General features: G+C 47.6%; 62 protein-coding genes and 7 tRNA genes (1 of these 69 cut by a window edge). 19 read left to right on the top strand and 50 right to left on the bottom strand.

Annotated elements, in window-relative coordinates; all coding sequences use genetic code 11:
* The 4 genes from H6780_03020 to H6780_03005 form a co-directional block, all read right to left on the bottom strand.
* Positions 1-22, bottom strand: partial view of a hypothetical protein gene (locus H6780_03020; protein USN88441.1) — the 5' end (the start) only. Its footprint begins 575 nt before the window's first position; only the first 22 of its 597 coding nucleotides appear in the window; it begins with the start codon at positions 20-22; its stop codon lies beyond the left edge, outside the window.
* Between the two features lie 16 nt (positions 23-38).
* Positions 39-560, bottom strand: coding sequence for a leucine-rich repeat domain-containing protein (locus H6780_03015; GenBank protein ID USN88440.1), 522 nt, complete (start codon positions 558-560; stop codon positions 39-41).
* A 79-nt stretch (positions 561-639) separates the two neighbouring features.
* Positions 640-1,866, bottom strand: coding sequence for a hypothetical protein (locus tag H6780_03010; GenBank protein ID USN88439.1), 1,227 nt, complete (start codon positions 1,864-1,866; stop codon positions 640-642).
* Positions 1,863-2,360 (bottom strand): sigma-70 family RNA polymerase sigma factor, encoded by a 498-nt coding sequence (locus H6780_03005; GenBank protein USN88438.1) that lies wholly within the window; start codon positions 2,358-2,360, stop codon positions 1,863-1,865. Before H6780_03005 ends, H6780_03010 begins: the two co-directional genes overlap by 4 nt.
* Positions 2,361-2,490: 130 nt before the next feature.
* Here H6780_03005 and H6780_03000 point away from each other — a divergent pair, with 130 nt between their 5' ends.
* Complete coding sequence (locus H6780_03000) at positions 2,491-2,793, top strand: hypothetical protein (GenBank protein ID USN88437.1); 303 nt, start codon at positions 2,491-2,493, stop codon at positions 2,791-2,793.
* A 316-nt stretch (positions 2,794-3,109) separates the two neighbouring features.
* Here H6780_03000 and H6780_02995 read toward each other — a convergent pair whose 3' ends face one another.
* The 5 genes from H6780_02995 to H6780_02975 all read right to left on the bottom strand — a co-directional run bounded on the left by H6780_02995 (position 3,110) and on the right by H6780_02975 (position 7,744).
* A complete protein-coding gene (locus H6780_02995) occupies positions 3,110-3,415 on the bottom strand; it encodes a nucleotide pyrophosphohydrolase (GenBank protein USN88436.1) in 306 nt (101 codons plus the stop codon).
* Positions 3,416-3,421: 6 nt separating this feature from the next.
* A complete protein-coding gene (locus H6780_02990) occupies positions 3,422-5,092 on the bottom strand; it encodes a CTP synthase (protein USN88435.1) in 1,671 nt (556 codons plus the stop codon).
* Positions 5,093-5,107: 15 nt separating this feature from the next.
* Entirely contained in the window at positions 5,108-6,028 is a 921-nt protein-coding gene (locus tag H6780_02985; GenBank protein ID USN88434.1) for an ABC transporter permease, read from the bottom strand.
* Positions 6,029-6,034: 6 nt separating this feature from the next.
* A complete protein-coding gene (gene ftsE, locus H6780_02980; GenBank protein ID USN88433.1) occupies positions 6,035-6,718 on the bottom strand; it encodes a cell division ATP-binding protein FtsE in 684 nt (227 codons plus the stop codon).
* 141 nt (positions 6,719-6,859) lie between these two features.
* Positions 6,860-7,744 carry a PCRF domain-containing protein gene (locus tag H6780_02975; GenBank protein USN88432.1) on the bottom strand — a complete coding sequence of 295 codons (885 nt, stop codon included), beginning with the start codon at positions 7,742-7,744 and terminating at the stop codon, positions 6,860-6,862.
* 124 nt (positions 7,745-7,868) lie between these two features.
* Between H6780_02975 and H6780_02970 the strand changes: the two genes are divergently transcribed.
* Positions 7,869-8,090: a hypothetical protein gene (locus H6780_02970; protein USN88431.1), complete on the top strand. Its 222-nt coding sequence runs from the start codon at positions 7,869-7,871 to the stop codon at positions 8,088-8,090.
* Positions 8,091-8,115: 25 nt separating this feature from the next.
* On the opposite strand, the gene H6780_02965 is transcribed toward H6780_02970, so the two are convergent.
* Together H6780_02965 and H6780_02960 are read right to left on the bottom strand one after the other, a co-directional pair.
* Positions 8,116-8,191: transfer RNA gene (locus tag H6780_02965), tRNA-Thr, on the bottom strand.
* 58 nt (positions 8,192-8,249) lie between these two features.
* Positions 8,250-8,376: transfer RNA gene (locus tag H6780_02960), tRNA-Thr, on the bottom strand.
* Between the two features lie 111 nt (positions 8,377-8,487).
* On the opposite strand from H6780_02960, the gene H6780_02955 reads away from it, so the two are divergent.
* Positions 8,488-8,561: transfer RNA gene (locus tag H6780_02955), tRNA-Asp, on the top strand.
* 33 nt (positions 8,562-8,594) lie between these two features.
* Here H6780_02955 and H6780_02950 read toward each other — a convergent pair.
* From H6780_02950 to H6780_02935, 4 genes are all read right to left on the bottom strand, one after another.
* On the bottom strand, positions 8,595-8,822 hold the full coding sequence (locus H6780_02950; protein USN88430.1) for a hypothetical protein: 228 nt from the start codon (positions 8,820-8,822) through the stop codon (positions 8,595-8,597).
* A gap of 25 nt (positions 8,823-8,847) precedes the next feature.
* A complete protein-coding gene (locus tag H6780_02945; protein USN88429.1) occupies positions 8,848-9,042 on the bottom strand; it encodes a hypothetical protein in 195 nt (64 codons plus the stop codon).
* Between the two features lie 229 nt (positions 9,043-9,271).
* Positions 9,272-9,345: transfer RNA gene (locus H6780_02940), tRNA-Met, on the bottom strand.
* A 52-nt stretch (positions 9,346-9,397) separates the two neighbouring features.
* Complete coding sequence (locus tag H6780_02935) at positions 9,398-10,102, bottom strand: NTP transferase domain-containing protein (GenBank protein USN88428.1); 705 nt, start codon at positions 10,100-10,102, stop codon at positions 9,398-9,400.
* Positions 10,103-10,180: 78 nt separating this feature from the next.
* Here H6780_02935 and H6780_02930 point away from each other — a divergent pair, with 78 nt between their 5' ends.
* On the top strand, positions 10,181-10,762 hold the full coding sequence (locus H6780_02930; protein ID USN88427.1) for an MFS transporter: 582 nt from the start codon (positions 10,181-10,183) through the stop codon (positions 10,760-10,762).
* A gap of 50 nt (positions 10,763-10,812) precedes the next feature.
* On the opposite strand, the gene H6780_02925 is transcribed toward H6780_02930, so the two are convergent.
* From H6780_02925 to pilM, 20 genes are all read right to left on the bottom strand, one after another.
* A tRNA-Met gene (locus tag H6780_02925) sits at positions 10,813-10,883 on the bottom strand.
* Between the two features lie 45 nt (positions 10,884-10,928).
* On the bottom strand, positions 10,929-11,546 hold the full coding sequence (locus H6780_02920; protein ID USN88426.1) for a hypothetical protein: 618 nt from the start codon (positions 11,544-11,546) through the stop codon (positions 10,929-10,931).
* Positions 11,547-11,552: 6 nt separating this feature from the next.
* Complete coding sequence (gene gatA, locus H6780_02915) at positions 11,553-12,968, bottom strand: Asp-tRNA(Asn)/Glu-tRNA(Gln) amidotransferase subunit GatA (protein ID USN88425.1); 1,416 nt, start codon at positions 12,966-12,968, stop codon at positions 11,553-11,555.
* A gap of 1 nt (position 12,969) precedes the next feature.
* Positions 12,970-13,266, bottom strand: coding sequence for an Asp-tRNA(Asn)/Glu-tRNA(Gln) amidotransferase subunit GatC (gene gatC, locus H6780_02910; GenBank protein USN88424.1), 297 nt, complete (start codon positions 13,264-13,266; stop codon positions 12,970-12,972).
* A gap of 87 nt (positions 13,267-13,353) precedes the next feature.
* Positions 13,354-15,369 carry an NAD-dependent DNA ligase LigA gene (gene ligA / locus H6780_02905; GenBank protein ID USN88423.1) on the bottom strand — a complete coding sequence of 672 codons (2,016 nt, stop codon included), beginning with the start codon at positions 15,367-15,369 and terminating at the stop codon, positions 13,354-13,356.
* Between the two features lie 3 nt (positions 15,370-15,372).
* Entirely contained in the window at positions 15,373-15,999 is a 627-nt protein-coding gene (locus H6780_02900; GenBank protein ID USN88422.1) for a hypothetical protein, read from the bottom strand.
* Positions 15,986-16,606, bottom strand: a complete 621-nt coding sequence (locus H6780_02895; GenBank protein ID USN88421.1) for a prepilin-type N-terminal cleavage/methylation domain-containing protein — start codon at positions 16,604-16,606, stop codon at positions 15,986-15,988. The genes H6780_02900 and H6780_02895 overlap by 14 nt, the downstream gene beginning before the upstream one ends.
* Positions 16,603-17,274: a type II secretion system protein gene (locus H6780_02890; GenBank protein USN88420.1), complete on the bottom strand. Its 672-nt coding sequence runs from the start codon at positions 17,272-17,274 to the stop codon at positions 16,603-16,605. The genes H6780_02895 and H6780_02890 overlap by 4 nt, the downstream gene beginning before the upstream one ends.
* A gap of 4 nt (positions 17,275-17,278) precedes the next feature.
* Positions 17,279-17,908 carry a prepilin-type N-terminal cleavage/methylation domain-containing protein gene (locus tag H6780_02885; protein ID USN88419.1) on the bottom strand — a complete coding sequence of 210 codons (630 nt, stop codon included), beginning with the start codon at positions 17,906-17,908 and terminating at the stop codon, positions 17,279-17,281.
* Entirely contained in the window at positions 17,880-18,713 is an 834-nt protein-coding gene (locus tag H6780_02880; protein USN88418.1) for a prepilin peptidase, read from the bottom strand. Before H6780_02880 ends, H6780_02885 begins: the two co-directional genes overlap by 29 nt.
* A gap of 180 nt (positions 18,714-18,893) precedes the next feature.
* On the bottom strand, positions 18,894-19,271 hold the full coding sequence (locus tag H6780_02875; protein USN89258.1) for a type II secretion system protein: 378 nt from the start codon (positions 19,269-19,271) through the stop codon (positions 18,894-18,896).
* Positions 19,272-19,373: 102 nt separating this feature from the next.
* Positions 19,374-19,853, bottom strand: a complete 480-nt coding sequence (locus H6780_02870) for a type II secretion system protein (protein ID USN88417.1) — start codon at positions 19,851-19,853, stop codon at positions 19,374-19,376.
* A gap of 176 nt (positions 19,854-20,029) precedes the next feature.
* Positions 20,030-21,247: a type II secretion system F family protein gene (locus tag H6780_02865; GenBank protein ID USN88416.1), complete on the bottom strand. Its 1,218-nt coding sequence runs from the start codon at positions 21,245-21,247 to the stop codon at positions 20,030-20,032.
* A 13-nt stretch (positions 21,248-21,260) separates the two neighbouring features.
* Positions 21,261-22,328, bottom strand: coding sequence for a type IV pilus twitching motility protein PilT (locus H6780_02860; GenBank protein USN88415.1), 1,068 nt, complete (start codon positions 22,326-22,328; stop codon positions 21,261-21,263).
* Between the two features lie 6 nt (positions 22,329-22,334).
* A complete protein-coding gene (locus H6780_02855) occupies positions 22,335-22,700 on the bottom strand; it encodes a response regulator (protein USN88414.1) in 366 nt (121 codons plus the stop codon).
* On the bottom strand, positions 22,678-24,534 hold the full coding sequence (locus H6780_02850) for a type II/IV secretion system protein (protein ID USN88413.1): 1,857 nt from the start codon (positions 24,532-24,534) through the stop codon (positions 22,678-22,680). Before H6780_02850 ends, H6780_02855 begins: the two co-directional genes overlap by 23 nt.
* Before the next feature lie 4 nt (positions 24,535-24,538).
* The gene (locus H6780_02845; GenBank protein USN88412.1) at positions 24,539-24,868 is read right to left on the bottom strand and encodes a hypothetical protein; all 330 of its coding nucleotides are present in this window, start codon (positions 24,866-24,868) and stop codon (positions 24,539-24,541) included.
* Position 24,869: 1 nt separating this feature from the next.
* The gene (locus H6780_02840; GenBank protein ID USN88411.1) at positions 24,870-25,442 is read right to left on the bottom strand and encodes a hypothetical protein; all 573 of its coding nucleotides are present in this window, start codon (positions 25,440-25,442) and stop codon (positions 24,870-24,872) included.
* Positions 25,439-26,197, bottom strand: coding sequence for a hypothetical protein (locus tag H6780_02835; GenBank protein USN88410.1), 759 nt, complete (start codon positions 26,195-26,197; stop codon positions 25,439-25,441). Before H6780_02835 ends, H6780_02840 begins: the two co-directional genes overlap by 4 nt.
* Positions 26,198-26,250: 53 nt before the next feature.
* Positions 26,251-27,342 (bottom strand): type IV pilus assembly protein PilM, encoded by a 1,092-nt coding sequence (gene pilM, locus H6780_02830; GenBank protein ID USN88409.1) that lies wholly within the window; start codon positions 27,340-27,342, stop codon positions 26,251-26,253.
* Positions 27,343-27,392: 50 nt separating this feature from the next.
* Here pilM and H6780_02825 point away from each other — a divergent pair, with 50 nt between their 5' ends.
* Positions 27,393-28,001, top strand: coding sequence for a ComF family protein (locus H6780_02825; protein ID USN88408.1), 609 nt, complete (start codon positions 27,393-27,395; stop codon positions 27,999-28,001).
* Positions 28,002-28,070: 69 nt separating this feature from the next.
* Here H6780_02825 and H6780_02820 read toward each other — a convergent pair whose 3' ends face one another.
* The 6 genes from H6780_02820 to H6780_02795 form a co-directional block, all read right to left on the bottom strand.
* A complete protein-coding gene (locus H6780_02820; GenBank protein USN88407.1) occupies positions 28,071-28,739 on the bottom strand; it encodes a GGDEF domain-containing protein in 669 nt (222 codons plus the stop codon).
* A gap of 133 nt (positions 28,740-28,872) precedes the next feature.
* Positions 28,873-29,106, bottom strand: a complete 234-nt coding sequence (locus H6780_02815) for a hypothetical protein (protein USN88406.1) — start codon at positions 29,104-29,106, stop codon at positions 28,873-28,875.
* A gap of 86 nt (positions 29,107-29,192) precedes the next feature.
* A complete protein-coding gene (locus tag H6780_02810) occupies positions 29,193-30,149 on the bottom strand; it encodes a hypothetical protein (protein ID USN88405.1) in 957 nt (318 codons plus the stop codon).
* Positions 30,150-30,152: 3 nt separating this feature from the next.
* A complete protein-coding gene (locus H6780_02805; GenBank protein ID USN88404.1) occupies positions 30,153-30,707 on the bottom strand; it encodes an RNA polymerase sigma factor in 555 nt (184 codons plus the stop codon).
* Positions 30,708-30,895: 188 nt separating this feature from the next.
* Positions 30,896-31,414, bottom strand: a complete 519-nt coding sequence (locus tag H6780_02800) for a hypothetical protein (protein USN88403.1) — start codon at positions 31,412-31,414, stop codon at positions 30,896-30,898.
* Between the two features lie 104 nt (positions 31,415-31,518).
* Positions 31,519-31,830 carry a helix-turn-helix transcriptional regulator gene (locus tag H6780_02795; protein USN88402.1) on the bottom strand — a complete coding sequence of 104 codons (312 nt, stop codon included), beginning with the start codon at positions 31,828-31,830 and terminating at the stop codon, positions 31,519-31,521.
* Between the two features lie 99 nt (positions 31,831-31,929).
* Here H6780_02795 and H6780_02790 point away from each other — a divergent pair, with 99 nt between their 5' ends.
* Both H6780_02790 and H6780_02785 read left to right on the top strand, forming a co-directional pair.
* A complete protein-coding gene (locus H6780_02790) occupies positions 31,930-32,559 on the top strand; it encodes an NAD(P)H-dependent oxidoreductase (protein USN88401.1) in 630 nt (209 codons plus the stop codon).
* Between the two features lie 196 nt (positions 32,560-32,755).
* Entirely contained in the window at positions 32,756-34,660 is a 1,905-nt protein-coding gene (locus H6780_02785) for a GNAT family N-acetyltransferase (protein ID USN88400.1), read from the top strand.
* A 134-nt stretch (positions 34,661-34,794) separates the two neighbouring features.
* Here H6780_02785 and H6780_02780 read toward each other — a convergent pair whose 3' ends face one another.
* The 3 genes from H6780_02780 to H6780_02770 all read right to left on the bottom strand — a co-directional run bounded on the left by H6780_02780 (position 34,795) and on the right by H6780_02770 (position 37,658).
* Entirely contained in the window at positions 34,795-35,712 is a 918-nt protein-coding gene (locus H6780_02780) for an aminoglycoside phosphotransferase family protein (GenBank protein ID USN88399.1), read from the bottom strand.
* Between the two features lie 58 nt (positions 35,713-35,770).
* Complete coding sequence (locus H6780_02775; GenBank protein ID USN88398.1) at positions 35,771-36,895, bottom strand: META domain-containing protein; 1,125 nt, start codon at positions 36,893-36,895, stop codon at positions 35,771-35,773.
* A 94-nt stretch (positions 36,896-36,989) separates the two neighbouring features.
* Positions 36,990-37,658, bottom strand: a complete 669-nt coding sequence (locus H6780_02770) for a hypothetical protein (protein ID USN88397.1) — start codon at positions 37,656-37,658, stop codon at positions 36,990-36,992.
* 198 nt (positions 37,659-37,856) lie between these two features.
* Here H6780_02770 and H6780_02765 point away from each other — a divergent pair, with 198 nt between their 5' ends.
* From H6780_02765 to H6780_02735, 7 genes are all read left to right on the top strand, one after another.
* Positions 37,857-39,011 carry a hypothetical protein gene (locus H6780_02765; protein ID USN88396.1) on the top strand — a complete coding sequence of 385 codons (1,155 nt, stop codon included), beginning with the start codon at positions 37,857-37,859 and terminating at the stop codon, positions 39,009-39,011.
* 162 nt (positions 39,012-39,173) lie between these two features.
* Positions 39,174-40,457, top strand: coding sequence for a DNA modification methylase (locus tag H6780_02760; GenBank protein USN88395.1), 1,284 nt, complete (start codon positions 39,174-39,176; stop codon positions 40,455-40,457).
* Positions 40,454-41,230, top strand: a complete 777-nt coding sequence (locus tag H6780_02755) for a site-specific DNA-methyltransferase (GenBank protein ID USN88394.1) — start codon at positions 40,454-40,456, stop codon at positions 41,228-41,230. Before H6780_02760 ends, H6780_02755 begins: the two co-directional genes overlap by 4 nt.
* A complete protein-coding gene (locus tag H6780_02750; protein USN88393.1) occupies positions 41,211-41,603 on the top strand; it encodes a hypothetical protein in 393 nt (130 codons plus the stop codon). Before H6780_02755 ends, H6780_02750 begins: the two co-directional genes overlap by 20 nt.
* Before the next feature lie 3 nt (positions 41,604-41,606).
* Positions 41,607-41,813, top strand: coding sequence for a hypothetical protein (locus H6780_02745; GenBank protein ID USN88392.1), 207 nt, complete (start codon positions 41,607-41,609; stop codon positions 41,811-41,813).
* 2 nt (positions 41,814-41,815) lie between these two features.
* Positions 41,816-43,309 (top strand): hypothetical protein, encoded by a 1,494-nt coding sequence (locus H6780_02740; GenBank protein USN88391.1) that lies wholly within the window; start codon positions 41,816-41,818, stop codon positions 43,307-43,309.
* Between the two features lie 169 nt (positions 43,310-43,478).
* The gene (locus H6780_02735) at positions 43,479-44,300 is read left to right on the top strand and encodes a hypothetical protein (protein USN88390.1); all 822 of its coding nucleotides are present in this window, start codon (positions 43,479-43,481) and stop codon (positions 44,298-44,300) included.
* Positions 44,301-44,923: 623 nt separating this feature from the next.
* Here the strand turns inward: H6780_02735 and H6780_02730 are convergent.
* From H6780_02730 to H6780_02715, 4 genes are all read right to left on the bottom strand, one after another.
* A tRNA-Ser gene (locus H6780_02730) sits at positions 44,924-45,010 on the bottom strand.
* Positions 45,011-45,309: 299 nt separating this feature from the next.
* Entirely contained in the window at positions 45,310-46,173 is an 864-nt protein-coding gene (locus H6780_02725) for an acyl-CoA desaturase (GenBank protein ID USN88389.1), read from the bottom strand.
* A gap of 107 nt (positions 46,174-46,280) precedes the next feature.
* Positions 46,281-47,438: an NADP-dependent malic enzyme gene (locus tag H6780_02720; GenBank protein USN88388.1), complete on the bottom strand. Its 1,158-nt coding sequence runs from the start codon at positions 47,436-47,438 to the stop codon at positions 46,281-46,283.
* A gap of 142 nt (positions 47,439-47,580) precedes the next feature.
* Positions 47,581-48,117 carry a PEP-CTERM sorting domain-containing protein gene (locus tag H6780_02715; GenBank protein ID USN89257.1) on the bottom strand — a complete coding sequence of 179 codons (537 nt, stop codon included), beginning with the start codon at positions 48,115-48,117 and terminating at the stop codon, positions 47,581-47,583.
* A gap of 195 nt (positions 48,118-48,312) precedes the next feature.
* Here H6780_02715 and recG point away from each other — a divergent pair, with 195 nt between their 5' ends.
* On the top strand, positions 48,313-50,490 hold the full coding sequence (gene recG / locus H6780_02710; protein USN88387.1) for an ATP-dependent DNA helicase RecG: 2,178 nt from the start codon (positions 48,313-48,315) through the stop codon (positions 50,488-50,490).
* A gap of 145 nt (positions 50,491-50,635) precedes the next feature.
* On the opposite strand, the gene H6780_02705 is transcribed toward recG, so the two are convergent.
* Positions 50,636-50,947 carry a hypothetical protein gene (locus H6780_02705; GenBank protein ID USN88386.1) on the bottom strand — a complete coding sequence of 104 codons (312 nt, stop codon included), beginning with the start codon at positions 50,945-50,947 and terminating at the stop codon, positions 50,636-50,638.
* 386 nt (positions 50,948-51,333) lie between these two features.
* Between H6780_02705 and H6780_02700 the strand changes: the two genes are divergently transcribed.
* The 4 genes from H6780_02700 to H6780_02685 all read left to right on the top strand — a co-directional run bounded on the left by H6780_02700 (position 51,334) and on the right by H6780_02685 (position 54,982).
* Positions 51,334-51,406, top strand: a tRNA-Ile gene (locus tag H6780_02700).
* A 128-nt stretch (positions 51,407-51,534) separates the two neighbouring features.
* Entirely contained in the window at positions 51,535-53,040 is a 1,506-nt protein-coding gene (locus tag H6780_02695) for an HlyD family efflux transporter periplasmic adaptor subunit (GenBank protein ID USN88385.1), read from the top strand.
* A gap of 3 nt (positions 53,041-53,043) precedes the next feature.
* Positions 53,044-54,291, top strand: coding sequence for an ABC transporter permease (locus H6780_02690; GenBank protein ID USN88384.1), 1,248 nt, complete (start codon positions 53,044-53,046; stop codon positions 54,289-54,291).
* 1 nt (position 54,292) lies between these two features.
* On the top strand, positions 54,293-54,982 hold the full coding sequence (locus H6780_02685; GenBank protein USN88383.1) for an ABC transporter ATP-binding protein: 690 nt from the start codon (positions 54,293-54,295) through the stop codon (positions 54,980-54,982).
* A 47-nt stretch (positions 54,983-55,029) separates the two neighbouring features.
* Here the strand turns inward: H6780_02685 and hflB are convergent, their stop codons facing one another.
* Complete coding sequence (gene hflB / locus H6780_02680; GenBank protein ID USN89256.1) at positions 55,030-56,934, bottom strand: ATP-dependent zinc metalloprotease FtsH; 1,905 nt, start codon at positions 56,932-56,934, stop codon at positions 55,030-55,032.
* Positions 56,935-56,958 lie beyond the last annotated feature (24 nt).

Below are 56,958 nucleotides of genomic sequence, written 5' to 3'. Positions count from 1 at the left end.
CAACCACGAGCGTCTTTTTCATAGCTATACGTAACAGATTACTTATATATTATAACTCCAGCTGGCAGTGACTGCGTAATAATCTCTAAGTCATGTGTTGAATAATTCGTAGCACGGAGGTTAAGCTCTTTGAGGTTTTTCAAATTGCCGAGCTCGTACGGTAAACCAGTAATAGGATTCCCAGAGATGTTGAGATATTCAAGCTGGGAAAGCTGGCCAAGCTCCGCCGGCAAGCCAGTAAAGTTGTTGTTGCTTAAGTCCAACCGGCGGAGCTTAGTCAACCGATGTACTTCAGCCGGCAGCGCACCACTCAACTCGTTATTTGATAGGTCCAGCACCTCGGTATCGACTTGCTCAAATAACGATTGTGGCACCTGCTGCAACTCCTGACCATGCCAATCAATCACCACCATTCCTCCGGACACTGTCGGAGTTGTGGTAATTACCTCAGACTCCGGTTCTTCTGTTGTAGTGTCATCATGAGTGGTCTCAACATAAAAGAAGTACGCCGCCGCAAGCGCAACCAAGCCAATAGTGAGCTGTGTAATTCGCCAGTTCATATGAGTAAGTATACGCTTCTTGGTAAAAATGAATAGTAACAAAAAGCGCGCCGGCTTCGCCGGCGCGCTTTTTTATAACCTACAAACTCAAAGTAGATCGTAAGGATGCATCAGTCTTGGCTTCAACTTCGATAACATCTGTATCAACATCAGCCTTAACACCCGCATCAATCTCTACCTCAGTCACAGAAGAATCCTGCGAGTCATCTGCACCAGCTTCGGATGCAGCAGAAGCCTCTGTTTCATACCCAGCAGCATCAGACGACGCTGAAGCATCAAGTATAGTATCGATATTCACATCGGCATCGATGCGTACGCTTGCCTCTAGGCGCAACACACTCTCGAGGGCACTCACCACTTCTTGAGCGATACGAATAGCTGCCTGCGCTTCAATGTACGCCGTTTGATACGACTCAGACTCCAGCGCAACATGAGCACGTGCTTCCGCTGCTACTGCCATCGCTAGCTTTGCTTCAGCCTCAGCATACGCTGCGGTCGATACCTTCCCTGCTAGCGCTGCAAGTTTAGCCTGAGCCATCGCAACACGATCGCTCGCGGCAATCACTGTAGCAGCCACATCAGCGCGGACATCCGCCGACACATCTACCGTTGCCGTTGCCTGCGCTGTTGCAGCAGCATCGGCATACGAGCGAATATTTGTAATAAGCAGCGATCCGTCATTGCCAGCGACTTGCGCATTTAGACTCGTGAGCACGTCCGCCGCAGCACGCAACGACCCTTCAAGCGAAGCGCGCACGGTTGCTGATGACTCATACTCACCATCTGCTTCAGTCTCATTACTCTGCGCCGCAGCTTCCTCATAATGCTCCTCTAAACGCGCACTGAGGTCGGCCGACACTTCAGCAGTAAGCTCACCACGAGCAGCTAACGTTTCTGCTTCCTCCAGGCGCTCTTTAGCCAAGTTCACCTGTAGTTCAGCCTCAGCCTCGCTTGAAAATGCGAGAGCACTTTTAATCGTTTCATTCACTTCAGTTTTCACTGGATACAAGAGATCACCCGGCACTGCCCCTTCAGCAGCAAACGACGTTCCTCCGCCAGCGATCAACATAATTGCAAGAAATGCAGCAGTCATAGGTTTTGGGGTTTTAAATAGGGTAAATAATCTGGCACGAGCACCTACTGGCGACGATACCTGCTCTATAGAACGACTCTCCTCGCCAACTCTTACACCATGAAAGCGCGCGTACTCCAAAAGCTCAGCTTGCATGCGCGCCCGCGACGTCTCTGACAGCTTCATGCCCTTGAGCGTTTCGACGTATTCAGTTGTTTTAGTGTCTTTATTCATAGGTGTAATGTTTGTTGCAAGCGCTTCGTCGCTCGATTGAGCCGAACCGAAATCGTATTGGCCGTCTCGCCAAGCGCGACAGCAATATCTTTCGGATCAAGACCTTCGACATACCTCAAGAGCAACACTTCTTGATCGCGCTCTTCAAGCACGCCAATCGCATCCAGCACCTCTTGGTACGACGCCAGCAGCTCTGGACTGGCCTCAGTCGCCACTGGCATCGCACCAGATTCCATGTGTGCGTCCAGCGATTCACTCTTTTTCTTTTTGTACCAATCCTTGGCTAGATTATTCGCGATAGTGTATAAGAGCGAACGCGCATTCGTTATTTCCTTACCGTCACGCAAGTACTGCCAGTAGCGCGCAAAGACTTCTTGTGTCATGTCCTCCGCCAATTCAACCTGCGATACCTTCACCATACAAAAGCGAAAGATCGCATCGCCATACTCGGCAAACGATTCCACAAACTTTATCTCTAGTTGCTCCTGACTCATATAACGATTTGTATCACTTACTCTTACATGTATCAAATAACGACGCAAGGAAGAATCTTCACTGCCAAAGACATCACCTGTATCCTCACACCCAAACACACGATTGATTATTATTTAGTATGATACCCAGATGGAAAAAGCCGTTTTATATAAGGTGAAGCCCGGACAATGGAATACTTGGAAAGAGTGGTGCACAGAGATAAACACCACGTTACGTGAAGAGGCCATTCTCACACTCGAAGAAGAACAGGTGCTTCATGAGCTAGCTCTTGGTTTTAGTCTTGGAGATGATCAGTACGTAATTGGTTTTATGCAAGGCGAATGCCTTCCAGCCAACACAGCCCATGAGATAAACCAAAAGCATCGGAACATGCGAGAACAATGTCTTGAGAAGATTGACTACGCCGAGACGTTGTACAATATTCAGCGATAACAACCTCGAAAGGATGAGGGGTAAATGCTACCGGACTAGGACTCGAACCTAGATAGCCAGGACCAAAACCTGGAGTCCTACCATTAGACGATCCGGTATTATTTTTCTGTACGTCACTTCGACCGATACTGTCAGCTTTGGCGCTTTTCATCTGATTTTCTTTTGGAGAAAGAAAATCAGATGTACTCAGAAGTTATTGTCGCTTCGCTCTGTAACTTCTGGCAACCATTAGACGATCCGGTATTATTTTGCGACTACATTGATGTGTCGGCGCGAAACCTTCGGTTTCGCGCCGACACAGAGTAGCATAATTTCCCTATTGGTTAAAGCGGTCTTTGTCGCGCACAGCCACCTTATCAAGGCTGCGCTTTAGCGCTGCATCCAAATCAATATCGTGTGTATTCGCAAAGCACGCAAGTGTATACAAAATATCGCCCACCTCCTCTTCAAACTCCTGTTGCCGTTCGTCACTCTTCTTTTGCTTCGGGCCATATTCGTGATTGATAAGCCGTGCCAGCTCACCCACCTCCTCCGCCAGACGAGCCAGGATCTCGTGAGGCTTCCAATATTCCCAGCCTTGCTCTTTAAACCACACATCAATAGCTTGTTGTTGTTTATTCATAGACAATTACATATCACTTTCGTATGCCGCTTTGATAAAAGCGGTAAAGAGCGGATGTGGCGCCAACGGCCGAGCGGTAAGTTCGGGATGAAACTGCACTCCCACAAAGAAGGGATGCTCTGCGACTCCAAGCTCGGCAATTTCCATCAAGCGACCGTCTGGCGAGGTGCCCGAGAAGCGCAGGCCCTTTTCTTGCAGAGTTGCCACGTAGGCTGGATTTACTTCATACCGATGGCGATGCCGCTCTACAGTTTCCTTTGCTTTGTACGCCTTGGCAGCAAGCGAACCGGCCACCAAGCTAGCTGGATACTGCCCCAAGCGCATAGTACCACCCATTTCTTTGTTGGCGATTTTCTCTCGCTGCTCATTCATGACACCAATTACTAAGTCTTTTGCCCTCGGGTTAATTTCCTCCGTACTCGCATCCTTGAGCTTAAGCACATTCTTCGCGTACTCTAAGACCATCAGCTGCATGCCGTAGCAAATACCAAAGTACGGAATCCGATTCTTCCGGACATACTCGATTACATTAAGCTTGCCTTCAATACCAGTCGTTCCGAAACCACCAGGCACCAACACACCGTCGTATTTTTTAAGTTCTTTCAACTTCTTTTTGTCAGTGAAGTCCTGCGCCGAAAGATATGAAATCTCCGGCTTGAGATTGAGTTTGTATGAAGAATACTTAATCGCTTCAAGCACTGAGAGATACACATCAGATAATACAAAATCACCGGAGTTAAAGTACTTCCCAACCACCGCAATTTTGACTGGCTCAGTCACGCTGTGTGAGCGCTTCACGAACTGCTTCCACGCTTTGAGGTCGGCTGGCTTTTTGGCTTTAAGTCCGAGCGTAGCAAGGAGGCGTTCGGAGAGTTTATCCTCTTCATAATTGAGCGGAATGTCATAAATACTTGGCACATCAGGTGCAGAGATGACATTCTCCACTTTCACATTACAAAACCGTGCAATTTTCTCTTTACGTTTCTGGTCCACTCCCATCGGACTTCGACACACGATCACATCGGCAAACACGCCTGCACTATTGAGTGCACGTACCGCCGTCTGGGTCGGTTTGGTCTTCATTTCGCCAATACTCCCTGGCACCGGCAGATAGCTCACCATCACCACTGCGACATTCTCTGGCTCTTCCATTTTCATCATACGAATAGCTTCTAGGAAGAGAACGTTTTGGTACTCGCCAACCGTACCACCCACTTCAATCTGCACCACGTCGGCGGCCGCTTCTGTAGCAGCTGCTTTAATGCGACGAATGACTTCCAATGGAATGTCCGGTACCACTTCTACATTGCGGCCACCGTATTCGAGATTTCGCTCCTTTTCGATCACTGACTTATACACGCTGCCAGTGGTCATGTAATTGATGCTCGGCAAATCAGTATTTAGAAATCGTTCGTAGTTACCCATGTCTTGATCGGTCTCCAAGCCATCCTTGAGCACAAACACTTCACCGTGCTCGGTTGGATTCATAGTGCCAGCATCGACATTGATATACGGATCAATTTTCATTGCTGTCACCTTGAGCCCGCGCGCTTGAAGGACCGTTGCAATCGAAGACGAAGCCACTCCCTTGCCTACACCACTCATCACACCGCCCACCACGAAGATGTATTTCACAGCCGGCTGTTTGACAGTCGTTCGTTGTTTTTTAGTAGACATAAATAAAAGTAGGAATTAGGTTCGCAAGTAGCGAGCCACTGCTAAGATACTTGAAATAAGTCCAAGCACGATACCAATGCCGACCAATACCCCAAAGATTTCACCGAAGTTTAAAATGTAGTACTGATAGAGATCGACTCCAAAAAATTCTGCCGTCGCTGGACCAAGCCAGATGAGCATTGGATAGAAGAATGCTAACGCCAATACACCAGAAATGAATCCATACATAATGCCCTGCAACATAAATGGTCCACGGATGTACATGTTGCCAGCGCCCACCAAACGCATAATGGCTATTTCTTCGCGAGATGTGTAAATCGCCAAGCGGATAGTATTAAACGTAATGAGGATAGCGGCAATCAACAGAATACCCATCACTACCAGACTAGCCCGCTCAGTCGCCCCAATGATGGTTGTTAGACGATCAATTGAATCGCGATTGCGGTTGTAGTTCACCTCATCAATCACCGGCGTTTGAGGCTGTTCGAGCTCGCGCTGCTCGTCCAGAAAACGCGCAATACTCTCATACTGTGAAGTCTGCTTGGCCTGGACCGCAATGTTGGCACCGAGCGGGTTCTCATTGAGTTCTTCAAGTGCCTGCATCGCCACGGTGTCGTCTTTATTTTCGAGACGATACTTAGCCAATGCATCTTCGCGTGAAGTGTAGGTTACGCCTGATACATCCGGCAAGGCTTCCACTGCTTGCATAATGCGGTCAATCTCTTCCTGCGGAGCATCGGGAACAAAATAAACATTGATATCAACCTTTGATTGCAAGGTCATCAGTGATGTCTGCAACAGCTGATTGAGGAACATAGTTGCTCCAATCACAAACAACCCAATAGTAAGCACGAAGATAGACGCAAGCGATACATACGCATTGCGCCAAAACCCAACAAATCCTGCTTTTACTACTCTACGAAACGCGGTGACCATAAAAAACTATAAAACATACTTACCACTAGTATCATCTCGAACGATGCGACCACCATCCATCGTAATCACGCGTCGCTCGATCTCATCAATTACGCCTTTGTTGTGCGTAGTCATGATGACCGTGGTACCCAAATCATTAATCTTGCGCAAAATCTGCACTACTTCATAGGTTGCAATTGGATCAAGATTTCCGGTTGGCTCATCGGCAATGATAATGTCTGGCTGATTTACAATCGCACGAGCGATTGCGACGCGCTGCTTTTCTCCTCCGGAAAGTTCATTTGGGAAATTCCACGCCTTATCATCGAGATCGACCAGCGCAAGTGCATGAGGGACATTTTCAGCAATCTCGGCATCGGTGCGGCCATTGGCTTCCATAGCAAACGCCACGTTTTCAAACGCGGTCTTATGCGGCAAAAGCTTAAAGTCTTGGAAAATAGTGCCAATCTTACGACGATAGTTTGGCAGCTTGGTCTTTGGAATACGATGCACATCAAGCGACTCAAAAAAGACCTGGCCATGTGATGGGCGATCTTCGGCAATGATCATCTTGAGGAGGGTGGTCTTTCCAGCGCCTGAATGTCCTACGATTGAGACAAACTCTTTTGGTGCGACCTGGAAGGTGACTTCCTGAAGAGCGGCGCTGCGGCCATCGTTATACACCTTTGAAACATTATCAAAGTAGATCATAAATACATGTACTTACTGCTACCTTCGCTCGTTCGGCCATATACATACTTCAGAATTTCTGAAGTATGTATATGACGCTCACTCACTCGGTAGTAAATCATACGAGACAGTATACCATGTCACACAGGACCTCAAAACGTTCTAATTAGACTGGGCCGAAGCCTCAATAAACGGCTCTATATCACCCCCTAAGACCGCGTCAACATTGCGTACTTCGGTGTTGGTGCGATGATCTTTTACAAGCTGATATGGATGCAGCACATACGAACGAATCTGACTGCCCCACTCAATCTTAAGCGTCTTTTCGACCGCAAGACCTTGTAGCTCCCGACGACGCTGCTCCTCTTCAAACGCAAAAATTTTTCCAGCCAACAGCGCCATTCCTTTTTCACGATTTTGCTGCTGTGACCGTTCCGAAGAAATGTGTACTGAAATGTTCGTTGGCTTATGCACAATACGCACCGCTGTCTCACGCTTATTTACATTTTGCCCACCAGCCCCACCAGAGCGCGCAAACGAAATATCCAAGTCCTCATCTTTGAGCTGAACTGCCGACGTATCTTCCAGGCGCGGTGACACTTCCACCAACACAAATGACGTCTGTCGCTTGCCGTTAGCATTAAACGGCGAGATACGTACCAAGCGATGGACACCCGATTCGTGCTGCAGTGCCCCATACGCCCCCTTCCCTTGTACCTCAAGTGTAATATTGCGATAGCCGTTGTGATCATTGGCATTACTGTCTATCACCACCATTCCCCAACCTTTTCCTTCCGCATAGCGCTGGTACATCTCGACCAGCATGCGCGCAAAATCTTCCGCATCGTCACCACCGGCGCCGGCCACAATCGTAAAGACAGCATCACTACGATCATACTTTCCTTTTCCTTCCGCAGTATCCTTGAGTTCTTGCAGCTCCTTAATCATTACTTGCGCTTTCTGTGGGTCACTCCAAAAATCAGGCAGTAGCATGGCTGTTTCAATTTCGGCAATCCGTTTTTGTGCGTCTATCTTTCCGTCTGACATGTTGGTGAGTATAGCAAGAAATAGGGAAACCGGCGCGGACCGAAGGGCCGCGCCGGTGTTGAAACATTGACATAACTAGGTACCTGCTGTATTTTCAGCCGAGCAAACACTGGAGGTACTGACAATGAAACTGACCTTTGCCCCTCGTTCTCGTAACCGCTACGCCTGCAATCAAACCGGGCACGTGATGAGCAAAAACGCTCTTCCTGGCTACCGCAATGCGTTTCTTGGTGGCGGTGATCTGGCTGCAGCTGGCTATCTCTCCAATCGACACAAACGACCCTCTATTAGGAGCAGCAAACCAAAAGCACGACACGGCAGCAAGTACCGAAACAAGCACATGTAAAAAGGCCCGCAAGGGCCTTTTCCTTTGGAGCCAATGCCCAGGATTGAACTGGGGACCTCATCCTTACCATGGATGCGCTCTACCAACTGAGCTACATTGGCGTAATCATCATTAATGACCGACAGCATAACAAATCAATGATCATTACGCCAGCTTTTGAGCCATCTCGGAGGATCGCACCACGAGAGTATTTCCGTTTTTATATTCCCTCCGGTCAATAAAAACTAGGTCAACTCCGGACCTTAGCGTTACGGATGCTACGCTCTACCAACTGAGCTAAGATGGCACGAAAAATATTCTAGAGGAATTCATCGCATCACACAACTGGGAATACTAATCAAAGAAAGCGTTGCAAAATTTCTCCAAAACCGCTATACTCTTGCCACCTCAAATATTTGCGCTGGTAGCTCAACTGGTTAGAGCACCCGCCTGTCACGCGGGAGGTTGCGGGTTCGAGTCCCGTCTGGCGCGCAAAATAAAAACATCTGCAAAATGCAGATGTTTTTATTTCTTTGCAATGACCAGATCTCGTACTGCCACCACAAACCACACCACATTCAAAACAAAGAATGGCACACTCGCAAGCAGATAGGCATATACAATGAGAAGCAATGCCCCGACAGCATTCACACTATCATATCGCCTGCTCTCAATAGACCATTTCCCCAGCTGACTCATGGTAAACGCTAGCAAAATTAACGCTGCGCCGGAAATACCAACAATTTCTATCATACATGCAGTATACCAGCCGGACAGACTACTTCTCTAGAAACCGATACACGACGAGCGGCACCCAAATGAGAAAACTGGCAAAGCCAATGATAAAGAAGGTTGGTATCAAAAAACTAATCTGTGACTCACCGGCTCCAAAGAACCAGATATTGGTAAGTGCGGTTGTTGCGCACAGCAGCATTGCAGCCCAAAAAATACGTAAGGAAATTTTTTCTATCATACTCCTTGTAACTATATGTTTAGAGGAAAAGGTACAGCGGCCGGAAACTTCGTTTCCGGCCGCTGTACCTTTTGTGTCGACGGGAGGATTTGAATCTTACAGATTCGGTACAGGTTGTCGCTATTTTGTTCGCTCGCTCCAAAATAGCTGGCAACCTTTTCAAATCCTCACAAGCTGTCTCCCAGACAGCTTTCCGTCAACACAAAACCGCCCCCAGGGCGGTTATTTGTGTCGACGGGAGGATTTGAACCTCCGACCCCAGCTTTATGAGTGCTGTGCTCTAACCAACTGAGCTACGCCGACATGTGCCACTAGATTACTAGTGGCGCTAGAGTACACTATTTTTTCGTTAGGTTCAACAGGCTTTTGCCCGACGGTCTTGAATGAGCGAACCAAGAATACGTTCAGCTTTGTCAATATCTTCGGGGTACCCAATCGGTATCCAAAGGTTTTGTTCCACCACTGCTATTGGGTAGTCCTTCGCATACTCTTCAATCACGTCTGTGAGATAGAATTCTCCCTTTCGCTCTACCTTGAGCTCATACCCAAAAATGTGTTCGTCGAGCACCATCACTCCGGTCGAGGCCAAGTTTGACGGTGGATGATCTGGTTTTTCAATCATCTGTGCCAATGTGCCATCAGGATGACGAACCACGATCCCAAAGCGCTCTGGCGTGTCAGTCGTAAGGGTGAGCATGGAGCGCGTAAAAGAAGTCGCTCGAGCAATATCCTGCGCACCATGAAGATCGTCAGCAAACATAAAAAGGAAACGACCCTTGATTAAATCCTTGCAAAGCCACAGTGCGTGGCCGGTGCCTTTTTGTTCAGCTTGGTGCACATACGTTACTTTGCGACCATGGAATTCTTCGCCACAGTGCTCTTTAATCTGTTCTTCTAGGTAACCCGTCACCAAGATAAGCTCATCAACCGCGCTCGGTAGTGCTTCAACAATATGATCCAGCAGCGTCTTTCCTGCCACTTTTACTAGAGGCTTAGGTGTATTTTCAGTAAGTGGTCGAAGTCGCGTGCCTTTTCCGGCCGCCAAGATTACACATTGCATACGGCGGTAGTATAACAGATACCCCACTTTTTTTGGAAATAAGCATAGTATGCACAACTCAATTGCTATACTGTTGATATGAAATTCATATTCACTCCTCATACGTACCTCAATCGCAGCCTTCGCATACTGTTGGCCACCAATGCTCTCATTCTCATGTCCGCCGCCATGCTGGGACCAATTCAAGCGCTCTTTGTTACGGAAATTGGCGGCGATCTCCTGGATGCTAGCTTTGCTGCTGCCACCTTTGCAGTAGTGGCTGGCATCACCACTCTACTCATCGGACGATGGACTGACCGCGTAAAAGAAAATGAGCTAATTATCGTAGCCGGCTATACACTCATCGGCATCGCTTTTTTTCTTTTCCTAACCGTAGAAACGGTAGCCGACCTATTATTTGTGCAAATACTTCTAGGTCTTGGAGAGGCGATTTACTCTCCAGCCTTTGACGCTGTCTATACTCGCCACCTTACCGATGGCAAAACCGGCAGTGGTTGGGGCGCCTGGGAAGCTATGAACTATTTCATGATTACCGCTGGAGCTACCGTGGGAGGTTTTATCGCGTCACGATATGGCTTTGACCCGCTCTTTATCATTATGGGTACCCTTTCAATTAGTGCTGCGGCTTATATCTACTTTTTACCAAGACGGGTGCTCTAAAGAGGAATCACAAAGGCCGCGAGCTTCGCTCGCGGCCTTTGTGATTCTTGTTGCGGGGCCCGGAATCGAACCGGGGTCTGGAGGTTATGAGCCTCCCGAGGTACCTCTCCTCTACCCCGCTATGTAGGTGGGATACACCATACCCCATTTAGCTAAACTTGGCAACCTAGCTTACCCCAAGCTCATTGAAAACTCGTTGATAGCGACCAATCGTTTCCTGTGCGATTTTCTTAGTGAGCACAAAATCTGCCCCGTCATGCGCGATCCGATTACGAATCTTGTGTGCCTCCCAGGCATCTTGCAGTGTATTCATGTTGGAAGCTGCGCTCTTTAAACGTTCTCCCAGCGTAGCGCCAGGGTAACCCTTTTGCTTAAGCGTGTCATCCATGACAATGTCTGCCTCAATAATAGCTAGTTTCCAATCGTTTGGATTGTCGCTTTCAATGTGCGTAAAGATGTCTTGCAGTCGACTACTCTTTGCCACACCGCGATACTGCTCATCCCAGAGCCGCTCTGCATCGCGAAGTGCCTGCGTTTGCAAATCAACATACAGATTTTTCTTCACTGACGCGTACACGTACAAAACCAATAAGATAATCGAGACTATGTACGCCAAAATCGTATACACTGACCAAAGCGTATCAAGAAACGCCAAAACACCACCCAACGAAAATAAGCCTGCTAATTCTGGTACATTCAAGCCGCCAAACGCGTTATCAATTCCAACACTAGGAATAGTCGGGCCGCTAGTGGCTGTTGGTCCTGGGATAATGTTTGGTTCCATGTCGAGCTATTTTTGCTCGTCGTAGATCATTTTTCCTATCGTAAAAAGACGAGCGTCACCACCGTGTGGTCCTATATATTGTATACCAACCGGCAACTGCTTTCCGCCGTCTTCCACGGTTCCCATTGGGAACGTCAGTGTCGGCACACCAGTAAGATTTACCGGCACCGTGAAAATATCCTGACGATACATCGCCAACGGGTCTTCCTTCTCGCCAATCTTAAATGCTGGAGTTGGTGCAGTTGGGGTAAGAATCACATCTACTCGTTTGAAAGTTTCAGCGAGTTCAGCGCGCATCTTCTTGCGCACAAGCTCAGCCTTTCCGTAGTACGCGTCATAGTAGCCAGAAGACAACACGTGGGTACCAAGTAAGATACGTCGCTTCACTTCCTTGCCAAATCCTTCCGCGCGAGTCTTTTCGTACACATCAAGAAGATTGTCACCATCAACCGACATACCGTAGCGAATACCATCAAAGCGTGCGAGATTAGAAGACACTTCAGCTGGCATTACAATATAGTATGCAGCCAAACCTTGCTCAAAGAGTGGCAACTCGATGTCTATCACTTCATGTCCAGCCGCTTTAAGTGCAGCTACATGAGCATCAAAGGCCGCGAGCACACCCTCATCAACACCATCCGCCAAGAAATGACGTGGCACACCAAACGTATACTTTTCTTTTGACTTAAGTACTGGGTAAGTATCTGGCGCAATTGTGGTCGCGTCCATCGGGTCGAGCCCAGCCATCACATTGTGAATTTGCTCGGCGTCAGCCACGGAAGTAGCAAGGGGACCCGCTTGATCGAGCGAGGAACCCATCGCAATGAGACCATAACGCGACACCGCGCCGTACGTCGGCTTAAAGCCGACCAAACCACAGTAGCTCGCTGGCTGACGAATTGAACCGCCGGTATCAGTACCAATCGCTACCGGCACAGCTCCCATTGCCACCGCCGCAGCTGAGCCGCCAGAAGAACCACCTGGCACACGGGTCGTGTCTACCGGATTCTTGGTTAGACCAAAGGCAGAGTTTTCGGTTGAGCCGCCCATTGCAAATTCATCCATATTGGTAGCCCCTACCACAATCGCTCCAGCAGCTAAGAGACGTTCTACAATTGTTGCGTCATACACTGCAGTGTAATTTTCGAGCATCTTAGAAGCTGCGGTCGCCTTCTTACCCTTCATCAAAATATTGTTCTTCAGCGCAATTGGTACACCAAGAAGCTCCGGTGTATCAGCCCCCTTTTCTTTGTATGTAGCTGCTGCTGCTTCGGCTGCCTTAAGCGCGTCTTCTTCATACACCTCAAGAAACGCATGGATTTCGCCATCCTTTTCTTTAATCACCGCCAAAGTATCCTTGACCACAGCAACCGGAGAAAGTTCGCCAGAAATATATTTGGCTCGTAGTTCAGAAATTGTCATATTAGTTTTCAGTATCAAGAATTTTCTTAACCGACATAAAGCGACCTTCTGAGTGCGGCATTTCAGCAATAATATCTGCCGTGTATTGATCAGGCTCGTTGGTCACCTCGTCTTTGCGGAAAATATTATGACGTACGCCCACCACAGGCGCTGCGTCAGCGTCGTCGGCAGCGATTGAACTCACTGCGCCAACATACGCCATAATAGAGTTTAATTCCCCTTCAAAATTAGTAATTTCTGCATCAGAAAGCCTAATGCGGGCAAGGTTTGCCAGGTGGACAATATCATCACGTTTCATGAGGCTAGCATAGCATTTGTGCGATAAATGTAAAAACAAATCCTTCCTTAGTAGCACTTAGCTTCTGTTGACCTACATCTGGTCGATCTATGACAACAACTTTTGAAACTCAGCCTCGGTCAACATTGGCACTCCAAGCTTCTTGGCTTCTATCGCCTTACTTCCCGCTTCGCTCCCCACCACCACATAGTTGGTCTTCTTGGAGACACTAGAAGAAATTTTGCCGCCCTGCTTACGAATAAGCTCCTTGGCTTCGTCACGAGTAAACTGTTCGAGCGTACCAGTAAGTACAAAAGTCTGCCCGGCAAATTTTTGTCCACTACTCGCCAGCTCTGGGTTGATGATTTCTAGATGCGGAATAAGCTCAGTGAGTGTTTGCTGATTAAGTGGATTTTGAAACCACGACACCAACGACTCCGCCACGGTGTCGCCCACACCGTAAATCGCCGCTACTTCTTCCATTGTTGCTGCCTGAATAGCCGCTAGTGACCCAAAGGCTTCGGCAATATCTCGCGCCGTCTCTTCACCAACGTTATCAATCGACAACCCAACGAGCAACCGATACAACGGGACTCGCTTAGCGTTCGCCACTGCCTGTATCACATTTTGGGCTGCTTTATCCTTAAAGCCCGGTAAATCGCGTAAGTCTCCCTCAGTCAAAGTAAACAAGTCTGCGTAGGTCGACATGAGTCCGTATTCTAAAAAGAGATCAATGAGCTTGGGGCCAACTCCATCAACATTCAATGCTCCCTTAGACACAAAATAATACAGTCGATGACGGTGCAGAGCGCCTGAGTCGGTCGAGACGCAACGGTAGGCTGCTTCACCAGGAATTCGTTCAATTGAGCCATCACCGCCGCACTCGGGTACGCGCTTCGGAAACCGATACGGCTTCGTTCTGTCAGGCCGAAGCGACACAATGACCGAAAGTATCTCTGGGATGATATCGCCCGCCTTCCGCAGCACCACGGTATCGCCCACCCGCACGTCGAGCCGGGCGATGTTATCTTCATTATGTAACGTCGCGCGCGAGACCGTTGAACCATCGATTAGTACTGGTCGCAAGTGCGCGACTGGCGTCACCACTCCTGTTCGCCCTACCTGGAGCGCAATGTCTTCAACAACCGTTGTCGCTTCGACGGCCGGAAACTTATATGCCATCCCAAAACGCGGCGCTTTCGCGGTGTAGCCCAAAAGTCGCTGCAAGAGTACGCTATTCACCTTAAGCACCACGCCGTCGACGCCGTAGGGCAGTGCGTCACGCTTAGGCAACCATTGTTCATAGTACGCTTGTGCCGCCGCAATATCTTTGCACAACGCTACCCTATCACTCGTTGGCAGACCAAGTTGCTTGAGAAGTGCAAGCTCATCCCATTGGGTGTCTGGTAATGTAAGTGCTGTTTCTTTTGGATCAAATAAATCCACATCGTATACAGTGAGTGAGAGATTGCGCGTAGCCGAAACAGAGGCATCAAGCTGGCGCAATGAACCAGCAGCAGCGTTTCGTGGGTTTGCAAACAACGGCTCAGCAGCCGCGGCGCGCGCTGTATTTATGCGCTCAAACTCTCGTTCCGAAAGCCAAACCTCTCCGACACAAATGAGATCAACGGGCGCTCTGAGTGTGTGCGGCAAAGTCTTGATGGTACGCGCAGTGTGCGTTACGTTTTCTCCGATTACACCATCACCGCGCGTTGACGCGCGCACCAACTCACCTTTTTCGTACTCAATCACCAACTTCAGCCCATCAATTTTATGTTCCGCCACATAGGAGAGCGACTCCGGCGCTTGATCAGCTTCGCTGATCAAGCGCCGGAGTCTAGTATCCCATTCACGCAACTCCTCTTCGGTAAACACATTGTCAAATGACCACTGCCGAACTCGGTGCGTCACTTTTGCAAATGCTTCGCTCGCTGCGCCGCCAACGAAATCGGCAGCGCTTACGCTCCCTTCTACTCTAAGCTCCAAGGCCTTAAGTTCTACCAAAAGCGCATCATACGCTTCATCACTGATTTCTGGGGCATCCTCTTCATGATATCGCTTTCGATGATACGCCACAGTCTCCCGCAGCTGCTGCAGTCGTTTTCGGTCAGTCTGTTTTGCCATACGCTAGAATTGTAGCAGCACTTCGCGTTCTACGATACCGTACGTACTTCCTGCATTTACCGCCGCACAGTTTTTGTTGTAGCCTTTTACCGAAATCACTGTACAACGCGCACCAGGCTCACATTCTTTAGTCGCAAGAGGATACCCAGGCATATCTTCAGACACATCTTCAATTACTAAATTTCCCACACTCGTTATGCTTGTTGAAGCCACGAGCGTGGTCACTTTAGTACAACGATCAGCTGGCGTACCCCAGGAGATGTCGTATTCATAGATAAAAGCCTCTCCCGTTCCACTGTCGATATACATACCCGGATTAGGATCAATACTTGGCACCGAGCCGTCTGTATTATTTGACACTGTACCACTGAAGCAAGCCGGGGTAATCCCGCTTCCTACCTCCATATCACCTGCGTTTACTTGTCGCACATACCGAGCACATTCCATACCTGCGTTGGCTGCATGGAATGACACTTCCGAATCTTTTGCATTACTTGAAAGACGCACTTGTTTAATTGACAAATCTAGAATAGACAACCCGACAGACAACACTACACCAACCACTACCAGAGTGATGAGTAGTGCAAACCCTTGCTCGGATATTTTTCTGTGTACGTTATGGTGTTTCATATACATTAAACAAGTGAGTCTCTACTTTAACTGACTGAAGTTGCCGGAACGATCCAGATCGCCATGTCACCTCAGACACCACACGAACATCATCGTCGGCCGAAGCACCAACTGGTACTTTAGTAAATCTGATAGTTCGTGTGTAATCGGTCTGTTCATTACCTGACACAGCATATGTATATCGAGCACGGCCACCGGCTGCATCAAAATACACTTTGCATCCCAAACTTGCGCAGCTCTTTGGTGCAGCAAGCGCCCCGACCGCACTACCATCAACCAGCTCTAGTCCGCAGCCAGCAGTTTGATAGCATAAGCCATACTGACCCGCCGCTGTTTCGTCCAAAAAATCTCCCCAGGGAGTTGGGTTTGCAACCGGATCATCAAAAAAGTCTAATAAAAACTGATCACGCGCGCGCTGCGCCAACTCTGCTCCTTCCTGAGCCAAGAAAAATGCCACCACCTGTTCGCTCGAAAAACTCGTACTGCGCGCAGTCGACATACTGATGGTCATTGGACCAATCATAACTACCAGTAAAATACTAATTGCCACCAGCGTTTCTACCAGTGAGAATCCATCCTGCTCGTGATGTGAATGATGATACGTCATATATCCAAAGTTCGCTGCGTTATAGTGGTCTGAATCTTATACGGTTTGGCTGCCGGATCATTAACCTCTTTTGCCTCAAGGTAAATAGTAACTATCGCTTGGTTGTCATCAGTGCTACCACCATTTTGCGGAGCTGAACCGGTCACAAAAAACTCTGCGTTCTCAATGAAAATGCCACTTGAAACGATTGATTGTGCCAAGCCACTGCCGACTCGGCGATAAATCTTCCCTTCAGTTTCATCAAAGAAGTATAAAATCCGCTCTGCTGCACCAGTAATACTGTCACCAGATTCTTTGAAAGCAATTCCTTGTAGGCGCAAGCCACCAGTATTGCCAGTAGCACAATCCTGAGTCCGATCAGCTAACGTATCAAGGTCGGTGGCTGATGGCGGTGCGTTTACCCCGTCTTTAAAAATTTTATCTGAGCCTGAGTTGTAGTTGGTTTGTGCATCACAAAAATAGTGGGTGCCGGTACGAATTTCACGCGTCATACTATCAAGCGCAAACGAGAGATTAGTCATGACGCTTTGCTCAGCCTGCAGCTGTCGATTGGTCGCGATGAGCGTCAAAAGCGCCCCCACCGCCACCGTTACCACAATAGAAAACAACGCCAATGAGACAATCATTTCAACTAACGAGAATCCATTTTGGGGCGTATTATTTTTCATAAGCTTATTGTACGGCAATCTGCCCCGTTGAGGTTATTTCAATCGTGCGCATATCACCCGGACCAGAGCCAACCGACCCACGTCTGGCAACATCAATTTCAACTGTTGCTCCTGATACAGGGCTGTTAGCAGCATCATAAATGACTGCGTCAAAATTTGGTCGCACAAACACAACAGAGACTTCGTCGGGGATGTCAGTAGTACTGCCATCAATAATTCTAATTTCTCTAATCTCAAACCGCTCATCAAGCCTACTGCGGCCTCCAAAATCTTCACTTGAACCACTATAGAAACCATCATTATCACTGCCGCTGGTAGCGTCTCGGTATATCTGATATTCACCGTCCCAAACTGATGTTGAGTTGAAATATAAGCCGTATTCGTTACGAAAATCTCCAGCGCCGCCGCTCGCGCTGACCGCACTAAGCTGCACTTCACGAGCCGCGAGAGCAATCTCGTACGCTTGATTACGAAGCAGTACCGCACCATTAAACGCGTCTTGTCGACTTAAAATAATTGAGAGCACAATTACCATCACGCTAATCGCCACCATCAGTTCGACCAAACCAAAACCCGCGTGGCCAAACTGCGCCGACTGACTTTTTTTACATAAAACTAAAGAGCGCCAAGACATTGAAATGTGTAAATAGAATAACAACTGTGCTGGCCACGAGAAAGGGAGCAAATGGGACCGCGCTTTTCATTGTAAGGGCTTTACCTAGTACATGTAAACCGGCTTTTCCCCTACTGAATCTAGCGGCGCCTAAGAGCAGCAGACTCACACCAGCACCAATCCAAAATGACAGCACCACAAACGAAAACACATGAGCTGGACCAACCAGCAGGCCGAGCGGGAAAGCCAACTTAACATCACCAAAGCCGAGCCACTGCCCTTTTGAAACCACCCAGAGCAATAGAAAGAAAGCCGTTCCGCCAAGTGCGGAAAGTGTGTACATAAAGACATTCTCAAGCATAAAGACCCCTTGCCACCAGCGATAGCCATAGAGAAGGACCGTGGCAATGGTGAGATATATCGTTAATCGATCAGGGATAATAAAGTGATACAAGTCATACACTGTAATCACTACCAATACGGAAAAAATGTACCACCACACCAGCAGCTGCAACACATCGATAGTTATTGATATCGAAAGTGCAAATAGGAGTCCAGTCAAAAGCTCTACCAGAAAGTATCGCACCGGAATCCGGCAGCCGCACGTGCGACAGCGACCGCGCAAGCCAAGGTATGACACCAGCGGGAAGAGCTCGTACCACGTAAGCTTTCTGGCGCACGACAAACAGTGCGAATGCCCTGACAGTGACTTACCGGTATGAAACCGGTAGATGTACACGTTGAGAAAACTACCGATGATTACCCCAAACCCAAAGGCCACTACACCAAGTAGAGCTGGGGAGAAAAAACTGACATCAAGCAGCATGAAGTAAGTATAACAGACAAGAGGCGCCCGCTTCGCGGGCGCCTTTTGTCTGTCGACAATCAAACTATCCACCAAAGACTCACCGCCCTTACGGGCAGCAGTTTGAGGAATGGTTCGCTATCGGCGGATAGTTTGGTTTTGTGCAACCTACGGAGGACACACCACATCACCCACCCCGAGCTACGCACCAATCTCTTTGCGCACTCCGGTACTATCAATACACCAGTAGCCTGTGTCTATGGCTACCGAAGCCGCGTACGCACTCGGCGAGCTGTTGCACATCACGGTACTAGAGGCCAAACTTTCAATAGAAGCAATCAAGCCAACAATCGTGGAGGAGGTAGCAAAGCCGTTAGAGCCACAAACCGTATCGTAGGTGAAGCTCGCATTGTTTTCTATGCCAGCTCGCTTCGCGAGTGCATCCATTTCAGTCTGGATTTTTGCAGTGACAGCACTCTCGCGTGCATCGTTGAGTGAAGCTAAAATCATCGCTGCCAAAATACCAATAATGGCAATGACTGTAAGTAGCTCAATAATAGTGAATCCTTTGGTCAGTATTTTCATTAAAAATATTATACATAACATTTAGTCCCGGACACCTCTGTTACAAACAAAAAAACACCCTGAAGGTGTTTTTTTGTTTGTACAGCACTCCAATTACTATGAAGTACAATCAACTTCGTTTGCATTTGGGAACGCTGGGGTAGTAGTTCCAACGAAACCAGTAGAATCAATACACCAATGTTGATCAGCGCCACCTGGAGCAGGAATATTTAACGGAGCGCTAATAGCATATCCCGCATCGTTACTATGACAAGTAACAGTATCAGCTGCACCGCCTGTAGCAATGGCAAACACATTTGCATTGTTTGTTTCAGCGCGATTGTCGGCTGCTGCCTGCATCAGAGTATCAATCTGATTACCTGCAGTACAAACAGAAGCGTATGAATAGCCACTCTGGTTGTAAATCAACTCAGCCTGTGAACGAGCGTTACCAATCGACTGTTTGATTGAAGCGTCTTGGCCACCATCACGTGCATCATTAAGTGATGCGAGCACTACGGCTGCCAAGATACCGATAATTGCGATCACGACGAGGAGTTCGATAAGGGTGAAACCTCGTTGTAGTGTCTTTTTCATAAATCTATTATGAGTTATTCATTAATTCCCCTTTTCAGATATCAGCTGCGTATCTGAAAAAGGTTTGCCCACGTTGTACGCGGCTGTCTTTATTATACGACTTAGTGACGTATAGAAATAAAAAGGTGGGGAAAACAAAAGGCGCGGCCCGAAGGGCCGCGCCTTTTGTTTTGTAACTAAAACGCACTCGTCATATTGTAGATTGGCATCAAAACCGACGCGAGAAGTACACCCACCCCAAGACCAAGCATCACAATCATCGCTGGCTCAATAAGACCGATGAGTGTGTCAACAGCATTGTTTACCTCACGTCGATAAAAGTGTGAAAGCGTCGTTAAGATAGAACCCAAACTACCTGTCTCCTCACCCACTTTCGACATCTGTGCCAACACCCCAGGAATTTCCGGGAACTCAGCAATCGCATCAGCAAACGAACGTCCGCCTTTTACTTCAGTGAGTGAAGACTCGATAATCTCTCGGTACACAGTGTTATCTACCACATCGGCCGTCACCTCAAGTGCCTGCACAATTGAGATACCACTACCAAGCATCGTCGACATGTTGTCACACAAACGCGTCAGAAGCAGCTTCCGCTGCAGATCACCCAGATACGGCACTGACAAAATAAACTCATCAATCGTACGCTCACCAACATCAGTTTTAGAGAAACGCCACAACCCTACTCCAGCCGCTGCAATAGCAATTAAAATTAAAGCGATGTTGTTAACCAGAAAATCAGAAATGCCGATCACAATCTTGGTGTAGATTGGCAGCTCCTGTCCAGAATCTGTCAAAATTTTCGCAATATTTGGAATCACCAACGTAAGCATTAAGCCCATCACCGCAAAGAAAATCGCCACCACAAACGCCGGATACACCAGCGCATTGCGCGCCTTTGAGATAACTTCATACTGGCGATCAAGGTAGTCAGCCAAGTAATCAAATGATTTTTCAAGCGAACCAGACTCTTCTCCAGACCGCACTAAGTTGACATAAAAAGACGAGAATACTTCTGGGTGTGCTGAAAGTGCTCGAGAAATTGAACTACCAGCCTGGAGATCTTCCACAATACGATTCATAATCAGCTGCAATTGTGGATTCTCTACCTCAGCAGACAGCAGTCTAAAAATACGGAGTGGCGATACCTGCGCTTGAAAGAGCGTCGCAATCTGCCGCGACATAATCACAATCTCTTTATTTGAAACTGATTGGAAAAACGAGAATTCAATATTGAGCAAGCTCCCCAAACCGCCAGCGCTTGCCGCCTCATCTATTGACACCAGTGTGTAGCCACGCTTCTGCACAGCTGAAATTGCCGCGTCGATAGTCGGCGCCTCGACGGTCCCCTCGCGTTGCACATTGGCACCATCAACTGCTTTGTAGTTAAATAGCATACGAAAATAGTAATTAGATTAAACGCTCTAAGCCTTTCGGATTTACTGAATACGTAAAGGCATTCTCAACCGTAATGTCACCATTTTGCACTAAGCGTGCAAGTGAGCGATTCATGTCAATCATCCCCTGCTCAAGACCTGTCTCGATCACCGATGGAATTTCATGGATGCGATTTTCACGAATCAAGTTGCTCACGGCAGTATTGTTGATCAGAAGCTCGTAGGCCGGCACCAAGCCACCAGCAATATGCGGAATGAGTCGCTGCGAGAAAATCGCAATCAGTGACCCCGCGAGCTGCACACGAATCTGATCTTGCTGACCAGCTGGAAATGAGTCAACGATACGGTTGATCGTTTGAGCAGCATCGTTGGTATGCAGCGTCGAATAGACCAGGTGGCCTGTTTCCGCTGCAGTTACTGCCGCAGAAATAGTTTCAGTATTACGCATCTCACCAACCAAGATAACATCCACATCTTGACGCAGCGCTGCACTAAGTGCTTTTTCAAAACTACCGGTATCAATACCAATCTCACGCTGATCAATCAGTGACTTTTCTTCCTGGTACACATACTCAATCGGGTCTTCAATGGTTACTATGTGTTCGGCGCGGCCTTTGTTAATCCGATTTACCATCGCTGCTAGCGTAGTCGATTTACCTTGACCAACCGGCCCTACACACAAGAAAAATCCCTGCGAGCGCTGTGTAAAACTTTCAAGAATGGGCGGCAAATTAAGCTCATCAAAGTCGCGAATAACATTAGGAATGAGACGAAGCGCGACTCCCATATGCCCACGTTGGTAGAAGGCATTGCCACGAAAACGAACGCCTTCAGTATTTTCGTATGAAAAGTCAATTTCATTAAATTCAAGGTACCGCTTGTATTGATCTTCACGCATCAATACTTTTGCAAACGCGTTTACATCTGCGTCGGTCAGAATTGGCTTCTTAAGTAGCGGAATGAGTGTGCCCGACACACGAATCAGCGGATGAGAGCCAACGGAAAGATGCAGGTCAGATGCCTGTTCTTGCAAAATGAGTTCAATGAGTGCACTTAGTTCTCGTTTGTAGTCTACAGCCATAACAATTTACTTAAAAAGTACCTCCGCTTTTTTCACCACATCACTTGGTACCACCTCCGCTTTGATAATGTATCCGTCAGCCCCCGCTACTTCCGCCTCCTTAATATCCTCAGGCTGCCCCTGGTTTGATAACACGACGCATTTTGCCTTAAAGTCTGGAAAGTCTCGTTTGATATTTTCAATCAACTCAACGCCAGACATGCCTGGCATGACCATGTCTAAAATGACCATATCAAAATCGGGATGTTGTCGGATTTTCGAAAGACCGGCAGCGCCACTGTCGGCCACTTCGACTTCGTACCCACTGTCAGCAAATTTCTTTGCGTACATATCACGCAAAAAAGCGTCATCATCTACTAGAAGCAGCTTCATCATCACTCATTATAGCTTCTGACACCTCAATGTCTGTCAGGTTATCGACAGTGTCATAGGTTTCGTACACAGCGTCAGATGGTTCATCAATCTCAATGTCCATGCCGATTTTGGTACTGAAGACATTCATTTCTTCGTAGGGAATCTCATGATTGAGCGCTTTGATGATGGCATCTTCTTGCAGCGTAACAAAACCATTCTTACGCGCAGTTTGGAAGAATTCCTCTTCTGAAGCATTGCGTAAAATGAGCTCTTGCATCTCTTCGTTGATTTCGAGCACCTCAGTAATGGCCGTACGCCCACGATAGCCGGTGGCACAACTTGCTGTAGACTCAGGGTGTAACATGGTTTGCTTTTCGGGAATGCGACTGCGGAATTTGGTTGGCAACGTTTTAAATGCTTTTTCAATTCGTCCCTTCGTACCCGCGTCTATAGACTCTTCTCGACCAGTGCCATTACACAGTGTACGTGCAAGCCTTTGCGCGATGGCCATTTTGAGCGTTGGTGCGATCAAGTACGGATCAACCCCCATATCAATAAGACGCGGCACCACACCTATAGCGTTGTTGGTGTGAATGGTTGAAAGCACCAGGTGACCCGTAAGCGCAGCCTGAATGGCCAGCTGCGCCGTTTCTTTATCACGAATCTCACCCACCATAATAATGTCTGGGTCTTGACGCAGTGCAGCACGCAAACCTTTAGCGAAGGTGTAGCCAATTTCTGGCCGCACCTGTGACTGACTCACACCGTCCATGTTGTATTCCACCGGATCTTCCAGTGACATGACGTTTTTTGATAGTGTGTCGAGCTCCTGAATCATGCCGCGCAAGGTCGTTGACTTACCAGAACCTGTTGGACCAGAAATAAGAATAATACCGTACGGCTCCTGCACAATTCGTTTGATAATTTCGCGATTGGCTTCAGAAATACCACTCTCCGCCAAAGAGCGGACTCCTTTGCTTGTGTCGAGAATACGCATCACCACTTTCTCGCCGTGGTTGGTTGGTAAGACTGAAACGCGAAAATCAATCTTGCGGTCATCAAAGGTGGCTGAGAAACGACCGTCCTGTGGTTTGCGACGTTCATCAAGCCGCATGGACGACAAGATTTTTACTCGTGCCACCACTGCCATATGTACGTTTTTCGGCAAAGTGAGGCTTTTTGCCAAATCACCATCAACACGAAAACGAACACCTACCTCCTTTTGGCTTGGCTCAATATGAATATCGGACGCACTTCCGTCTACCGCGTAGCGCAAAATAGTGGCCACAATTTTGGTCACAGGAGCATCTTCTTCGATGTGTTCGAAAGACTGCTTACTTTGTTCGCCTGACTCTTCAAGACTAGCGGCAATTTCTTTATCAAGCTCACTCTCTAAAGTTTCGAGTGCATCTCCAACGTCGCCTTCTAGGTTCGAGTAAAAAGACAACACACGTGTGATGTCTTCATCAAGCATGTACACCAAGCGATATGGCAAATTGTTCTTGGTACTAATGAAGTTGAGCGCTTCGCGCATCTGCAGATTGTCTGGGTCATTGACTCCTACCACCAACACTTCATCCTCAACCATGAGCGGCACCACACGATAGTGTTCAGCTGAAGAATCAGATACGTAATCAAGCACCTGCTGTGTCACCGAAAAACCTTCTGGTATCACAAACGCCGGCACCTGATAAAACTCAGCCAAAGCATTCCGCACAAACGCCCGATCGAGACCGAGTTCAATAAGTACCGTGTCGTACGGCCTACCTGTTTCACCAATTATGCGTTCAGCTTGAGCTATCAACTCCGCATCCACCGCACCCTGATCTTTGAGTGTTTGTAGTGGATCCATACGCTTAGAAATCAATAGCAGCCGGATTAATTACAGTAGTATCAGCAAAAGGATTTGGTCGACCAATCGGACGGTCCTGTACTTGTGTACTGAAGCTTTTATACGACAGCAGGCGTGGATCATCAAAAAACTCCACTTTCAAATCAATCGCTTTTAACGTATCACCATAGCTAATATATTCTTGTGCATCACGGAGCATAGCCTGCACATCTTGCGTGTTGTTGCCACCAAACGAAACATCTGCATTCTCTTGCTGCATATACAGATAAAATCCAGCAAAGGCAACCGTAATCAAGCCAAGCACTATCACTAAATTTGTAGCAGTCTTTCCCATACTAAATATCTAGCCCATTATCGAATGAATAAGTTACTAGTGTTATATTTGCTCCTAAAAAACCACCGTCCACTCGTGCTACATCGGCAGTCTGTACTTCGAGCGGGTAATTATTCTGCTCTAGCAGACGGAAGAGCTCCTTGATTTGAGCGTACGTTCCTTCGACTTGTAGTGTGAACGAATGCGGAGCTGGCTTGTTTTCGTCTGCTGATTTTGATGTGGACTGGCGCTTGTTATTCTGTCTCTCTTCACCATCAAAAGTAACGTCTTTGTATAAAACCCCAGCCTGAATGGTAGCCAAAAGCAAATCGCGCGAAACTTTGAGTGGATCTAGTGTTTCTGGCAGATATGTCTGTAGACGCTTTTTGTCTACCTCAGAAACGCTATCGACCTGATCAGTAAGTTCAGTAAGACGTGAATTCACCAATAAAACTTCATCGCGCTTTTGCTGGTAAAGTGCGATATCATCTTGAATTGCAGCGATGGTGGTAAACTGGGGTTTAACATAGGTGAACACAATCGCAACTGAAACGATCACCATCCCAATCTGCATAAATAGCCCTTTAGGAATCATATCTCTGTTTCATTAGCATTTCCTTGTAAGATGTCACCCACCTCAACTCCCGCTGGCTCGCTTTCAATTTTTGTTTGCTCTACAGTTGGTGGCGCTGGTGTAAAACTCGACTGCACGGCGCCTGGGACATACGGCACCGCACTGAGCGGCACTCCGAGCTCAGCAGTAAAACTCAAACGCTCACTGCGCGGGTTGCTACCGCCTCCATTTGAAGAATTATCTGATTCATCAGATTTCGCCGAAGCCGCCTGCACATCGCGCACAACAACTGAGGAGACAATTGCGTTGTTTTCAAAAACTTTTCTTTGGAAAATAGTTGAGTCAAATGAATCAGTCTTAACACTGGCCGTAAGTAAGTAGGCCATGTCATTTTCCCTCTCAAAGCCAAGCGTTTCGAGTCGTACCGTATCAATAGTTGCCGCTTCAATTGCTGAAAAGATGGAAGATACCGAGACGCTCATGTCGAGCCGACCATACGCTTGATCCAAATAACGATCAAACTGCTGCAACGCTTCCATATCGGCGCGACTAAACGATGTTATGTCGCTATGTAATTGCGAGATAACAGCATCACGTTCAGACTTAAGATAATTCTCATACAAAAAGACACCCCCAGTCGCAAGTAAAGTAGCAAAAAGCACGACGTAACTAATAATCGTGAAGACATACACCTGCCGAGAGACAGACTTACGCTTGGAACCAAGCGCGGAACCACGCTTAGGAATGAACGAATTATTGGAAGAAGAACCTGGCATACCTTTAATTATACGTACAAATAGAAGAAAAAGAGTTCAGAGCTGTGGAAACACTACTCAAATGATCGCAGCGCAGCGCCAACCGCAACAGTAAACGATGGACCAATCTCTTTCATAGTATCTTCCATAAAGGCTGGATACGCGACACGCGCAAATGGATTTGACAGGATTACCTCTCGACTAAGCGCGTCCTTGAGGTGAGCATCAATACCAGGGAAAAGTGCTCCCCCGCCAGAAAGATAGACGGTACTAATTTTTACACCAGTACGTTGCTCATACTCGCGCAACACCTGATTGAACTCCCGGAAAGCCCGATCGTAACTACTGTTATGTGCGCGCTTCATGTCGGTAAAATTACTCGCTTGTTTGTCGGCTATGTATTTTAACTCCTCGGCGGTTTCAAAATTGATGTTAAGTGTTTCTGAGATTTTTTTGGTAGCTATAGCCCCACCAGCGCGAATACGGTACATGCGCATTAGCAACCCTTTGCGCGTGATGTACAACTTGGCAGAGGTGGCACCAATATCAATGATTGCAAAATCGGACTCATCCGAACTATACAAACTGCGGATTGAACTAAAGCACTCAATCTCTGTTGGTGGGTTTTGAATTCCGACGAACTGCATGAGCACTTTAAAACGCTCAAGGGCAGAATTTTGAATTGCAGCAATTAAAACATTGCGGCGATCTGTCTCATGATTCTCGGCCTCTTTCTTGGTCACTTCAACTTCAGCCCAATCAAGTGTCACTTCACTAAGAGACGCGGGAATGACTTTGCGTGCTTCGACACGAACCATAGAACTTAAATCTGCGTCTGCGTCTGCGTCAATACTGACATTGGTTACAAAACTTGAAGACAATGGCATGGCAAAAACTGCGTTGCGAGCCTTAACGGCAGACTCGCGAATGACGTCAACCAAAGCCTCTTGCTCTTGCTTTGCGTCAAGCGTGACTGAATCCCCAAGTTGTTTTCCAGCATATGGACCAAGTTGTACTTCACCGTATGTTACGAGCGTTACCACTCCCTTGCGCTCCTCAAGCTCAACCACCTTCATTGACGCAGACCCGACATCAATACCTACAACACTGCTCCCAGAACCATCTTTGGACTGAAGCGATGAAAGAATGTTGGTAATAAAGCTCATATAGTATGTATGGATATTCTATCACGCCGAGTACGCTATACTGCTAGATTATGGAACAGTTACTCACAGCTCTGCTTGATTTACTCTTCCCTCCAAGTCAGGCAGAGCTGCTGGTTCGCAATGCTAGTCCTGAGAGCATTCTCGCCGAATACAGACCGTCGCCATTTCTTCACACAATATGTCTCTGCCACTACCACACCCCACTCATTCGAGCGGCCATCACACAGAATAAGTTTCATCACGATAAGAATGCAGCGGCGCATTTGGGCGCACTGCTGTACGCGTGGCACAAGATTCAACCAGCAGACACTGTGTACCTACCCATCCCACTCAGTCGACAGCGAGAACGCGCCCGCGGCTACAATCAAGTCACTGAGATACTAAAAGCGGCCCAGCTACAGTCTGTCACCTATTCTTCTGTACTTAGGCGCACATCACACACCAGCGCCCAATCGACTCTCGACCGCAACGCGCGCTTGAAAAATGTGCATAACGCGTTTGCAGTGCAGACAAGGGAACTCGCCGCGCTGCAAACAAAGAATATTGTCGTTATTGATGACGTGGCAACCACAGGCGCCACACTCCTCGCCGCCAAGCAGGCACTTCTGCCACATGTACCTACCCAAACCAAACTAACCCTGCTTGCATTGGCGCATTAAGCACTGCTTGTAGGCGTGTTTTTATTAAAAAGACCCGATGTTGCGCTGCAACATCGGGTCTTACAATCATCAATCGGAGAAAGGAAACACCACCACTCGATTCCGACCGCTCTGTTTGGCGGCATAAAGTGCAGCGTCCGCTCGGGACAACAACTGGTCAAGCGGCACCTGACAAGCTACCGAGCACAGACCAATGCTAATCGTGATACCCAGCAAATCCTTAATTCCGAAATCAACGTTGGCAATAGCCGTACGGATTTTTTCTGCCACTCGCAAAGCGTCAGTTGCATCGTCGGGCAACAAGACCACAAACTCTTCACCGCCAAAGCGACAGATGAGATCGCTGTCCCGCAACAGCTTACGCAATTGCACCGCAAGTGTGCGCAACACTACATCGCCGGCAGGATGCCCGTAGGTGTCATTAATCTGCTTGAAATGGTCGATATCGATGTAGATTGCAGTCAACGCTGGAATATGCGCCTGCCGCTCGCGATAACGTGCCTGATTTGTCGACGGAGTTGGTAACAACTTCATGAGATACTCCGCCCGCGCTGAGAACAGCCGACGATTACCTAGGCCAGTCAACTGATCCGTGTTAGCGAGCTGAAGTAACACTTCATTTTCTGCCCGCAGCAACACGCACTCACGACGACACATGAGATACGCGCCAGCCAAAATCACTGACACGACACCAAGACCAATCGCAGCGCTTTGCCACACCTCAATTGGCAAGTTCATTATTTCCTCCTAAAAAGAACGTTTTATTGTGAATATTATGTATGTAAATAAGCTTTTTGTCAATGAATCAGGCATGTCTGGTACATCAAAAAGCGGCCATAGGCCGCTTTTGTTTGCTCTCGTGAGCCTGGAACTAAGCCAGTAACTGCTTAGCCGCCTCCCGCTTGGAGACTTTCTTCCCCTTTGTCCGCTGGTGATGCACGAAGCCATTGAGTGTCGCCTGCTGGTGACCCTGCCGACTTTTTTCACGTGCCAGACGCTTCGCTGCAGCTCTCAGCCGACGATTGACACGCGCCTGCTTAACGACCGAAGTCTTTTTTTGTTGACCAGAAGCTTGTTTCTTGCTGGAAGATTTGCGTGTAGACACAAAGAACTCCTTTTTCAGTCATCGACCGATAGTGGCCATCTTGTACCTTACAAAAAATTAATTAATTCGTAAAGGATAGCTAGCCATTAGTCATCCTCAAACTCATCTTCTCTTTCACGCTCATTACGCTCATGTTCGTCGTCATGCTCCTCTCCCTCTTCATCATCCTCAATATCTTCTGCTTCTCCATCATCGTCCCAAACCACATGTTCGTCATTACTGTTGGTCTTTAGATCAATCCGCGTATCTACCAGTGGAACAACCTGATCTTCACGCTCTGCTTCTTGATGAGTAGTAACATTCTCCACGCGTGGCGGTTGCCCACCTGGAGCAAAAGCATCTTTGGGAGGCGGCGGCAGGCCATCACTGACATGTCGTACTCCAAACGCGATTAGATCGTCTCCTTGGAAGTTACCGAACACCATCACCTCATCGCCAATTTCAATAGACTTGTTTGGCGGAAGCTTAGTACGAGACGACAGTTCAACCTCCACCACTCCAGCTCGTTCGGTCACTACTTTAATTTCCGTTTTATCAATCGCCTCTACTGTACCAACCACCATACTACCCGGACGTTCCTTCGTGAGGCCACGATACAGCGGCGCTAGACCGGGAATTTCGTGACGTTCCACAAACGCATTAATGCGCTTATGTACGGTGGTGTACTGAATAAGCGACGACACCGCAATAACAAACAGCACCACTCCGATGAGCGAATAAACCAATGGCTTGCGGTAACTGAATGAATAGTGTGCGACCAAAAAATATAAGATGAGCAAAAAGATACCGACCAATGAAATTAGCATCCACGGCGAGGCAATTACAAAAAAGAATATTCCAGGCAAGCCGAAGCCTGGCGCGAACCAGATACCTGTTTCGTGTAACACGAACAGCACAAAACTCAATAAGTACACAGCAATAAGTGCCACAATAAGCACACTCACCCCAAACAGCACTGCTTTAAGCACAAACTGCCAGCGTGGCACCATATGAACTTCACCGGCCCTGATCTTCTTTATGATGTTGTCTTTAATATCATTCATACGTTATGCAGCATTACTTATAATCTTCTTTAGTTGTGCTCTTGCTCTTGTCATGCGCACTCCCACGGTATTTACCGGCACCTGTAACACGTCACTTATCTCTTGATACGATAGATCTTCGAAGTAATGCAACACAATTACTTCACGATACTTGGGTGCCAGTGTCGCGAGATACTTTTCAAGCTCAGCGCGGACTTCACCATCAAGTGCATCCTGGTCCGCAGTTTCTGGCGCAGCAATGAGCGGCAAAATTGCATCAGCATCAAAGAGGCCAAATCCGTAGCGACTTTTTCGTCTGAGCTCATTCACAAACGCGTTGTGTGCAATGCGATATATCCACGGCGAAAAACGCAGTTCAGTATTAAACGATTGAATATGCTCGTAGGCCTTTATAAAAACGTCTTGCACCAAGTCTTCAATATCCTCTTCGCGAGAGAGAAACTTGCGAGCGTATCGTTTTAATTTTGCTTCATAGCGCGAAACAAGCTCACCAAAAGCGGAAACCTTACCATTTTGTACAGCTTCGGCAATTGCTTCATCACTCAATATTTCATTCATACGCTCTTTGTATATTACACTGAAAACCGATTCGTATTACAAAAAGCGCGGCCCTTCGGGCCGCGCTTTTTCTGGTATAGGTTTTGAGCAAATCCTTCGTGACTCACTCTGACTGACTGCCGACCTAGCTCTCTTGGTCAGGACCGCCACAGGAGCATTTCCGTTTTTATAGTCGAGCGAAGCTCTCCTTAAAAACTAGGTTCATCAAAGTTTCCTTCGCCGCGGTCGCCACGATGACCACCTTTCATGCCGCGTTCTGGGCGTTCAATCCCAAGTTCTGACATGATGGCTGCTGCTGCTTCATCATCCCCTGCTTCACGCAAATCATGAGCTTCTTTGAATTTCTCAAAGTCAGCTTCTGATGTGATTGCGTCAGCAAATGGAGAATCGGCGATTGCCTCTGTAAAAGCGTCATAGTCTCCAGCTTCAAGTGCCGCCTCGACTGCTTCGTGATGAGCTTTTCGCTCCTCATGCATCGCATCGCGGATTTCGTGCATCTTGTCTTCATCAAGTCCAGCATTCTCAAGCACTTGGCGGGCTTCTTCATCGGCCGCCTGTCTAATTTCGTGTGCTTCTTCGAGCGCTGATACCTGATCATCGGTGAGGTCGATATCAAGGTTATGTAACCAATCTGGATTACTATAGGCACTCACCGCAGTTGCAGTCACCAAAAAGGCTGCTGCTGGAATCACTATCTGTTTTATCATTCGGTTTTCTATTTCAACTACGTAATAAGGTTGCCTTTGCAAAGTGCGAAGCAGGACTCTTGCCTGCTCACTTATTACTACACGAGAAAGCACTGTTTCTTACACTACCCCTTGGTGAATGTTTCTACCGCCTTAATGATGGCGCGCATCTTCTTGCCGCGCGGAGTTAGTTTGTATTCCACTCGCGGTGGCGCTTCGGCGTACTCATGACGTACAACCAGCTCTTCATCCTCTGCTTTGTGAAGTTTCTGCGTAAGCGTTCGACGACTAATGCCATGGAGTGATTCCGCCAATTCATTGAAACGCTTTGGTCCGTCGAGAAGTGAGCGGACTATAAGTAATAACCAAAAATCTCCAACGATTTTGGCCGTATTGCTAACGGGGCACTCGCTACAAATCTGTGGCTTTTTCTTCATGACGACATACTACCACCTTTTACACATTTTTAAAGGTTTACTTTGTATACTTTCATTGCTACACTCTAATGGTTTATTTTGTAAATTATTAAAATCATTATGCACATTATTGATGCGCTCAAGTGGCGCTACGCCACCCAGAAGTTTGATACCAACAAAGACATTCCAGAAGAGACACTTACCGAGATTCTCACCGCAGGCAATCTTGCGGCTACTGCCTACGGTCTCCAGCCGTTTGAAATGATGGTGGTGAAAGACCGAGTCATAAAAGAAAGACTCATCCCCGCCAGCTACGGACAGGAGCACGCAGGATACAACAGTGCTCTTATTGTGTTTGCAACTCGTACCGATATAGATGAAGCGTTTATTGGTGAATACGTCGACCGTCTTGCTGACGCTCGTCAGCTCCCAGCTGATGTAGCAGAAGGTATTAAAAACACCATGAATGGCGATTTGGGTAATCGCACTCCAGAAAACCGTGCCCACTGGGCAGCCAATCAAGCTTTTATTGCACTTGGTACCGTGATGGCCGCTGCGTCTGAGGCGGAGGTAGACAACCATGCCATGCTCGGCTTCGATCCAGACCAATATGATGAGATTCTTGGCCTGAAGGAATACAACCTTCACGCCACGGTAATCCTCGCACTTGGCTACCGTGCACCCGATGACGCTTGGCAACACTATCCGAAAGTGCGCAAAGATTTGGAGGATATTGTAAAAAAAATCTAGCGGTGTAACACTTAATAAAATCAGCCGGCGCGGACTTCGTCCGCGCCGGCTGATTTTATTGCCACCGCCACCTCAAATTGACAACACCCTTTTCGCGAGTAGACTATCTGGCGGATTTATAGTTTTTTGTCACACTACTTTTTCTACAAGGAGAAGCACCATGTCGTAACGCATCCTCAATACCATTGCTGAAGTCATGGCAGTAGCCGCAGCCAAGCTGCAAAAGAATGGCTCAAAACAGTCAGTTTGCTACCTGCCGGGCAACACCGCCGTCATCACTGACGTCGAGCGCTGGATTTTCGACAATGCTCAACAAATCAAGGGCACACAAGTCTTTCAACTTCTCTCGCTCGGCAAGGCAAACGACTGGGCTAAAGCAGTTGCTGGTGGCGTAACACCAGTCACCGCTTTTATCGGCCCGGGCGTCCGCGCTCTGGTGAACGCTGGACTCGCCAAGAATATCCGCTGCAACCTCTCGCAGGTACATCGACTGTATGACGGTGCCTGGCGACCCGATGTCGCCTTTGCACATGTATCTCTGCCGGACGAAGCGGGGCGAGTTACTCTCGGTCTCAACGCTGGACTCGACGACGCAGCTGTCAAAGCTGCTCGATTCAAGATTGCCGTCGTCAATGCGCAAATGCCGCGCTGGCATATCGGGCAGTACTTTGATCCCGAAACAAACCAGCACTACGAGAGCGGCTGCCCAATGTATCTACGTGACTTTGATGTTGTTGTTCACATTGACCAACCCCTTCTCGAACATACCATGATACCCAAAGCTGAGGCAGCTTTGTCAGCTCAGAAAATTGCTGAACATATCATGGGAGAGCTCGAAAAAGACATTCTTCCAAACGGTACGCTTCCCCACATACTGCAGCTTGGCATTGGTGCAATTCCAAATGCCATTGCCGCTCAGTTGGCGGCACAAAATCGGTGCATCGAAGGCGTGTGGTCAGAGATGTTCTCTGACGGAGTTTTGGACCTGTACCGAAAAGGACTCATCAAACGCGCTGGCGGCACCAATCTGCGCGACCATGCTGTTGTCGGCTTTGTGCTTGGCAGTCGAGATCTCTACGACACCATGCACGAAAATCCGCACTTCCTGGTCTTGCCACAGCAATTCGTCAATGATCCTGGACTCATCAAACAGAACCGGCACATGGTCAGTGTAAACACCACACTGGCAGTCAGTCTGGCTGGTGAAGTAGCAGCTGCCACCCGGCAGCGACACTACTACTCAGACGTCGGCGGACAGAACGACTTTGCGCTTGGTGCTACCTGGGCCGAAGGCGGTCTGTCATTCATTGCACTGCCGAGCACTGCAAAAAGTGGCGACGCGGTGATCAGCAAGATTGTGCCAACTCTCCCTGAAGGAGCGCATCACACCATCAGTGCCGATTTGCCGGTCGTCATCGTTACGGAGTATGGCCTGGCCGATCTGCGCATGGTCGATGATCGAACTCGGGTGTCGCGAATGTTGCAGATTGTGCACCCTGATTTGCGCACGCAAATTGCCAAACACGTCAGAACGCTGCCGGCTATGCAAGGAGTTGATTCCATCACTCCCCGCTTGGTCACGCTGCGCAACGACAGCGAAGCAATCGTGCGTCCAGCCACCCACGAAGATATCGAGCTCATCCGGGAGTACATTCCGCATCTTTCTAAAGGAGATCGTGAAACGCGATACTTTTCGTGTATGCCTGTCGAAACCCTGACAGCCTCAAGTCGGCTGATTAAGTTGTACGACAGCACCTTGGATTACAACCATCACGGCGTATTCGTCATGGAGCAAGGAGGTTACATCATCGGCATCGCTCACGCCTTCCAGACCAGTGAGGGCTCATACGAAGTGTCATTCTCGCGCCACAGCGAACTGCAAGGCCTGGGCATCGGTACGCACCTCATGGAAGCCCTGGTGGACTGGGCACGCGCTAAGGGTGTGAAGGAACTGCACGCGATTACCTTTGCCAGCAAAAACCCACGCATGCGCTCACTCTTTGACCGCTACAATTTCGTATCGGAAACAGACCCCGATGATTACACCACAGTGATCTATCGGGGTGCCGTGCCCGAAATTCGTTCGCAGCCTAACCTGTAAGGAGAAGTAGCATCAGTGCCTGGACGCTTACGTCCAGGCACTTTTTATTTGGGCACTGGCAATGAAAAAGCCCGGAAAGCTTCGCTTTCCGGGCGGTTTCGTTACTCTCTGCCCTACTCTTCACCATACCTTCCCTACAAACCTTTCACTAAAGCAATCCGCTCATGTAACATTTGTTCAAAGCTAGCATCACCAGTTTGAGACCACTGCCACGCGGCCCAAATTGCATCATTGGTTCGAATTGCTTTCTCACTAGCATTCATACTAAAAATTAAAGAATCCGTACTTCTATTGAGATACTTCGCACATCTTTCAACAAAATATTCCAACTGCCTTGAATCAAAACCGCTGTGAATTTTAATATATGCCAGATCATTAAAGTCAGAAATTACCGTATGTTCAAAATCGTAAAAGTACATTTCGTCGCCTGGGCCAATAATCAGACTTGACTGCACATCGCCCCAGGAAAATCCCAGCTCAGCAGTTACACTTTGATTTTCAAAATATTCCAAATTTTCGTTTAAAGAGCCTTCTAGCCAAGCCGCAGACTCTCCCGAAAACCCATACCGCTTAGCTTCAGCTAAGCGCTCAAACCCATATTTTTGCAGGAGAGAGATTGGGTCTTCTTGCTTATATTTTCTTAGATTGTTTTTTGTACAAAAGACATAGAAGTCTGGCACGCTAAGATGAAACAGACTGGCCAACTGCCTAGCAAATTGATCGACTTGCTCATTGGTAAAATCTTTTAACAGAGTAAGCTTTCCGGGCAGAAAACTCTCAATGAGATAGTTGTCTCTCGAATCAAAATACAGTGCCTTGGGACAAAATACTACACCACACTCATTGTAGTACTTTAAAAATATGTATTCACGCTCTAGCGAATCACGGAATTGCGGTTCATCACTCTTCTTAAGACGAAGCACGTACTGTAAATCACCCTCTTGTATCAGATAGTTTTCATTCCCAAAGCCTCCAGCCAAAAATGATACCTTCGGATCTTTCACTAATGACGACCGAATTGCAAATTCAGCAATCATTTCCTGTTTATTCATTACCGCAGTATAACAAACCATCCATCGTCTGTTGTTAGGTATTTAGTGCACGTTAGTTTTAACGAAATATCGCCGAGCCAGCGTCGTCCTTCAGTTCAAAAACGAGCTCTCCTCTTGATGTAAAAAAATATGATTGAGTTTTTGATAACATTTCTGCAAATTCCTGCTCTTGCGATTCTGCACAAAACATTCTGGTCATCGCCATTGGACCAAACGTAATTTCATTCTCATGGAGTTCGTAGGTACCATGCATAGAATTACAATCAGTTGTAGCTGAAATTGTCCCCTCTTCTGTAAAAGCAAGAGTAAACGCTTCTGCTTGGTTTGGAGTAAACTCAGTATCATTGTTGTACTGAGTTTTAACCCATGTCCATATCTGCATATTAAGCGTCATCACATTTGGATCAGCATCTCCTTCGAAATCTTGTACAACCTCACCAAAAGTCATTGAGTCTATATCTAGTTTCAACCAAACACTTTTACCAACAGACGGTTGTTCAGACATCGGCCGGCCGTCTTCTCTGTCGGCATAATTAACCACTATCACATTCTTATGATTTATGTTTCTGCTTACTTCAGTGGACTGCGGCGCTATTCGATCCCCCAAAAAGTATCCACGAGATCCGACCCACCCGTCTTTAGTATTGAGCGCCGCAACAACGTAGAAAAATGTTCCCGTACCACCTGTTTCTTGAGTGAGTAAAAATACAGCATCTGTACGACCATCGTTGTTGAGATCAGTTTGTACTTCGTTACCAAAATACCGCGTGATGATTTTAGTTGTCGAATCAGGTGCTACTTCTGCTTCAGATACACCATCAACCAGAGTCACCGTTTCACCATCTAGCGTGTAGGCGGCGTTCTTCGGGCCAGCAACATCAATTGACGACCCTGAAAACGGGTGCGGACAAACAACAGCACAACTATTTGCAATACATACCGAGTCGTATGGACAATTCGACTGTATTGCATAGGCTGCTGGAGTTTCGCAATCGTTATCAGATTGACAACTTTGACCTAACACTTCAACCACTTCAAAAGCATCAGTTGTTTCAATCTGATTACCATCAACATCATACCCAGGCAAAGAAGCTAAGTAGTTAAACTTATACATACCTGCCAGAGCAATGAATAACACTACAACGGCACAGGCCACTGACATTATTAAAAGAATCTTTTTCATAGTGTAATTATAACGCAAAACCAGCACGAGACATCTGTCTCGTGTTGGTCTCGAGCAAGAACCGTATGGTACCGAGCCCTGCTTGACCGATTAACTACTTTTCAGTTTCAGGTTCGATAGTGTCTCGAGCGCTTTCGCTTTTTCTTTTCCAATCAATCATCAAACCCATGGCCATCATGACCACAAAAGTTCCAACTGACCAATACAGCCATTCATTCAAAACGAATTCCCAACTATTAATTGAAACATGTAGCCAAGCACCGAGTAGCAACGCATTAATAGCGTGACCTGTAATTGCTATACAGACTCTAAGTTTCGGATTGTGATTTTCAAACTTTAGAACTATTTTTCTCCAACAGTGGTATGTGACTGCCACTAAAAATGCAGTGATTCCAAATTGTACAGTTTCAATGAAATCAAAAATTACTTCCCGATATAGTGAATAGGCATATATCCACATATTACTAATGAAATATGCAATTGTTAGTCCAATTACAATTGATATTGTTTCATCAAAATTAAAACTATCCTTATCCTTCGTACTATCAATTTCGTAGAGTCTTGATAACTTATGCAAGTTTACAAATAGTAACCCTGTTGAAATTGTTACTATCAGTAGCCAAATTAGTTGAATCTTTTTCAATGCCTCTGCAGCCTCCTCAATCTCAGGAATTGGTATCGAAAGAAAAAGTGCTCCCACACCAATAAGTATTCCAACTAACTGGAGTTGATGTTTGTTTTGTTCCCAAAATTTCTTCAACATAAGCACTTCGTGCCAGCTCTAAACGGCGGGCCACTCGGGTTAAGTACCCCACGCTGTAGACCCCATAAGGGTATTTTAGCGACTGGTCGTCAGATTTTCTGATGTCTACGGGTCGGGGTCTCCAAATGCCAAACAATGCCAATTATAGAGCACTTTCGCTTTTCACATTAGAATACTGAAAAATGCTATCATCTCTTTATGAATAGCTTGTTAAATAAGGAGAAACTACTGTTCGACACTCTATACAGTAAGGTTTTAGATCGGAGTTTCGTGATTGCTTTTCAGGACTATATTGGCTTTTTAGCTGAACATGGCACAGACCTACTTCTCCACTTAGGTACCGATATCATTGCACGCAAGCAAAGGCTGGAAACCTTAGAAAAACAACGGGATGAGCTACTGAAAGAAATCATCAAAATTCAAAGTAAGTTCAACAAGATTGCAGACAAACTAGATGTTAAGGAAGATCCTGTAATTGCATCGAGCATAGAAGATCTTGATAGTTTACTAGATGGCTCTACCACAGTCATTGGCGGTAATCGTTTTGATACGATGCAAAGTGAGATCTTTGATTTTGTAAGAAGGCTGATCGAACTAGAATATTATGATGAGGCTAATGAATTTCTTGATCAAAAGATAGAATCGACAAACCAACTAAGCGATAAGAAAATTACCGTAACGAAAAATATAAAAGCGTACCTGGGAGCTGAGGAAGTCTTCATGCGTCAAGATATCAGTGACTATGCTGGAGCACTCACTCGTTTAACAGAGGGGTATCAAGAAATGATCTATTTCAGCAATAACAGTATCAGTTTCGATGCAACGACGAAAAATTTTATGGGTAAATTACTTGAGAATAGTCGGCATAAGGAATACGCAAAACTCATGTCAGGCGATATTCGATCTAGTGATTACTTTGGTCGTCGACGATTCCATAGTGATTTGGAGCGCATTCACAACTCAATCATTATGAATAATGACGAGGATGACACCAAAGAGACTGTTGCGAACAGTATCTTTTATCTTAAGGATGGCAACATTTATCATCACAGCAAATCAGAAAAACTCACATACAAACTACGAGGCGAAGGTGACCCAATGTACATCAAACTGTTTAAAAACATTCTCAAGTACATGCCAGCAAATCAAGAGAAGATATCAATTAAAAAGTTCAAAGAGCTACTACCGCCTGACGAACGATCATCTGACAAGTATCGATCTAATGTCGGCAAGAGTGCTAAGTCATTTCATAACTTCTTAAAGGATAATGGGGTCGATAATCTGCGACCCGACACTAGAGAGATGGTGCTCGAAGCCACTGACGACTACATCACTTTTAGAAATAACCTGTAGCTGAGCAAACCAGCGTAAACAAGTCTGTGGATTAACAAAAAACGTCTTGGTAACACAAGGCGTTTTTTGCGTTTGCTCGGATTTGCTCGACCTATTTTAAAGCTCTGATTCCTTCGATAATCATACATAACACACGAACAGTGTGCCTAAGCAACATTATGTATGAAGTCAAAAAAGATAACGTGGTCATCCACGAAGCGTAAGGTGCAAGACCTCACGCCCAATGGATACAATCCACGCAAGATGGAGGGAGAAGAACGACACAATCTCCAAAAATCAATCGAGGAGTTTGGTGCAGTTGTACCAGTCGTACTAAACATCGGCTCACGAGCAGATGTGCTGATCGGGGGTGAACAGCGAGTAAAGATATACGCTGACCTTGGATACAAGGAAGTCGAGTGTATGATTCCCTCTCGGGAACTCACGCTCGAAGAAGAGCGAGAGTTAAACCTTCGCTTGAACCATAACACTGGTTCGTGGGATGAAGAATTGCTAAAAGCATTTGATCTCGACGTCTTACTTGATGTTGGATTTGCTGATGAAGAATTACAAGGTTTCTTCGATGATGTCGAACTCGCTGAAGATGACTATGATGTTGAAAAAGCGATTGAAGAAATGGATGAGCCACGAGCCAAGCTTGGAGAGATTTGGCAGTTAGGTGATCATCGCCTCTTGGTCGGAGATTCTACCAATGAAAAGCTGGTTACCAAACTCATGGGTGAAGCAAAAGCGCACCTCATTTATCTAGACCCGCCCTATAATATCGGTCTCTCATATGACAAAGGTATCGGTAGTGGCAAGAATTATGGAGGCAAGTACTCAGCTAAAGATGACTCGAAGACTGATGCTGAATACCAAAAGTTTCTTGCAAACAGTATTGCTACCTCACACAAGATAGCTCTACCCAAATCCCACTATTTCTTCTGGTGTGATGCTAAATACATTGGTGATATTCAGTCACTGTATAAGGAACACAAGATCACTTTTAAGCGGTTATGCTCGTGGGTGAAGAATAATCAAAACCCAACTCCGCAGACTGCCTTTAACCGAGTACATGAACCGTGTGTATACGGTACAAGTGGAAAGCCGTACCTAAATCAAAATCTCAAAAACACCAACGAGATTCTTAATCAAAAAATAACCAGCGGCAACCAACTTCATGACGAGCTACTCGACATGATCGACCTCTGGATTGTGAAGCGGGACAACGTGCAAGAGTATTTGCACCCGACTCAGAAGCCGGTTGGCTTAAGTGAAAAACCACTCAAGCGTTGTACCGCTCCTGGTCACGTAGTGTTCTCTGGTTTTGGCGGCAGTGGCAGTGATCTTATCGCTTGCGAACAATTGCATCGCAAGTGGTATGGCGTCGAACTTGATCCCGTGTTTGCCAGTGCCATCATCGATCGCTGGGAGAAATTTACCAAACAAACAGCCAAGCGCGTATGAAAAAGGTACAACACGGAGACATCTACCTGGTCGGCACACATCTGATTGGTTGTGGTGATAGTTGTAATGCTTCCTTTGTATCTGAAGTACTGCAGGGACAGAAAGTACAAGCGATTGTGACTGATCCGCCGTATGGTGTGGCGTACGTTCAGAATAAAGAAGGAGTAGCTGAGCTTGGTGTATCTAACGCTAAAGATATCAAAGGTGACCATCTGCAAAGTGAGTACGAATACGCTCGCTTTACCGAGTCATGGCTTGGTGCTATCAAGCCCCATCTTGATACATACAACACCTTCCATGTCTTTAACTGCGACACGATGTTTTTGTCACTACGCACTGGCATATACACGGCTGAGTTTCATTTCAGTCAGATGTTGGTATGGCTGAAGAACCAGCCAGTCATGGGTCGCATGGACTATCTACCCCAGCAAGAACTCATCGCCTACGGCTGGTACGGCAAGCATAAGAAGCCAGCCTCACAAATGCGAAGTGCGCTCTACCACCCACGACCACAAAAATCGAAACTCCACCCAACCCAAAAACCAATTGGGCTACTTCGTAAACTAATTCGGAATGTGACGAAGATTGATGACGTGGTATTTGATGGGTTCTTGGGTAGCGGGAGTACTGCTCTGGCTTGTGAACAGTTGGGTCGACGGTGTGTTGGAATTGAACAAGATGCTGAATATGTACAGATTGCACTCAAGCGACTTGAGAAACTGACTGGTCAGAAACGAAAATTGGTAACGAATTATGAGCACACCCCACGATGAACAACCGAAGAAAAGTGATGGTGTGTACCGTAAGCAGGACTTCGCCACCTACGTAACGTGGAAATCGTTACCGACCTTTCTGCGTGGTCAGCCTGAAGCCGTGATACGCAAGATGGGTATCGAAGACGAAGTTGTCATTGATCTACTTCGCCTTAAGACCCAGAAAGATTTTGCGGCGCAGTATGACATCAAAGACCTCGGTACGCTCACCGACTGGAACAAAATTATCGAGGAAGAGGGCTTGGTAGAACACACCTGTGCTTGGGCTAGGAAACTCACTCCAAATGTCGTGTTGGCTTTATATAAGAACGTCACCAAGCACGGAAAGTCCAAAGAAGTGAAGACGTGGTTTGAGCTAATTGAGAATTATTAAAATATGAACGACATAAAGAAATCACTCACGCTAGAAGAAGTTAATGAAATCCTCTCGGAGGCTTTGCTTCAGGTGGCCGCTCGCAAAATTTCACCCAAGCGAGCGCAGATCATTTCTCGACTTGCACTGGCTCTATCGAAGAACATTTCCAATCTCGAACTGAAACAGCGTATTGACGTATTGGAGCAACTCTTAAGCGAACGAAGATAACTATGAAAGACATCACTAAAATGCTACGCAAAGGAAACCTAGCGCCGAAAGAGCGAGTGCTTTTAGTGATCCGCAATGATGCTCATTTCCAAAAGACTGGCAAAGAGCTGATTAGTGAAGCAGATATGGTGGCACTGACCATAAACTGGAAACCACAAGACTATCGTGAAGCGGAAAAATACAATCAATACATCAATCTCTGGGAGATGTTCCAGCGACTGGAGTTTGATATGCAAACTAATTACCTCACCACTATGCTGGCATTATCTCGCCTAGAACATACGGCGACTTTATTTGATCTTAAAAAGAACGACGAGCGACAATGGAAGTATTATCTTGATCGGATTATTCCCGATGATCAGCGAGAAGAACTGCATCAGTTTTTCTTACAATACTCTGGGTATGAATATGACCGACTAGCACATCTCATAGCTCTACACTCATTACCAAAAGACATTCGGTCAGACATCTTACTCCTTGATTCAATTGCTGATACTGACCATAGCTACCTCCTAGCTGAAGAACAACTAGCTCGAATAGTACACGGCAAAAAATCTCTAACTGATGAAGACGTACACACATTGACCAAGATCATTATCGAAAAGATTCCGTGGGGACACGAGCTGTCGTTGCATGATACGAAAATTAGTATTAAGCAAGTGTTGTTTAACACCCACTTTGCTGGTTACTCAATGCTTGAGTTCGGCAAACGACTAGCATCAAGAGACAACATAACCTACGAAGATGAGGATGATCTACGCACCAAGCTTGGTGTGCTGAGTGATCTTCGATACAAGCTGGAGCAGGTAGTGCGTGATACGGTGCGTGACGGCTTATTCTTTAGTGAGTACATACCACTGTGTCATTGTACTGGACATACAACATATGAAGGTGAGACGAAACTACCACATAACGAACTGATGCAGTTGTGGATCAAGGCGAAAGACAAAAGTGAACGAAAACTAAAGACGCTGATCAAAAACGGAAAGATACAGACCGAACAATGTCCGACTCGGTTCTTTGAAGTGAGTCTCAACAAGTCGTACATCTCAGGCAAAAGTTTAGTGAAGTCCAAGTCACAGTCAGCGTTTGTGACTGAGTATGAAAAGCAGGTTGATGACCTGATACTTTTCGCTTTTCCTAACTACCTACTCCATCAGTCTCATGTCTATGAGAACTATCAATACCTCCTTGCTTTCAAGGAAGTGGCAGAGCGGATGTCAGAGATGATTGGGGTTGATGTGACATACAAAATCAACGCTCAATTAGCTGAAATAGATAAATCGGTAGAGCTACTCAACTTCAGCTTTCGTCATCTTGATGACCATATCAATCAGATGGTGTATGACAACAGGGATAAATATCCCTTGCAGATATTCTTGCCTGATCCTGGTATCGAACTGCATAATTTAGAACCAAAACAGTTTAAAAGTTTAGAGCGGTTTGAAGAAGAAGCAAGCAAACTGACTGAGTGGAAGACGACTGCTTCAGATTGACTTTTACCTAAATCCGTGTTATCATAGATTACTTGTTCTTTTACACATTCAAGGTTTAATGAGACGAACATTTTGTATGTCATGACTGATATGCAAAATGTTCGTCTCATTACCGAGCGATCCATGACCAGGTGTTCTGGTATTTCTAGTGAAGAAGGAGTGGTATCCGATGACCAAATCGACATCCACAGAACTCACGCTTTCCAAAATTTTCAGAAAATTTGGTTTGCTGACTGGCACTCTCGAAAACGAAGGGGTCACCCTCGCCGACTGGCAAAAGCCGATCGACAACACAACCGCTCGTCGCAATCTGGCCGCCTACCTCAAAATGGGTTGTCCGAAAGTGAACAACAACGGCGAAACCATCAACCCAACCCTGCCCGATGGCGAAGAACTCGCCCGCCTCATTCTCGGTGACGACTACCTGTCTCCCGAAGATGTGGCCAAGGCATACGGCTGGAGCTACAGCGACGAGCAACTGGCAAATTTCGCCAATACGTTGCCCGATTTCGAAGAGCTGATGTGGCTCCGCTCCAGTGGCTACATGCTCGTGGCGACAGCACCGACCGACATGAACCTCTTGCAGGTTCGTGATCTCGACAACCAGCTGTTCTACTCCAAGTCGGAGGGTTGGTATGCCGAGAGCCAACACACGTTCTCTCGTGAGGACGTGGTCAAGGCAGGCGTGTGGCTCGCAATCCGTAAGGAGCCGTATCCTGATTCCCGCAACAAAACGTGGGCTGATCAGGAAAAGCTCCTAGCCGAAAACGAGCGTGTTCCGAACACTCCCGAAGTCAGCTACGCCGTTACTGCCTACTACAAGGTGCGTGGCGTCTACCTGCTTCGTGGCGTTTACGTCAGGACATCCTCGGTTGACGCAGACGGCGACCGCGTCTTCGTTGGCTACTTCGCGTCCGCTGGTCTGCACGTCGGCGACTACTGGGATGACCTCCGTCGCTCCGGCTTGGGTGTGTCGTCGGCTCGGGAATAAGAACCTTGATTACTTGAAGGCTTGACCTTCTTGAATCTTTGATCTTGTTGCGAAGCAGCTCGATGCAAATTTTGCCCCCGGCTTTCATGCTGGGGGCATTTTCTTGTATACTGTAAGTACTTGTTAGTGTAGGTGCGACTATTGGTTTCATCTCACAAGTGCTTTGTTTGAAGTCTATACCAGAGTACATGCACCTACTGGGTGCATGTAGAGTGTATATCACACAGAGATAATTCCTTGTCTGTTTCTATAGAGATCGAGTATCTCAATACTCGTGCTCTTACATAAAATACAAAGACAAGAAGTGCTATGTTTCCAACATAGATGACTCTCAAGTCTTGGTGATACGGACGGAAACAGACAAAGTTCGCAGACGGCAACCGCGTCAACGTTGGCAACTTCGACTCCGATGGTCTGAACGTCAACAACTACTGGGATGACAACCGTAACTCCAACTTGGGTGTGTCGTCAGCTCGGCAATTATCATCTTCGATAACCTGCTCTCTTTATGATGAGCAGGTTATTGTTTGACCTGCTTAGAGGGTATGGGATTCGAACTTTGGCAATGAAAATACGGCTCAAAATAAAGGCGTACGGGTCTTGCCGATACTAAAAATTCGGTGCGGAGACGAAAGGATTCGAACCTTCGAGGGCTTTTAGACCCTGCCTCGTTAGCAGTGAGGTGCTTTCGACCACTCAGCCACGTCTCCGTATTTGTATTGTTCTTCTAAGCTCTTTCTTTACCTGTAGAGCATTGGACTATTAAACACTAATTCGTAATAGTCGTCTTGCGACTCCTTTACTCATTGAGCACTCAGCCACGTCTCCGTTTTTACTCTTTTTACACTTCTATTGTTCTCTACGTAAGTAATCAGAAATGCTTTCGACCACTGTTCTTCGTTCAAAATTATGTAATTTTGTGCCTGCTAGGATACCACATCTTGGGGGTGAGGCAAAGAAAAGCGGCGCCCATGAAATGGGCGCCGCAGCGAAGTGAGACCGCACGAAGTTACTCGTGGCGACACCCCGGAGGCTGTATGTCAGAGGCAAATTGCACCCAGCCGAGCTTGTGAAGCAGCCAGATACTCATGGCACCGATATCAATCTCCGTCATTTTTTTACCCAGATTCCAATCTCGCGGCGCATCGTGATGATTGCTATGCCACGCCTCACCAAGGGTAAGAATGGCGAAGAATGGCACGTGGAACAGGTTACCGTAATTGCGCGAGAGACTTCCGGCCTTGGTCTTGGCGCCAAAGCGATGACCAAAGGAATTGACCGACCAGATGCTGTGTGAGAGCACCAGAAGTCGCGCAAACCCAATCACCAAGAAGCCGCCAAGCACATCACCACAGAGCAGCCCAAGAAATAGCGGCAACCCAAACACCATCGATACCACCAACACTTTATGGTGCCGGGCCTCCCAATCGACTACTCGACGCCTGAGATCACTGCCGTACGTCGCTAGCTTGTACACTTCTTCAATACGCAATGAGTCATGCTTCAAAATCCATCCCATATGCGCATGCCAGAAGCCATCTACCGGCGAGTGTGGATCTTTCCCCGACACATCGGAATTGCCATGATGCTGCAAATGCCTGGCTGCCCAGTCGCGCAACGTACCCTGTCCGGTAGAAGCAAAGAGTATCGCCAGTGCGTACGCAAGGTACGTACGCGGCACAAATGCCTGATGTGTGAAGTAGCGATGTGCCCCTACCGTGACACCAAGACCGCCGAGCACATACCACACCACCGCGAGCGTAATAATCGAACCGCTTGCGTACGCAAATGCATACCACAAGCCCCACAAACCCAGCGTGTGTAATACCACTACATCAACCACCGATGCCCAGGAAATATTTCTGGTGTGCATGGTTTTCTCCCTCAAAAAAACAAACCCCTGTCAGCATACAGGAAAGCGGGTGGGCGTAAAGCGCAAAAGGCGCGGCGAGCTTCGCTCGCCGCGCCTTTTGCGCTTTTTTACTTCTCTTTCTTAATTGCACTCGCCACTGTCTTAACCAGCCCTGGGGTCATCACTGGCGGAATCACCATTTCAGCCGTTGGCTTCTTAATCAGTCCAGCAATCTTCTTGGCAGCAGCCATTTTCATTTCGTCAGTAATACCAGTCACACCTTTATCGAGCGCACCACGGAACACCCCTGGGAATGCGAGCGAGTTATTGATTTGATTAGGATAATCTGAGCGACCAGTCGCCACCACCGCTGCCCCAGCCCGCTTGGCATCTTCGGGCATAATTTCTGGAATCGGATTGGCGAGTGCAAACACAATCGGCTGGTGTGACATAGCTTCAATGTGTGCCTTTGCAATCGTCCCCGGCCCCGACACTCCCACAATCACATCAGCCCCATCTACCACCTGCATCACATCGCCACTAAGCTTACTTTGATTCGTTACCTTCGCGAGATCTTTTTTGTACCCTTCAAGTCCTGGGCGACCTTCGTAAATCGCCCCTTTCGAATCAACCACAATTACCTCACCTACTCCCGCCTGAGACAAAAGAAGCGAAATTGCCCGGCCGGCCGCACCAGCACCAACCACCACCACCTTCAGCGCATCAAACTTTTTCTCTACCACCTTCGCTGCATTGATAAGGCCGGCCAATACCACAATCGCTGTCCCGTGTTGGTCATCATGCATCACTGGAATCTGAAGTTCCGCCTTAAGCCTTGTTTCAATTTCAAAACACTTCGGCGCCGCAATATCTTCGAGATTAATCCCTCCAAACCCAGGCGCAATCGCTTTTACAATTCGAATAATTTCTTCTGGTTCTTGCGTATCGAGCACAATCGGTACTGCATCAATATTAGCCATTGCTTTAAAAATTGCCGCCTTCCCTTCCATCACCGGCAGCGCAGGAATCGCACCAAGATTACCAAGACCCAAGACCGCCGAACCATCACTCACCACCGCGACGGTGTTACGCTTCATGGTATAGTCACGTGCCTCTTGCGGCTTCTTAGCCAGATGCGAAGATACCGCCCCTACCCCAGGGGAATACATCGTACTCCAATCAGTTTTGGTCTTTAGCGGACCTTTAGTCACTACTTCAATCTTTCCCTTCAACTTTTTATGTAAGGCGAGTGCGAGTTTGTTGTAGTCTGGTTTTTTGGTAGGCATGTGTAAGTTTACTTTGTGAATTATTAAAACTGAAGCGTAATGAGTAGTATACGCCACTCAATTAAAGCAGCAAATTATTGAAACAAAAAAACAGCAAGGACGAATCCTTGCTGTTGAAACAGCGGCTAGAGCCGCTGGACGGTCAGACTTTGCGGCGACGCGCCGTCACACCGAGCAGGCCGAGGCCAGTCAGCATGAGCGCCAGCGAACCGGGTTCCGGCACCGAAGAAACGGGCGGCAAGTCGATGTTGCCTTGATAGATCGAGCCGACCGGATAACCACCTTCCGGCAAGACGCTCGGATCAAGCACCCAAAGACCGACTGCGTGGAGCTCCGACGGACGAAGCGTGCCACCGATGGTGAACACGTAGGTCTCACCCCCGGGGAGCAAGCCCGGCGCACCATACTCGATCGGATAACCGAGGTATGTACCACCGAAGTCGAGGCCTGTGGTGTAAGCCACGAAAAGGTCCATGCCTTCCGGTGCCGAGATGGTGACGTCAAGCTCTCCGCACGTTGCCGGCGACGGAATCGCTCCTTCCAGACAAAAATTCCGAACCCCGAAGGAGAACTTGTAGTCTTCCTGCGTGAGATTTGCCACGAAGTTATAGCTAGTCCCTTGAACGTAATCAAAGGTGTCGCCATTGTGCACTTCCAGAACCGGAAGCGCATGCGCCATGTTGATGAACGAGAGTCCGGCCAGGAGGGCCAGCATTTGCTTCATGAGCTTCATTGGATATCCTCCGTAAAGTTGCCCACAAAAAAAGACAGCCGACTGGCCATCCACATCCGACTAAGATAGTAACACAAAAGTCAAAATAAATCAATACCTTGTGATGGTCTGGTGCGTTTTGGTGCGGTACAATTGGTTTTTATGCGTATCTCTGACCCACTACAGACCCACGTTCGAATAGACATCAATCACCAAAAAGCCCTCAAGCGGGTTGGCATTGCAACTGTCGGTGACCTGCTCTATTACCTACCCGCGAGATACGAAAATATTTCAGACGTGCAGTCAGTCGGCGGACTCGAGAAAGGTCAAGACGCCGTTGTCTTTGGGCAACTCTCAGGCCTTAAGACCCGCAAAGCTTGGAAGAGCCGTAAGCCAATCGCGGAGGGTTATGTAGAGGACAGCTCGGCCAAAATGAAAATTATGTGGTTCAACCAGCCATACATTGCCAAAATGTATCAAGATGGCATGTTTGTGAAGCTAGCCGGCAAAGTTGCGGGGAGTGCTGGCAAGCTGTATCTCAGCAACCCGGAGGTTGAGCCGCTCGACTCACTCCCGATCGACCGCCACGACAGCATCTTTGCCGGCACTACCGAGCAAGACGACACCCTCTACCCTATCTACCGAGAGACGAAGGGTCTCACCAGTCGCTGGCTGTATCACACCGCTCTAAAGCTTTTTGAAAAAGGCGCGCTCGACACTATTCTCGACCCAATTCCAAGCGCCATCCTCAAGAAGTACAATCTCCCTGAACTCAAGACCGCCCTCGTCTGGGTACACTCCCCCAAGAAAGCCGAACACGCCGAAAGCGCCCGGAAGCGTTTTGCATTTGAAGAGGTATTTTATATTCAGGTACAGAAAGCCGAGGAGCGGGCGGCAGTGAGCGCCGCGCAGACCTATACCATCAAGACCTCTCGTCCGCACCTTGAAGCCTTTACCTCACGCTTCCCGTTTGCACTCACTGCCGCCCAAAGTGATGCCATCGACACAGTGCTGCAAGACTTTGTCGGCAATCACGCGATGAGCCGCCTCCTTGAAGGTGATGTAGGTTCAGGCAAAACTGCTGTAGCTGCCACGACCGCCTACGCCGTCGCCACTTCGCGCCCACCAGAAGGCATGGATAAAAAAATCGAATACGGCAATCTCCAAGTGGCGTACATGGCTCCTACCGAAATCCTCGCCAAGCAACACTTTGAGAGTTTTATCGAATACTTCAAACACCTGCCAATTCAAATCGGCCTCATTACTGGTTCTGGCTGCATGAAGTTCCCTTCAAAGAGCGACCCTACTAAGCCGACCAAAATCAGCAAAGCACAGCTCCTGAAGTGGGTACACAATGGCGAAATACCAATTCTCATTGGTACGCACGCGCTGATTTATAAAAGCGTCGAGTTTAAACACCTCGCGTACGTCATCATCGACGAGCAACACCGCTTCGGCACCAATCAGCGCAAGAAGCTCGCCAAGAAAGACGCACGTCTACCACACCTCCTCTCGATGACGGCCACCCCGATTCCCCGCACCCTCGCCCTCACTATTTACGGCGATCTAGATATTTCGCTCCTCGACCAAATGCCGGCCGGCCGCAAGCCAGTTATTACAACTATCGTCGGCCCAGGGCAAAGCACCGAAATGTACGACCACATCGAAAGCGAGCTGGCGGCCGGCCGGCAAGCCTACGTCATCTGCCCCCGCATCGACGAACCAGATCCCGACGAAGAGCGCGCTATCAATATGAAAAGCGTTATTGCAGAAGCAAAACGCCTGAAGAAAGACGTGTTTAAAAACTGGCGCATCAAACCGCTCCACGGCAAGATGACCCCGGCTGAAAAAGATGCGGTCATGAAAGACTTCTCAGAACATAAGATAGATATCTTGGTAGCAACAAGCGTAGTGGAAGTGGGTGTCAATGTACCAAACGCCACCAACATTATCATTGAAGGTGCTGAGCGTTTTGGCTTGGCGCAACTTCACCAGCTCCGTGGCCGTGTGGTGCGCGGTACGCACCAGCCATACTGTTTTGCGGTGACCGACTCAAAAAGCGACAAGACCCGCGACCGACTCAAAGCGCTCGCGACCGCCAAAAACGGCTTTGAGCTTGCCGAGCACGACCTGCAGTTCCGTGGCTCGGGCGAACTCTATGGCGGTAAGCAAAGCGGCCTCTCCGACCTCGGCATGGAAGCAATTCGCAACCTCAAGCTCGTAGAAGCGGCCCGCAAAGAAGCGCAGCACCTTGTGGAGACACATGCCGACATCGCTAAGAATTTCCCTCTGATACATGAAAAATTAAGCAGGTTACAAGACTCACTACACCTCGAATAGTTCCGCTCATTACCCCAAGAGTACTTCCATTTTTATAGTCGAGTAAACTCTCCTTAAAAATTGGTCGCGCAAGAAAAAGTCGCGCGCTTAGGCGAAGTGCTCCATATGGAATAATTAAAAGACGGCGCGTACGCGCCGTCTTGTCTTATTCATGATCTTCATAGATCAACTCGTCAAACCCTTCCTGTTTTGCACTGGCCGTAACGTCTGACTCATCTTCCATCACACAGATAAACCCTCCGTATGAATTAAATAACGCATACCAACCGAGCACGTGTGTACCAAAGACAGAACCATCGAGCTCATACGTGATTTGTCTGATATAACCAGAATTAGGCAGCGGCCAGAATAAATGACCTTGTGATGCTACCCACGCTTTTGCTGCGGCCAACTGGGCACTGGTGTACTGAGGAAGATACTTATTCATGATCACACCCTCCACAAAATCTGCCTCCATCAAAGCAAAATTATACCAGTGACGCAACAGTTGCAGGTGAAAATGTTAAAAAAAAGCCGCGCTATTGCGCGGCAGTCCTGAGGCGGTAAACCTCACTTGGTAGCATCTCATGCTCACAGTATGAGCAAGGCGCCCCTAAGATATGGATCACCTCCTTTCACATGAGTTTGGTGTTGAACTGGGCACAGCTGCAGCCACCTTTTTGCGTACTCATGGGAATCCCCTTAATGTTTAGGACAGGATCGTCCGCTTATTAGTAAACAAAAAACTTGAGCAAAAGTAAAGCCTTGCTTGTTTGTTTGACTACCCAGATTGCGCTATAGTGTGGGACACCAACCCGCCTATAGCTCAGTTGGTACAAAGTCAAACGTAGAAAAAAATCCTGTCCGCCTATAGCTCAGTTGGTAGAGCGCAGAGCTTATACCTCTGTGGTCCTTGGTTCGAGTCCAAGTGGGCGGACAGGGTTTTTTTCGTATCAATACACTTGGTTCGCACCACAAGAGTATTTCCGTTATTACAGTCGTTCCACTCCTTAATAACTAGGTCAGTCCAAGTGGGCGGACAAACAATGCTACAATGGAGAAAGCATGATTCGATTCCTCCACACCAAATCTACATACACTGTGATAGCTATCGCTGTGATTATTTTTGTAGCGTACATGATTCACAGTGTAAGCACACGTACAGACAGCACCCTTATTACCACAACGGTGGAAACAGGCTCCGTACGCCAGCTCGTATCTATCTCTGGTGTCACCTCCGCCAAGCAATCCGCTGAGCTTGCGTTTCCTGCCGGCGGTATTGTCACTAACGTTCTCGTCGAGACCGGCAGTATCGTAACAGCCGGCGATGTGCTCGTAACCCTTGATGCACGCACGCTTTACGCTGATCGCCAAAACGCTCTCGCTGCACTTGATCGTGCACGAGCTGATTTGGCCGAACTGCTTGAAGGCCCAACTGGCTCAGCAAGAGAAGTGACCTCTGAAACAGTAGCTTCCAAGGAAGCAGCGCTTGCAACCACCAAAGAAACCGAGGCGCAGAAAGTAAGCAATGCGTACCATGCACTGCTATCGGCTGATTTATCTGCGTACTCAGATGACCCAAACGAAGACGCGCTGCCCCCGACGGTACGCGGCACCTACGTCTGTGATACAGAAGGTGTATATACATTAGAGGTGTTCAATTCAAAAGCTGACTCCGGTTTTTCTTACCGTCTCTCTGGCTTAGAAACGGGCACATATATCGCATCTGTTGAACAGCCAATCGCACTCGGTACTTGCGGTCTCCGTATTCAATTTAATGCATCATCCTTCTACAATAACTCAGTCTGGCACATTGATATTCCCAATAAAAAATCAGCGCAATACACAACGTACCGCAACGCGCACAGTCTAGCGATTACTCAGGCAAACAGTGCAATTGAACTGGCGACACAAGCAGTTGCGCTAGTTAAGGCTGACGCAAACAACCAAAATGCACCGGCGCGCAGCGAGGCGGTCATCCGCGCTGAAGCAGCGGTAACACAAGCCGAAGCACAACTTGCACGCATCGACGCTTCTATTTCCGACCGCTCGCTGCGCGCACCATTTAACGGCGTGATCACAGAAATTGACATTCTCAAGGGAGAGACCGTCTCTACGCTACCAATCGTAACACTCCTTGGCGATAATGCGTTTGAAGTAACCGCCCGAGTGCCAGAAATTGACATTAGTAAGATTGTAGCTAGTCAAACTGCCGAGATGCGTTTCGATGCCCAACCCGCAACCATCGTAACCGGCACCGTCACTTTCATTTCTCCCCAGGCCACTGAAATAGATGGCGTTGCATACTATGAAGCAAAAATTCAGTTTGCAGACCTGCCGTCATGGATGCGCAGCGGCCTCAACGCCGACATTGAAATTATCACCGCGCAGTCAAGCGATGTGCTTCGTATTCCTAAACGCTTCTTAAACCAAACAGCTACTGGCTATGAAGTGCTCGTCAAGCGCGGCAATACCACCGCTTCTACCACTATCGAGGTTCTTTTAGAAGGCAATGATGGCTTTGTGGCAATTACTGGCCTAACTGCAGGAGATACGCTCCTCGCTCCATAGCTTATGCAGCTCTTTCGCATCGGTGCACTACTTGCTTGGCGACAAATCCAGCGAGCCAACAAATGGACAACGCTGCTTATTATCTTCGTGATGATGCTCACCTTTCTCAATCTGATCGCTGTCTCAGGTGTGCTTGTAGGACTCATCACTGGTGCTGAACGTGCCGTACGCGCTGAGTCACTTGGCGATATTATTCTCAAAGAACCAGAGGGTGAAGATCATATTTTAGAAACACCGACCGTTTTGCGCGAGCTCGCCAGCTACCCTGAAATTGAGTCATATTCGGTGCGTTACCAAGCTGGAGCCACCTTAGAGGCAAACTACAAGGAGCGCCGAGACTTAAGCGCCGAGCGAGATATTGCCAATGTAACCGTCACTGGCATCGACCCACTCCTTGAAGACAATATGTCACACCTCAGTCAAAATGTCGTACGCGGTGAGTATCTCAACCCTAACGAAGAGGGATATATACTTGTAGGCTATTACTACCTGCAGGAATCGTCAGATAAATTTGGTGACATTTTTGACACACTCAATATAGCCAATCCAGGAGAAACCGTTCGTCTGACCGTCGGTGATGTATCGAAAGAATTTATCGTCAAAGGCATCATTGAATCAAAGGTGGACGAAGTATCACTCAACACCTACATTCCCGAGCGAGAGTTTCGCCGCCTTTTTGGGCGCGTTGACCAAAATGCCGATATTATTGTAGTCCGAGCCCGACCAGAGTTTACCGACACACAAGTAAAGGACGCGCTTGTTACAGGTGGATTAAGCAACTACGCCAAAATTCAAACTTTTGATGAAGGAAAACCGAAGTTCATTACCGACATTAAAAACACCATGAATCTCCTCGGCACCTTTATCGGCTCCATTGGCATTGTGGTGGCTTCAATCACCATCTTTATCATCATCTTTATCAATGCACTCTCCCGTCGCCAGCAAATCGGGATTCTCAAAGGCATTGGCATTGAGCGTCGCGCTATTGAAATCGCCTACGTTCTGCAAGCAGCCTTTTACGCCATTCTCGGCTCAGGTCTTGGTGCCCTGCTCACCTACGGCTTCTTGATTGGATACTTTGAGCGCAACCCAATCAAATTTCCGTTTAGTGACGGCGTGCTGGTCGCTCCTCCCGATGAAACATTCTTACGTTTTACGGTACTGTTTATTGTGACCCTGTTTGCCGGACTCTTACCAGCCTGGATGATTGTTCGTCAGAACACCCTTAATTCTATTTTAGGTCGCAAATAATATGAAACCTATTATTCAAGCAAATAACATTCACCGATCATTTGGCAGCGGCGACCTTACCACACATGTTTTAAAAGGTATTGATGTTACCGTGCATGAGGGAGAATTTGTTGCCATTATGGGCAAATCAGGCGCTGGTAAGTCGACGTTGATGTACCAGCTTTCTGTATTAGATGAGCCAACCGAAGGAAGCGTTTTGATTAACGGCACTAACGTACTACAACTTGACGAACGCGGAAAAACTTCATTTCGACTCAACACTCTTGGTTATATTTTTCAAAATTACGCGCTGGTACCAGATCTCACCGCTGAAGAGAACGTTATGCTTCCTGTACTTATGCGCGGCACCGCTTGGCAAGAAGCAAGGCAAATTGCGCGCGCGGTAATCGATAGCGTGGGACTCACCGGCAAATACACCAACCTCCCAGCTGAGCTCTCCGGTGGCGAACAACAACGTGTTTCAATCGCACGAGCAGTAGCTGGTAAACCAAAGATTTTATTTGCTGATGAACCTACCGCAAACCTCGACAGTGTCTCTGGTCAACAAGTAATTGATCTCATTACCGCTCTAAACCGCGACCACAACCAAACCATCGTCATGGTTACACATGAGCGTGAGTATGCCATGAACTGCCACCGCATCATTCACATGGAAGACGGCCAGGTGACCACTGAGGAACAGCTGCAGTAAATAAAACAGCGGGCCCTTCGGGCCCGCTGTTTTATGTATTTATTTGCCTACTCTTTTGTCTCTGGCAATATCTCTAGACCCCGACTCGGATCACCAATCTTCTCTTCTTCTTTATACATCTCAGCATACGCATCCTTAATCGGTACATTGTATTGCTTCAAAAGCGCCTCGTATTCTTCACGCTCAAGCGTTTCTACTTCAACAAGCTTCTTAGATATTTCATCGAGCGCGGTACGATACTTTGTAAGAATTTCACGTGCAGTATTTTTTCCTTCTTCGATGATACGTGTCACTTCTTCATCAATCGTCTTGGCTACCTGCGCACCGTAGGCACGGTCTTCTGACATACCGCCGCCAATGAGGCGACCACCCATACCATCGTAGGCTACCGGACCAAGCTTCTCACTCATGCCGTACTTCGCTACCATATCACGCGCCATCGCAGCGACTACCTGCAAATCGTTTGACGGACCGGTTGAAAGATCATCAAAGACCATTTCTTCCGTCACATATCCACCGAGCGTCATTGCGATATCATCAAGAAATTCCTTGCGGGTATGCATGCGACGATCCTGGTCTGGAAGCTTAAGTGTATAGCCTGCGGCTCGTCCGCGAGAAATAATAGAGATTTTTTGCACCGGATCCGCGTACGGCAAAACAGATGCGACCAGCGCATGTCCAACTTCATGATACGCCGTCACCAATTTCTCGTACTTCGAAAGCACATGTGTTTTGCGTTCCGGACCAAGCATCACCTTCTCGATTGAACGGATGATATCAAATTGTCCCACTTGCTTGCGCTTTTCTCGCGCAGCAAGAATCGCTGCTTCATTCATGAGTGAATAGAGATCAGCACCCGAGAAGCCAGGAGTACGTTGTGCAATAATTTCTAGATTCACATCTTCCTGCAGCGGCTTCTTGCGGGCATGTACCGCAAGAATTGCTTCGCGGTCTTTGCGGTCTGGTAGATCAATCGTTACGCGACGATCGAACCGTCCAGGACGAAGTAGCGCAGGATCGAGCACATCCGGGCGATTGGTGGCTGCCATCACAATCACCTTGGCATTTGGCTCAAAGCCATCCATTTCAACCAAGATTTGATTGAGCGTTTGTTCACGTTCGTCGTTTCCACCACCTACCCCCGTACCACGCACGCGGCCGACCGCGTCGATTTCGTCTACGAAAATAATTGCTGGAGCAGCTTTCTTTGCCATCTGGAAAAGGTCGCGTACTCGTGACGCACCTACGCCCACAAACATTTCCACGAACTCTGAACCAGAAATTGAGAAGAAGGGCACACCTGCTTCCCCGGCTACTGCACGCGCCAAGAGCGTCTTACCTGTTCCCGGAGAACCCATCATCATCACTCCCTTTGGAATCTCCGCACCAATATCGAGAAACTTTTTTGGATTACGGAGAAAATCAACAATTTCTTCGAGTTCCTGCTTGGCCTCTTTAGCCCCAGCCACATCTTTGAAGGTAACTTTTTGATTTTGATCGTTTGGATCAATCATGCGCGCTTTCGAAGAACCAAAACTCATCGCCTGCATACCCGCCCCCTTTACACTGCGTGTGAAAAACCAAATAATCACACCAAGTAAAATGAGCGGAAACATGAATGGCGCAAACTGGCCAAACCAATACAAGAAGCCTGTCTCACGCTGCACGTCAATAGAAATGTTCGCCAACTCATCAGAAGTAACCCCGAGATTGGTGAGTGATTCAGAAATAGACGCGTCGACTTCACGCTTGGCAATACCGTGTGTTTTGGTCTCATCGACGTATGTCACTTCAAGCTCAGTGCCGCGCACCACAATCTCCTTCACCTCCCCAGCCCTCACCTGCTCTACCACGTCAGTGATAGTCAGCTGATCTGGTTCCGTCGCTTTATTTTCTGTTAAATACGAAAACAAGGCGGTAATAAAGATAAGTAGCAACAATGTCGACAGCATGTTGTTCCAAAAGTTTCCCGGACC

Source organism: Candidatus Nomurabacteria bacterium (genome assembly GCA_023898565.1).
Classification (GTDB): Bacteria; Patescibacteriota; Minisyncoccia; order Phycocordibacterales; family UBA918; genus OLB19.
This window is presented reverse-complemented; position numbering and strand designations above follow the sequence as displayed.

Excerpts from the sequence above, each read along its gene's own strand:
- H6780_02860 (USN88415.1), bottom strand. The coding sequence starts at position 22,328 with ATGGCTGTAGACTACAAACGAGAACTAAGTGCACTCATTGAACTCATT.
- H6780_02720 (USN88388.1), bottom strand. The coding sequence starts at position 47,438 with ATGCCTACCAAAAAACCAGACTACAACAAACTCGCACTCGCCTTACAT.
- H6780_02770 (USN88397.1), bottom strand. The coding sequence starts at position 37,658 with ATGTTGAAGAAATTTTGGGAACAAAACAAACATCAACTCCAGTTAGTT.
- H6780_02780 (USN88399.1), bottom strand. The coding sequence starts at position 35,712 with ATGAATAAACAGGAAATGATTGCTGAATTTGCAATTCGGTCGTCATTA.
- H6780_02935 (USN88428.1), bottom strand. The coding sequence starts at position 10,102 with ATGCAATGTGTAATCTTGGCGGCCGGAAAAGGCACGCGACTTCGACCA.
- H6780_02945 (USN88429.1), bottom strand. The coding sequence starts at position 9,042 with ATGATAGAAAAAATTTCCTTACGTATTTTTTGGGCTGCAATGCTGCTG.
- H6780_02775 (USN88398.1), bottom strand. The coding sequence starts at position 36,895 with ATGAAAAAGATTCTTTTAATAATGTCAGTGGCCTGTGCCGTTGTAGTG.
- H6780_02840 (USN88411.1), bottom strand. The coding sequence starts at position 25,442 with ATGATTCCTAAAGGGCTATTTATGCAGATTGGGATGGTGATCGTTTCA.
- recG (USN88387.1), top strand. The coding sequence starts at position 48,313 with ATGCGTATCTCTGACCCACTACAGACCCACGTTCGAATAGACATCAAT.
- H6780_02800 (USN88403.1), bottom strand. The coding sequence starts at position 31,414 with ATGATAAAACAGATAGTGATTCCAGCAGCAGCCTTTTTGGTGACTGCA.
- H6780_02695 (USN88385.1), top strand. The coding sequence starts at position 51,535 with ATGATTCGATTCCTCCACACCAAATCTACATACACTGTGATAGCTATC.
- H6780_02920 (USN88426.1), bottom strand. The coding sequence starts at position 11,546 with ATGGAACCAAACATTATCCCAGGACCAACAGCCACTAGCGGCCCGACT.
- H6780_03000 (USN88437.1), top strand. The coding sequence starts at position 2,491 with ATGGAAAAAGCCGTTTTATATAAGGTGAAGCCCGGACAATGGAATACT.
- ftsE (USN88433.1), bottom strand. The coding sequence starts at position 6,718 with ATGATCTACTTTGATAATGTTTCAAAGGTGTATAACGATGGCCGCAGC.
- H6780_02890 (USN88420.1), bottom strand. The coding sequence starts at position 17,274 with ATGAAAAATAATACGCCCCAAAATGGATTCTCGTTAGTTGAAATGATT.
- H6780_02745 (USN88392.1), top strand. The coding sequence starts at position 41,607 with ATGAACGACATAAAGAAATCACTCACGCTAGAAGAAGTTAATGAAATC.
- H6780_02705 (USN88386.1), bottom strand. The coding sequence starts at position 50,947 with ATGGAGGCAGATTTTGTGGAGGGTGTGATCATGAATAAGTATCTTCCT.
- H6780_02735 (USN88390.1), top strand. The coding sequence starts at position 43,479 with ATGACCAAATCGACATCCACAGAACTCACGCTTTCCAAAATTTTCAGA.
- H6780_02715 (USN89257.1), bottom strand. The coding sequence starts at position 48,117 with ATGGCGCATGCGCTTCCGGTTCTGGAAGTGCACAATGGCGACACCTTT.
- H6780_02725 (USN88389.1), bottom strand. The coding sequence starts at position 46,173 with ATGCACACCAGAAATATTTCCTGGGCATCGGTGGTTGATGTAGTGGTA.
- H6780_03005 (USN88438.1), bottom strand. The coding sequence starts at position 2,360 with ATGAGTCAGGAGCAACTAGAGATAAAGTTTGTGGAATCGTTTGCCGAG.
- H6780_02845 (USN88412.1), bottom strand. The coding sequence starts at position 24,868 with ATGGGAAAGACTGCTACAAATTTAGTGATAGTGCTTGGCTTGATTACG.
- H6780_03015 (USN88440.1), bottom strand. The coding sequence starts at position 560 with ATGAACTGGCGAATTACACAGCTCACTATTGGCTTGGTTGCGCTTGCG.
- H6780_02760 (USN88395.1), top strand. The coding sequence starts at position 39,174 with ATGAAGTCAAAAAAGATAACGTGGTCATCCACGAAGCGTAAGGTGCAA.
- H6780_02740 (USN88391.1), top strand. The coding sequence starts at position 41,816 with ATGAAAGACATCACTAAAATGCTACGCAAAGGAAACCTAGCGCCGAAA.
- H6780_02985 (USN88434.1), bottom strand. The coding sequence starts at position 6,028 with ATGGTCACCGCGTTTCGTAGAGTAGTAAAAGCAGGATTTGTTGGGTTT.
- H6780_02990 (USN88435.1), bottom strand. The coding sequence starts at position 5,092 with ATGTCTACTAAAAAACAACGAACGACTGTCAAACAGCCGGCTGTGAAA.
- H6780_02880 (USN88418.1), bottom strand. The coding sequence starts at position 18,713 with ATGCTGCTTGATGTCAGTTTTTTCTCCCCAGCTCTACTTGGTGTAGTG.
- H6780_03010 (USN88439.1), bottom strand. The coding sequence starts at position 1,866 with ATGAATAAAGACACTAAAACAACTGAATACGTCGAAACGCTCAAGGGC.
- H6780_02690 (USN88384.1), top strand. The coding sequence starts at position 53,044 with ATGCAGCTCTTTCGCATCGGTGCACTACTTGCTTGGCGACAAATCCAG.
- H6780_02970 (USN88431.1), top strand. The coding sequence starts at position 7,869 with ATGAAACTGACCTTTGCCCCTCGTTCTCGTAACCGCTACGCCTGCAAT.
- H6780_02785 (USN88400.1), top strand. The coding sequence starts at position 32,756 with ATGGCAGTAGCCGCAGCCAAGCTGCAAAAGAATGGCTCAAAACAGTCA.
- H6780_02765 (USN88396.1), top strand. The coding sequence starts at position 37,857 with ATGAATAGCTTGTTAAATAAGGAGAAACTACTGTTCGACACTCTATAC.
- H6780_02805 (USN88404.1), bottom strand. The coding sequence starts at position 30,707 with ATGAATGAAATATTGAGTGATGAAGCAATTGCCGAAGCTGTACAAAAT.
- H6780_02870 (USN88417.1), bottom strand. The coding sequence starts at position 19,853 with ATGAAAAAGACACTACAACGAGGTTTCACCCTTATCGAACTCCTCGTC.
- H6780_02825 (USN88408.1), top strand. The coding sequence starts at position 27,393 with ATGGAACAGTTACTCACAGCTCTGCTTGATTTACTCTTCCCTCCAAGT.
- H6780_02930 (USN88427.1), top strand. The coding sequence starts at position 10,181 with ATGAAATTCATATTCACTCCTCATACGTACCTCAATCGCAGCCTTCGC.
- hflB (USN89256.1), bottom strand. The coding sequence starts at position 56,934 with ATGCTGTCGACATTGTTGCTACTTATCTTTATTACCGCCTTGTTTTCG.
- H6780_02865 (USN88416.1), bottom strand. The coding sequence starts at position 21,247 with ATGCTATTTAACTACAAAGCAGTTGATGGTGCCAATGTGCAACGCGAG.
- H6780_02855 (USN88414.1), bottom strand. The coding sequence starts at position 22,700 with ATGAAGCTGCTTCTAGTAGATGATGACGCTTTTTTGCGTGATATGTAC.
- H6780_02835 (USN88410.1), bottom strand. The coding sequence starts at position 26,197 with ATGCCAGGTTCTTCTTCCAATAATTCGTTCATTCCTAAGCGTGGTTCC.
- H6780_02895 (USN88421.1), bottom strand. The coding sequence starts at position 16,606 with ATGACGTATCATCATTCACATCACGAGCAGGATGGATTCTCACTGGTA.
- H6780_02820 (USN88407.1), bottom strand. The coding sequence starts at position 28,739 with ATGAACTTGCCAATTGAGGTGTGGCAAAGCGCTGCGATTGGTCTTGGT.
- H6780_02750 (USN88393.1), top strand. The coding sequence starts at position 41,211 with ATGAGCACACCCCACGATGAACAACCGAAGAAAAGTGATGGTGTGTAC.
- H6780_02975 (USN88432.1), bottom strand. The coding sequence starts at position 7,744 with ATGTCAGACGGAAAGATAGACGCACAAAAACGGATTGCCGAAATTGAA.
- pilM (USN88409.1), bottom strand. The coding sequence starts at position 27,342 with ATGAGCTTTATTACCAACATTCTTTCATCGCTTCAGTCCAAAGATGGT.
- H6780_02685 (USN88383.1), top strand. The coding sequence starts at position 54,293 with ATGAAACCTATTATTCAAGCAAATAACATTCACCGATCATTTGGCAGC.
- H6780_02995 (USN88436.1), bottom strand. The coding sequence starts at position 3,415 with ATGAATAAACAACAACAAGCTATTGATGTGTGGTTTAAAGAGCAAGGC.
- H6780_02885 (USN88419.1), bottom strand. The coding sequence starts at position 17,908 with ATGTCTTGGCGCTCTTTAGTTTTATGTAAAAAAAGTCAGTCGGCGCAG.
- gatC (USN88424.1), bottom strand. The coding sequence starts at position 13,266 with ATGAAACGTGATGATATTGTCCACCTGGCAAACCTTGCCCGCATTAGG.
- H6780_02755 (USN88394.1), top strand. The coding sequence starts at position 40,454 with ATGAAAAAGGTACAACACGGAGACATCTACCTGGTCGGCACACATCTG.
- H6780_02810 (USN88405.1), bottom strand. The coding sequence starts at position 30,149 with ATGAATGATATTAAAGACAACATCATAAAGAAGATCAGGGCCGGTGAA.
- H6780_02790 (USN88401.1), top strand. The coding sequence starts at position 31,930 with ATGCACATTATTGATGCGCTCAAGTGGCGCTACGCCACCCAGAAGTTT.
- gatA (USN88425.1), bottom strand. The coding sequence starts at position 12,968 with ATGACAATTTCTGAACTACGAGCCAAATATATTTCTGGCGAACTTTCT.
- H6780_02950 (USN88430.1), bottom strand. The coding sequence starts at position 8,822 with ATGATAGAAATTGTTGGTATTTCCGGCGCAGCGTTAATTTTGCTAGCG.
- H6780_02900 (USN88422.1), bottom strand. The coding sequence starts at position 15,999 with ATGAAACACCATAACGTACACAGAAAAATATCCGAGCAAGGGTTTGCA.
- ligA (USN88423.1), bottom strand. The coding sequence starts at position 15,369 with ATGGCAAAACAGACTGACCGAAAACGACTGCAGCAGCTGCGGGAGACT.
- H6780_02850 (USN88413.1), bottom strand. The coding sequence starts at position 24,534 with ATGGATCCACTACAAACACTCAAAGATCAGGGTGCGGTGGATGCGGAG.
- H6780_02795 (USN88402.1), bottom strand. The coding sequence starts at position 31,830 with ATGAAGAAAAAGCCACAGATTTGTAGCGAGTGCCCCGTTAGCAATACG.